43 protein-coding genes are annotated in these 47,128 nt (G+C 58.6%); 25 read left to right on the top strand and 18 right to left on the bottom strand.

Annotation, left to right across the window (positions count from 1 at the left end; translation table 11 throughout):
- Nucleotides 1-582: 582 nt before the first annotated feature.
- From msrQ to MEB48_RS26545, 6 genes are all read right to left on the bottom strand, one after another.
- Nucleotides 583-1,203, bottom strand: coding sequence for a protein-methionine-sulfoxide reductase heme-binding subunit MsrQ (gene msrQ / locus MEB48_RS26570; RefSeq protein WP_237886748.1), 621 nt, complete (start codon nucleotides 1,201-1,203; stop codon nucleotides 583-585).
- Complete coding sequence (gene msrP / locus MEB48_RS26565) at nucleotides 1,203-2,216, bottom strand: protein-methionine-sulfoxide reductase catalytic subunit MsrP (RefSeq protein WP_237886747.1); 1,014 nt, start codon at nucleotides 2,214-2,216, stop codon at nucleotides 1,203-1,205. The genes msrQ and msrP overlap by 1 nt, the downstream gene beginning before the upstream one ends.
- Before the next feature lie 63 nt (nucleotides 2,217-2,279).
- Entirely contained in the window at nucleotides 2,280-3,137 is an 858-nt protein-coding gene (pssA, locus tag MEB48_RS26560; RefSeq protein WP_095055878.1) for a CDP-diacylglycerol--serine O-phosphatidyltransferase, read from the bottom strand.
- Nucleotides 3,138-3,282: 145 nt separating this feature from the next.
- Entirely contained in the window at nucleotides 3,283-4,299 is a 1,017-nt protein-coding gene (gene ilvC, locus MEB48_RS26555) for a ketol-acid reductoisomerase (RefSeq protein WP_007948647.1), read from the bottom strand.
- A 48-nt stretch (nucleotides 4,300-4,347) separates the two neighbouring features.
- A complete protein-coding gene (gene ilvN, locus MEB48_RS26550) occupies nucleotides 4,348-4,839 on the bottom strand; it encodes an acetolactate synthase small subunit (RefSeq protein WP_003176102.1) in 492 nt (163 codons plus the stop codon).
- 2 nt (nucleotides 4,840-4,841) lie between these two features.
- On the bottom strand, nucleotides 4,842-6,566 hold the full coding sequence (locus MEB48_RS26545; RefSeq protein ID WP_095055883.1) for an acetolactate synthase 3 large subunit: 1,725 nt from the start codon (nucleotides 6,564-6,566) through the stop codon (nucleotides 4,842-4,844).
- Nucleotides 6,567-6,966: 400 nt separating this feature from the next.
- On the opposite strand from MEB48_RS26545, the gene MEB48_RS26540 reads away from it, so the two are divergent.
- Entirely contained in the window at nucleotides 6,967-7,389 is a 423-nt protein-coding gene (locus MEB48_RS26540; RefSeq protein WP_237886746.1) for a DUF4124 domain-containing protein, read from the top strand.
- Here the strand turns inward: MEB48_RS26540 and MEB48_RS26535 are convergent, their stop codons facing one another.
- From MEB48_RS26535 to mrcB, 3 genes are read right to left on the bottom strand one after another with little or no spacing between them, the layout of a single operon-like run.
- Nucleotides 7,390-7,725 carry a YqcC family protein gene (locus tag MEB48_RS26535; protein WP_237886745.1) on the bottom strand — a complete coding sequence of 112 codons (336 nt, stop codon included), beginning with the start codon at nucleotides 7,723-7,725 and terminating at the stop codon, nucleotides 7,390-7,392.
- On the bottom strand, nucleotides 7,725-8,459 hold the full coding sequence (locus MEB48_RS26530; protein WP_237886744.1) for a tetratricopeptide repeat protein: 735 nt from the start codon (nucleotides 8,457-8,459) through the stop codon (nucleotides 7,725-7,727). Before MEB48_RS26530 ends, MEB48_RS26535 begins: the two co-directional genes overlap by 1 nt.
- Nucleotides 8,460-8,475: 16 nt before the next feature.
- Nucleotides 8,476-10,797, bottom strand: coding sequence for a penicillin-binding protein 1B (gene mrcB / locus MEB48_RS26525; RefSeq protein ID WP_237886743.1), 2,322 nt, complete (start codon nucleotides 10,795-10,797; stop codon nucleotides 8,476-8,478).
- Nucleotides 10,798-10,915: 118 nt separating this feature from the next.
- On the opposite strand from mrcB, the gene MEB48_RS26520 reads away from it, so the two are divergent.
- The 3 genes from MEB48_RS26520 (at nucleotide 10,916) to MEB48_RS26510 (ending at nucleotide 13,412) form a co-directional block, all read left to right on the top strand.
- Entirely contained in the window at nucleotides 10,916-12,472 is a 1,557-nt protein-coding gene (locus MEB48_RS26520; RefSeq protein ID WP_237886742.1) for a bifunctional aminoglycoside phosphotransferase/ATP-binding protein, read from the top strand.
- A 91-nt stretch (nucleotides 12,473-12,563) separates the two neighbouring features.
- Nucleotides 12,564-12,908: a pentapeptide repeat-containing protein gene (locus MEB48_RS26515; protein ID WP_237886741.1), complete on the top strand. Its 345-nt coding sequence runs from the start codon at nucleotides 12,564-12,566 to the stop codon at nucleotides 12,906-12,908.
- 231 nt (nucleotides 12,909-13,139) lie between these two features.
- Nucleotides 13,140-13,412: a TfoX/Sxy family protein gene (locus MEB48_RS26510; protein ID WP_007902045.1), complete on the top strand. Its 273-nt coding sequence runs from the start codon at nucleotides 13,140-13,142 to the stop codon at nucleotides 13,410-13,412.
- A gap of 268 nt (nucleotides 13,413-13,680) precedes the next feature.
- Here the strand turns inward: MEB48_RS26510 and MEB48_RS26505 are convergent, their stop codons facing one another.
- The 3 genes from MEB48_RS26505 to MEB48_RS26495 are packed head-to-tail and all read right to left on the bottom strand — an operon-like array spanning nucleotide 13,681 to nucleotide 16,316.
- Nucleotides 13,681-14,544: a ChaN family lipoprotein gene (locus tag MEB48_RS26505; RefSeq protein ID WP_237886740.1), complete on the bottom strand. Its 864-nt coding sequence runs from the start codon at nucleotides 14,542-14,544 to the stop codon at nucleotides 13,681-13,683.
- Between the two features lie 21 nt (nucleotides 14,545-14,565).
- On the bottom strand, nucleotides 14,566-15,333 hold the full coding sequence (locus MEB48_RS26500; protein WP_237886739.1) for a heme ABC transporter ATP-binding protein: 768 nt from the start codon (nucleotides 15,331-15,333) through the stop codon (nucleotides 14,566-14,568).
- The gene (locus tag MEB48_RS26495) at nucleotides 15,333-16,316 is read right to left on the bottom strand and encodes a FecCD family ABC transporter permease (protein WP_237886749.1); all 984 of its coding nucleotides are present in this window, start codon (nucleotides 16,314-16,316) and stop codon (nucleotides 15,333-15,335) included. Before MEB48_RS26495 ends, MEB48_RS26500 begins: the two co-directional genes overlap by 1 nt.
- 273 nt (nucleotides 16,317-16,589) lie before the next feature.
- Here MEB48_RS26495 and MEB48_RS26490 point away from each other — a divergent pair, with 273 nt between their 5' ends.
- Nucleotides 16,590-16,907: a Rieske (2Fe-2S) protein gene (locus tag MEB48_RS26490; RefSeq protein ID WP_237886738.1), complete on the top strand. Its 318-nt coding sequence runs from the start codon at nucleotides 16,590-16,592 to the stop codon at nucleotides 16,905-16,907.
- Here MEB48_RS26490 and sfsA read toward each other — a convergent pair.
- Together sfsA and MEB48_RS26480 are read right to left on the bottom strand one after the other, a co-directional pair.
- A complete protein-coding gene (sfsA, locus tag MEB48_RS26485) occupies nucleotides 16,904-17,617 on the bottom strand; it encodes a DNA/RNA nuclease SfsA (protein ID WP_237886737.1) in 714 nt (237 codons plus the stop codon). The two genes, MEB48_RS26490 and sfsA, sit on opposite strands and share 4 nt — an antisense overlap.
- On the bottom strand, nucleotides 17,617-18,789 hold the full coding sequence (locus tag MEB48_RS26480; protein ID WP_237886736.1) for a pyridoxal phosphate-dependent aminotransferase: 1,173 nt from the start codon (nucleotides 18,787-18,789) through the stop codon (nucleotides 17,617-17,619). The genes sfsA and MEB48_RS26480 overlap by 1 nt, the downstream gene beginning before the upstream one ends.
- A gap of 334 nt (nucleotides 18,790-19,123) precedes the next feature.
- Here MEB48_RS26480 and dksA point away from each other — a divergent pair, with 334 nt between their 5' ends.
- From dksA to MEB48_RS26405, 15 genes are all read left to right on the top strand, one after another.
- Nucleotides 19,124-19,567 (top strand): RNA polymerase-binding protein DksA, encoded by a 444-nt coding sequence (dksA, locus tag MEB48_RS26475; protein ID WP_030130357.1) that lies wholly within the window; start codon nucleotides 19,124-19,126, stop codon nucleotides 19,565-19,567.
- A gap of 219 nt (nucleotides 19,568-19,786) precedes the next feature.
- Entirely contained in the window at nucleotides 19,787-20,683 is an 897-nt protein-coding gene (gene gluQRS, locus MEB48_RS26470) for a tRNA glutamyl-Q(34) synthetase GluQRS (RefSeq protein ID WP_237886735.1), read from the top strand.
- A 77-nt stretch (nucleotides 20,684-20,760) separates the two neighbouring features.
- Nucleotides 20,761-20,937 (top strand): hypothetical protein, encoded by a 177-nt coding sequence (locus tag MEB48_RS26465; protein WP_003176118.1) that lies wholly within the window; start codon nucleotides 20,761-20,763, stop codon nucleotides 20,935-20,937.
- A complete protein-coding gene (locus MEB48_RS26460) occupies nucleotides 20,921-23,875 on the top strand; it encodes a sensor histidine kinase (RefSeq protein ID WP_237886734.1) in 2,955 nt (984 codons plus the stop codon). The genes MEB48_RS26465 and MEB48_RS26460 overlap by 17 nt, the downstream gene beginning before the upstream one ends.
- A 22-nt stretch (nucleotides 23,876-23,897) precedes the next feature.
- Nucleotides 23,898-25,334, top strand: a complete 1,437-nt coding sequence (locus tag MEB48_RS26455; protein WP_237886733.1) for a sigma-54-dependent transcriptional regulator — start codon at nucleotides 23,898-23,900, stop codon at nucleotides 25,332-25,334.
- A 708-nt stretch (nucleotides 25,335-26,042) separates the two neighbouring features.
- The gene (locus MEB48_RS26450) at nucleotides 26,043-27,443 is read left to right on the top strand and encodes a polynucleotide adenylyltransferase PcnB (RefSeq protein WP_237886732.1); all 1,401 of its coding nucleotides are present in this window, start codon (nucleotides 26,043-26,045) and stop codon (nucleotides 27,441-27,443) included.
- A 3-nt stretch (nucleotides 27,444-27,446) separates the two neighbouring features.
- Nucleotides 27,447-27,932 carry a 2-amino-4-hydroxy-6-hydroxymethyldihydropteridine diphosphokinase gene (gene folK / locus MEB48_RS26445; RefSeq protein WP_237886731.1) on the top strand — a complete coding sequence of 162 codons (486 nt, stop codon included), beginning with the start codon at nucleotides 27,447-27,449 and terminating at the stop codon, nucleotides 27,930-27,932.
- A 361-nt stretch (nucleotides 27,933-28,293) separates the two neighbouring features.
- On the top strand, nucleotides 28,294-29,094 hold the full coding sequence (panB, locus tag MEB48_RS26440; RefSeq protein ID WP_237886730.1) for a 3-methyl-2-oxobutanoate hydroxymethyltransferase: 801 nt from the start codon (nucleotides 28,294-28,296) through the stop codon (nucleotides 29,092-29,094).
- Complete coding sequence (gene panC / locus MEB48_RS26435) at nucleotides 29,091-29,951, top strand: pantoate--beta-alanine ligase (protein WP_237886729.1); 861 nt, start codon at nucleotides 29,091-29,093, stop codon at nucleotides 29,949-29,951. The genes panB and panC overlap by 4 nt, the downstream gene beginning before the upstream one ends.
- A gap of 195 nt (nucleotides 29,952-30,146) precedes the next feature.
- A complete protein-coding gene (gene panD, locus MEB48_RS26430) occupies nucleotides 30,147-30,527 on the top strand; it encodes an aspartate 1-decarboxylase (RefSeq protein ID WP_008153310.1) in 381 nt (126 codons plus the stop codon).
- Nucleotides 30,528-30,758: 231 nt separating this feature from the next.
- Entirely contained in the window at nucleotides 30,759-32,423 is a 1,665-nt protein-coding gene (pgi, locus tag MEB48_RS26425) for a glucose-6-phosphate isomerase (protein ID WP_237886728.1), read from the top strand.
- A 171-nt stretch (nucleotides 32,424-32,594) separates the two neighbouring features.
- Entirely contained in the window at nucleotides 32,595-34,532 is a 1,938-nt protein-coding gene (gene acs / locus MEB48_RS26420) for an acetate--CoA ligase (protein WP_237886727.1), read from the top strand.
- Nucleotides 34,533-34,848: 316 nt separating this feature from the next.
- The gene (locus tag MEB48_RS26415) at nucleotides 34,849-35,865 is read left to right on the top strand and encodes a class I SAM-dependent rRNA methyltransferase (protein ID WP_237886726.1); all 1,017 of its coding nucleotides are present in this window, start codon (nucleotides 34,849-34,851) and stop codon (nucleotides 35,863-35,865) included.
- A 61-nt stretch (nucleotides 35,866-35,926) separates the two neighbouring features.
- Nucleotides 35,927-38,917, top strand: coding sequence for a DUF748 domain-containing protein (locus MEB48_RS26410; protein WP_237886725.1), 2,991 nt, complete (start codon nucleotides 35,927-35,929; stop codon nucleotides 38,915-38,917).
- Nucleotides 38,917-39,213 carry a DUF2845 domain-containing protein gene (locus tag MEB48_RS26405; protein ID WP_237886724.1) on the top strand — a complete coding sequence of 99 codons (297 nt, stop codon included), beginning with the start codon at nucleotides 38,917-38,919 and terminating at the stop codon, nucleotides 39,211-39,213. Before MEB48_RS26410 ends, MEB48_RS26405 begins: the two co-directional genes overlap by 1 nt.
- A 286-nt stretch (nucleotides 39,214-39,499) precedes the next feature.
- Here the strand turns inward: MEB48_RS26405 and MEB48_RS26400 are convergent, their stop codons facing one another.
- Both MEB48_RS26400 and MEB48_RS26395 read right to left on the bottom strand, forming a co-directional pair.
- Nucleotides 39,500-39,856, bottom strand: a complete 357-nt coding sequence (locus MEB48_RS26400; protein WP_237886723.1) for a BON domain-containing protein — start codon at nucleotides 39,854-39,856, stop codon at nucleotides 39,500-39,502.
- Between the two features lie 313 nt (nucleotides 39,857-40,169).
- Nucleotides 40,170-40,595: a pilin gene (locus MEB48_RS26395; protein WP_237886722.1), complete on the bottom strand. Its 426-nt coding sequence runs from the start codon at nucleotides 40,593-40,595 to the stop codon at nucleotides 40,170-40,172.
- 226 nt (nucleotides 40,596-40,821) lie between these two features.
- Here MEB48_RS26395 and pilB point away from each other — a divergent pair, with 226 nt between their 5' ends.
- From pilB to yacG, 5 genes are read left to right on the top strand one after another with little or no spacing between them, the layout of a single operon-like run.
- The gene (gene pilB / locus MEB48_RS26390) at nucleotides 40,822-42,522 is read left to right on the top strand and encodes a type IV-A pilus assembly ATPase PilB (protein ID WP_237886721.1); all 1,701 of its coding nucleotides are present in this window, start codon (nucleotides 40,822-40,824) and stop codon (nucleotides 42,520-42,522) included.
- Nucleotides 42,523-42,524: 2 nt separating this feature from the next.
- The gene (locus MEB48_RS26385; RefSeq protein WP_237886720.1) at nucleotides 42,525-43,742 is read left to right on the top strand and encodes a type II secretion system F family protein; all 1,218 of its coding nucleotides are present in this window, start codon (nucleotides 42,525-42,527) and stop codon (nucleotides 43,740-43,742) included.
- A 1-nt stretch (nucleotide 43,743) separates the two neighbouring features.
- On the top strand, nucleotides 43,744-44,616 hold the full coding sequence (locus tag MEB48_RS26380) for a prepilin peptidase (RefSeq protein WP_237886719.1): 873 nt from the start codon (nucleotides 43,744-43,746) through the stop codon (nucleotides 44,614-44,616).
- Nucleotides 44,613-45,236: a dephospho-CoA kinase gene (gene coaE, locus MEB48_RS26375; RefSeq protein WP_095055850.1), complete on the top strand. Its 624-nt coding sequence runs from the start codon at nucleotides 44,613-44,615 to the stop codon at nucleotides 45,234-45,236. The genes MEB48_RS26380 and coaE overlap by 4 nt, the downstream gene beginning before the upstream one ends.
- Entirely contained in the window at nucleotides 45,233-45,433 is a 201-nt protein-coding gene (yacG, locus tag MEB48_RS26370) for a DNA gyrase inhibitor YacG (protein WP_007938961.1), read from the top strand. The genes coaE and yacG overlap by 4 nt, the downstream gene beginning before the upstream one ends.
- Nucleotides 45,434-45,442: 9 nt before the next feature.
- Here yacG and MEB48_RS26365 read toward each other — a convergent pair whose 3' ends face one another.
- Both MEB48_RS26365 and MEB48_RS26360 read right to left on the bottom strand, forming a co-directional pair.
- Nucleotides 45,443-45,658: a hypothetical protein gene (locus MEB48_RS26365; protein ID WP_237886718.1), complete on the bottom strand. Its 216-nt coding sequence runs from the start codon at nucleotides 45,656-45,658 to the stop codon at nucleotides 45,443-45,445.
- 63 nt (nucleotides 45,659-45,721) lie between these two features.
- Complete coding sequence (locus tag MEB48_RS26360) at nucleotides 45,722-46,411, bottom strand: energy-coupling factor ABC transporter permease (RefSeq protein ID WP_237886717.1); 690 nt, start codon at nucleotides 46,409-46,411, stop codon at nucleotides 45,722-45,724.
- Between the last annotated feature and the right edge of the window lie 717 nt (nucleotides 46,412-47,128).

The following is a 47,128-nucleotide window of genomic DNA, read 5'->3' as shown; positions in this document are numbered from 1 at the left end:
AGCGTTCAATCTGAGCCATGATCAAACTCTTCAGTTCAAACATCTTTGGGTTTTTAAGAAACCCTAAACTTGGCTCAGCAATCATTGGTTACATCTTTGATTTCTCGCGGAGTAACTTGTGATGCTGATAATCTTGTTGACTATCAGTCTGACTCCACAAGCACCCACACGAATTGCTTGATTCAGTTGTTAAAGAGCGGTTGGTTAAGATCTTTCGTCTCAACCGAGGCGCGCATTCTACAGCAGCCTCTGTTGCTGTCAAGCGGTTATTTTCAGAAGTTTTCAAGGTTTTCCTTAACAACTTCAACCACTTGCGCTTCCGATCTCTCGTTAGCGGGAGGCGAATTCTACAGCGTTACTCGCTGCTGTCAACACCTCTTTTTCTCCGCTTTCGACCGAGAAGATCGAACCGTCAATAAGGCAATAACACACTGCCCTACCAACTCCTTCTGGCTTCAATGAACTGAAGCGTAACCGCTGCCGAAAACTGCATAACTCTTTGTTTACCAAGGAGTTTTCCGTTTCGACTGCGCCGGAAGTGGGGCGAATTATAGGCTTTCAGAATCTGCCGTCAACCTCTAATTACGCCTTTCTTGCAGAAGGTGCCTTTTTGGCTATTAAGCGTGGAATCCGGCGGGTTACAGGCGGCAATCTCAACACCAACAACAACGCACCTATAGAAGCATAGATCGCCCATTCCTTCAGATCGGCACGAACGATCCACAACATATGCAGCAATCCAAGCCCAAGAACCACATAGACCAACCGATGCAACTTCTTCCAGCGAGAACCCAAACGCCGCTGACTGTAGCGATTGGAGGTAACCGCCAATGCCAACAAACAGAGAAACCCCAGCGCCCCGACAATAATGTACGGCCGCTTGCGCAACTCGATACCCAGCTGCGACCAATCAAAGCCAAGGATAAACGCTGTGTAACCGCTCAAATGCAGAACCGCATAAGCGAAGCACCACAACCCCAACTGCCGTCGGACAGCTATCCACCCCGGCCAACCGGTGAGCTTTTGCAAAGGTGTCATGCTTAATGTAATCAGCAGCAGGACAAGTGTCCCCAGCCCTAGACGGTCAACCAATACCTTGCCCGGATCTGGCCCCAACACATCCCCCAAGGCCTGATACAACCAAAGCAGCGGCCAAATCGCTGCAGCGATGAAGACGCCAATACGCCAGAACGGATATCGCATCAGTAATTCTTCCGCAGATCGAGCCCTGTATATAGAGAAGCGACTTCATCCGAATAACCATTGAACATTTGCGTATCGCGCACATTGGGCTTGAACAGGCCGCTCGGCAAACGCCTTTCCCGTGCCTGGGTCCAACGCGGGTGATCGACTGTCGGGTTCACGTTCGCATAAAAGCCATACTCATCCGAGGCGATACTCTGCCAGGTAGTTTTCGGCTGCTCGCTGACCAGACTGATCCGCACAATGGATTTAATACTCTTGAAACCGTACTTCCAGGGCACCACCAGACGCAGCGGAGCACCGTTCTGATTCGGCAACTCACGCCCATACATGCCCACAGCAAGAATCGCCAACGGATTCATCGCCTCATCCAGACGCAGCCCTTCTACATAAGGCCAGTCGATCAGGGCAAAACCGGAACGCTGCCCGGGCATAGATTTGGGATCCTGCAAGGTTTCGAAGCGGATGAACTTGGCTTTGGATGTCGGCTCGACTTCCTTGAGCAAAGCCGAAACAGGAAAACCTATCCACGGAATAACCATCGACCAGGCTTCCACGCAGCGAAGACGATAGATGCGCTCCTCCAGTTGATAAGGCTTCATGAAGTCTTCCAGCGCATACTGCCCCGGCTTTCCCACCTCCCCGTCCACCACCACGCTCCACGGTTCGGTTTTCAGCGCTCCAGCGTTGGCCGCGGGATCACCTTTATCGGTACCGAACTCATAGAAGTTGTTGTAGTGGGTCGCATCCCTGAAAGGTGTGAGCGCCTCGTCCTTTACGTTGACCGCCCCCCATTTGGTAGAAGGAAGCTTTTCGGCAAACCAGGACGGCGCCTTGCCTGGCTCGACATCAGCATAACGCGCAACATCTTCGGCACTCGCCCAACGCGGCAGACCGCTCACAGCCAGACCAGCAACGGCGGCACTCAATACACTGCGACGAGAAAGGTAGAGGGATTCAGGCGTGACGTCCGACTCATGACAGTCAGACGCTTTGGGGATTTTGATCAGCATGACAACTCCGCAGCTTTGGAGGACAGATGCACCCATAGACTGCGGAGTATGAGGGAAATTACATCACTCGGCTTTTTTGTGCCGACGAAGGCGTAACAGGTACTGCACCGGCCCGGAAGCCGCATAGCCGAGGAAAACCAGCAGCAGAATGCGCGGCGGATCACTGAACACAACGGCGAATACCAATACCACTGCGAGGATCGCGACAAAAGGAACGCGCCCTTTCAAGTCCAGCTCCTTGAAGCTGTTGTACTTGATGTTACTGACCATCAGCATGCCAGCGGCAGCAACCATCAGTGCAACCAGAAACGACATCTTGGAACCCTGAATGCCGTAGTCGCTGAATGCCCAGACAATGCCCGCGACCACACCGGCGGCAGCCGGGCTGGCCAGACCGATGAAGTAACGTTTGTCTGCAGTGCCGACCTGAGTGTTGAAACGCGCCAGACGTAATGCTGCCCCCGCCACATAGATGAAGGCGACCATCCAGCCGACCTTGCCCATGTCACCCAGGGCCCAGCCGAATGCCAGCAATGCCGGCGCCACACCAAAGGCAACCATGTCCGACAGCGAGTCGTACTCGGCACCGAAAGCACTTTGGGTATTGGTCATACGGGCAACGCGACCGTCGAGGCCGTCGAGCACCATGGCAACGAAAATCGCGATCGCGGCAAACGCAAAATATTTGCTCGCGCCGATCGCATCACCGGCACTCAAGGCACTCTGGGCGCTCATCGAGTTGATGATGGAATAGAACCCTGCGAAGAGGTTCGCAGTGGTGAACAGATTCGGCAGAAGATAGATACCACGATGCCGGACTTTACGACCTTCAGCGTCATGCCCTTCTTCGATGTGTTCATCGATGGGCAGAAGGCTTTCGGCGTCAGAAGCCTGCTTTGGCTCTTCGGGACGTTCGCTCATGGACATTTACCTTGTAACGGGTGGAAAGTTTCGACAGGTGTCTGGGACGACGGTTCGGCCACAAACAATGCAGCTTTATACCAGAACCGGCGGATCCAAACGAAAAAACGCGGCCTAGGCCGCGTTTTCCGTACAAGCTCGGGACTTAGTTCTTGGCTTTGTCGACGATCTTGTTGGCACCGATCCACGGCATCATGGAGCGCAGTTGCTCACCGATGATTTCGATACCGTGAGCGGCGTTGTTACGACGCTTGGCGGTCATCGAAGGATAGCCGGTGGCGCCTTCGCTGATGAACATCTTGGCGTATTCGCCGTCCTGAATACGTTTCAGGGCGTTGCGCATGGCCTGACGGGATTCGGCGTTGATCACTTCTGGACCGGTCACGTACTCGCCGTATTCAGCGTTGTTGGAGATCGAGTAGTTCATGTTGGCGATACCGCCTTCGTACATGAGGTCAACGATCAGCTTCAGTTCGTGCAGGCATTCGAAGTAGGCCATTTCCGGCGCATAGCCAGCTTCAACCAGGGTTTCGAAACCGGCTTTTACCAGTTCAACGGTACCGCCGCACAGAACGGCTTGTTCGCCGAACAGGTCGGTTTCGGTCTCGTCCTTGAACGTGGTTTCGATGATGCCGGTACGACCGCCACCAACGCCGGCAGCGTAGGACAGTGCAACGTTCTTGGCGTTGCCCGAAGCATCCTGGTAGATAGCGATCAGGTCAGGGATACCGCCGCCTTTGACGAACTCGGAACGCACGGTGTGGCCCGGTGCTTTCGGCGCGATCATGATCACGTCGAGGTCAGCGCGTGGCACAACCTGGTTGTAGTGAATCGCGAAACCGTGGGAGAAGGCCAGGGTGGCGCCTTTCTTGATGTTCGGCTCGATTTCGTTCTTGTACAGGGCAGACTGGAACTCGTCCGGGGTCAGGATCATGACCAGGTCGGCAGCCGCTACGGCGGAAGCAACGTCAGTCACTTTCAGGCCATGGGCTTCAGCTTTGGCAACAGTAGCCGAACCTTTACGCAGACCAACAGTAACGTCAACGCCGGAGTCTTTCAGGTTGCACGCTTGAGCGTGGCCTTGGGAACCGTAACCGATGATGGCAACTTTCTTGCCCTGGATGATCGACAGGTCGCAGTCTTTTTCGTAATAAACTTTCATGAAATTCCCCTCTATATCCTGGCCGTTCAGGCCATTCGCTAATTTGGTTTAGATGCTCAGTACTTTGTCGCCGCGGGCAATCCCGGTGACGCCACTGCGTACGGTTTCCAGAATCGAGGCAGTCCCGATCGATTGAATGAAGCTGTCGAGCTTGTCGCTGGTACCGGTCAATTGAACGGTATACACGCTAGCGCTGACATCAACGATCTGCCCACGATAAATATCGGTGGTGCGCTTGATCTCGGCGCGCTGGGCGCCGGTAGCCTTGACCTTGACCAGCATCAGTTCGCGCTCGATGTGAGCACTCTCCGACAGGTCGACCAATTTGACCACTTCGATCAGTTTGTTCAGGTTCTTGGTGATCTGCTCGATGACTTCATCATGGCCGACCGTGGTCAGCGTCAGACGCGACAGAGTCGGGTCTTCAGTGGGTGCCACGGTCAGGCTTTCGATGTTGTAGTTGCGCTGCGAGAACAGGCCGACTACACGAGACAGAGCGCCCGGTTCGTTTTCCAGAAGCAAGGAAATAATGTGCCGCATGATTAAGTACGCTCCGTCTTGCTCAGCCACATATCGCGCATGGAGCCGTCTTTGATCTGCATCGGGTAGACGTGCTCGCTGGTGTCGACCGAAATATCGATAACCACCAGGCGATCTTTCATGGCGAACGCCTCTTCCATCTTCGACTTCAAATCTTTCGATTCGGTGATGCGCACGCCAACGTGACCATAGGCCTCGGCCAGCTTGACGAAGTCAGGGAGCGATTCCATGTAGGAGTGCGAGTGACGGCTGCCGTAACTCATGTCCTGCCACTGGCGAACCATACCCAGCACGCCATTGTTCAGGATGACGATTTTCACCGGCAAACCGTATTGCAGGCAGGTCGACAATTCCTGAATGTTCATCTGGATGCTGCCCTCGCCCGTTACGCAGGCGACGTCGTCATCCGGGAAGTTCAGCTTGATACCCATGGCTGCCGGGAACCCGAAGCCCATGGTGCCCAGACCACCGGAGTTGATCCAGCGGTTTGGCTTGTTGAACTTGTAGTACTGCGCCGCGAACATCTGATGCTGACCGACGTCCGAGGCTACAAAGGCATCGCCCTTGGTCACTTCGCACAGGGTTTCGATCACCGTCTGCGGCTTGATCACGCTGCCATCGCCCTTGTCGTAAGGGAACAGGCCGCGGTCACCGCGCCACTCATCGACTTGCTTCCACCAACTGGCAACGGACTCCTTGTTCGGGGTCTCGCCGATTTCCTTGAGGATCGCGACCATTTCGGTCAGGACACTCTCGACCGGACCAACGATAGGCACGTCTGCCTTGATGGTCTTGGAGATCGAAGCCGGATCGATGTCGATGTGAATGATCTTGGCGTTCGGACAGAACTTGGCCGGGCCGTTGATCACGCGATCATCGAAACGCGCGCCGACTGCAAGGATCACGTCGGCATGGTGCATCGCCAGGTTGGCGGTGTAACTGCCGTGCATACCGAGCATGCCGATGAACTGACGGTCGGTGCCAGGGTAGGCACCCAGGCCCATCAGGGTATTGGTCACTGGCAGGTTGAGCATCTTCGCCAACTCGGTCAGCGGCGCGGAGCCACCACCAAGAATCACGCCGCCGCCTGCATAAAGCACAGGACGCTTGGCCGCCAGGAGCATTTCAGCTGCCTTGCGGATTTGCCCGGAGTGACCGCGAACAGCCGGGCTGTAGGAACGCAGCTTGGCTTTTTTCGGGAAGATGTATTCGAACTTCTCGGCCGGGTTGGTCATGTCTTTCGGGATATCGACAACGACCGGACCAGGACGACCGGATTGCGCCAGGTAGAACGCTTTCTTCATGACTTCCGGGATTTCCGACGCATGCTTGATCATGAAGCTGTGTTTCACGATCGGCCGGGAAATACCGATCATGTCGGTTTCCTGGAAAGCGTCGGTACCTACCATGGTGCTCGGCACCTGGCCGGAAATGACCACCATCGGAATGGAGTCCATGTAGGCCGTGGCAATACCGGTGATGGCGTTGGTTGCGCCCGGACCGGAGGTCACCAGTACCACACCGGCTTTACCGGTGGCACGGGCATAGCCGTCGGCCATATGGGTCGCAGCCTGTTCGTGACGAACCAGGATGTGGGTCACTTCCGGTTCTTTGAACAGGGCATCATAGACATGAAGAAGAGCACCGCCCGGGTACCCGTAGATATATTTGACGCCTTCGTCACGCAAAAAGCGGACGAGCATCTCACCGCCAGATAAAAGCTCCACGTTGTTCACCTCTAAAACGCCAGAATACCGCCCACATACATGAGGACGGGTCTTAATAGGTTTACTTCTCGGCAGAGCATGAGCGACGGTGGTCGCCGACTACGTCAGCACTGACTGAGCAAGTATTGGGATCGTCCCAAGTGTTGCGGGCCTTTCCCACCCAGCGCGAGGTAACGCGTTGCGGGTGTAACAGGTCGGCGCGGATGTGCGCCTCATGATCTACCGAGTGGGTCTGCTTCTGGCAGTCCCTCTACAGCGGACTTTGGATTCTTCTGTTTCGCCCATCGCAAGTCAAGCCGTCAATGTGCTTTATTCGAACTAAGCGCATGAGAACGCAAGAAAAAACCTTTAAACCGCAACTGTGTTAGCTTCGATTGCGCACCCATGACAAGGAAATGGCATGCGAACGTTCTTCTTCACCGCCGGCTTGCTGATCAGCCTGAGCCCTTTGTGCATGGCGGGTCAGATCTATAAATGGGTCGATGCCCAGGGCGTCACTCATTTCGATGCGCAACCGCCCCCAGGCCAGGAGCCCACCCTCGTGGTGACGCCCGCCCCGCCCGTCGGCAAACCAGACACGCCAATGCGCAGCAACGTCATAGGCGATCAACGGGCCATCGACAACAAAGTGAGAAAGCAGGTCGCCGAGCAGCAAGCCCAGCTACAAGTATTTTGCGAACAGGCCCGAACGAACCTGGCCCAACTGCAGAATAATCCGCGACTACGGGAGGATGTCGACGGTGAGATGCGTCGCCTGACCGACCAACAACGTCAGGAGCGCATCACCGAAGCACAGAAACAGATTGCGAAAAACTGCCAGTAGTCAGCGGGAGGCGGTAATCAACAGATCGAACTCTTTGAGCAAGACCTGAAGCTGCCGATCCTTGCCCTGGACGTCGCGCGAGGCGAAGACCATTTCGGCCATTTCCTGAATCCCCGACGCGTTGGGCAATGGCAGATTTTGCTCCAGGATCGACTTCATTCTTGGCAGGAAGATCCATTGCAGCCATTGCTCGAATTCCAGTGTATCGACCGAAAACGGCTCGACACTGGAAAGCGCTTCAGCGGACGGCGAGACTTCGTCCCACCAACCCTGAACACGCAGTTCGCGCTCGATCAACAGCAATTGCTCGGCAATCTTCGGGAAGCGGGCATCCATCACAGCGAAACCTTGGCCTTCTGACGCGCCAACGCGGCACCGGCGGAATCACCCTGCTTCTCACGCGCCTGGGCGATCAAATTCCACAGGCTGGCCTGAAGGGCCGGACGACCATTGGCGAACGTCAAACCACGACGAGCGAATTGCTCGGCCTGGGCCGCATCGCCTTGGGCCATACGCACCTGAGCCAGGCGATAAAGCACTTGCGGCTCACGCGGCGCGACACGCTGGGCGCGCTCGAGACTGGAGGATGCGCCATTAAGATCGCCGCTGGCCTGTTGCTGCTGGGCAGTGGTCAACAACGCCAGGACCGGTCCGTCCAGTTGCTCATCGGCAGACAGACCACCGGAGTTCGCCGAAGGAATCCCGCTCGGCGTCGATGGCATGCTGTAGCTGCCCTGATTGATCGGTGCCGACTGGACCGGCGAGGTATCGATCGGTCCCGGAGTGATCGGGCCTGGGGTAATCGGCGAAGTGCTGATCGGGGCCGAGGAAACCGCGCCACCACCCGGCACCATCACAACAACACCAGTGTCACCTTGTGGAATCGCCTGAGTCTGGGCTTGTGCAGGACGTTTTACTGTCGTCTGACGGTAACCGCCATTCGCCGAAATCCGCTCGCTGTTGGAGACGGCGGTACCGGAATCCACAACCGGGATCGAACCACGTTGTACGGTGGAGCAGCCGCTGAGCAAAGCCACGGCGGTCACTGCTGGAATCAACCACTTGTTCACTTGAAACCCTCTTTGCTTAATTCATCCAGCCCTTGACCCAATCCATCACCGATTCGGCGGAAGGGCTTTCGCCACCGCAAGGAGCACCGGGAGGCGGTTCGCTGCCGCGAATATACGGCATCTGCACCGCGCCTGGGCAGCTGCCTTCAGAACCTTGCCCGGTGCGCGAATCGACCCAGGCCTGAACAATGTTGTCCGGCTGCGGCATGTCCAGCGGCAGCGGATCGGCCTTGCGCATGAAACTGGTCCAGACCTGCAACGCACCGGTAGCACCAGTGAACGGCGTCTTGCCGTTATCATCGCGCCCCAACCAGACCACAGCCAGCAGATCCTGACTGAAACCGGCGAACCAGCTGTCGCGCGAATCGTTACTGGTACCGGTCTTGCCGGCCAGGGCCAGGGTTTTGGGCAGCACGTTGTAAACCGAACTGCCGGTGCCCTCGCGCATGACCCGCTGCATGGCGCTCTGGATCAGGTAAATGGACGCCGGATCGAATTGCTGCTGAATCTGAAACGGATAACGCTTGAGTGGTTCGCCTTCGGCAGTCAATACACTGCGAATCCCGCGCATCGGCGTATTGAACCCACCGTTGGCCAGCGTCTGGTACATGGTCGCCACTTCGATCGGGGTCAGACCGCCGGCACCGAGCAACATCGACGGGAACGCCGGGAACTCGCGGCTTACCCCCAGACGCGCCAAGGTCTTCAAGACATTCGGTACACCCACCGCTAGCCCGAGACGCGCAGTCGACAGGTTGTAGGAATGCGCCAGGCCCTGATAAAGGAATACCGTACCGTGGGAACGGCGATCATAGTTCTGCGGTTTCCAGACCTGACCGTCTGCACCTTTGACCGAGAAGTAGTCGTCCGACAGCCAACTCGTCAGCGTGTACTGGCTCGGCTTCTCAAGGGCCGTCAGATAAACCGCCGGTTTGATCAACGAACCAATCGGTCGTACCGCGTCCAGCGCACGGTTGAAGCCGGCAAAACCCGCCTGACGGCTGCCAATCATCGCCTGGACTTCGCCGGTTTCCGGGTTGGTCACGACCATGGCCGCCTCAACCTCATCAGAACCCTTGCGTCCGGCCAGACGCTTGAACGTGTCGTTGACCGAGGCTTCGGCTTTCATCTGCAGAATCGGATCGAAACTGGTGAAAATCCGTAGCCCCTCTTCGGTCAAATCTTCGTCGCGATAGTCTTCGCGCAACTGACGTTTAACCAGATCAAGGAAACCCGGGAACGAGCTGTCGGCCAACTTGCCGCGAGTGGTCACACCCAGTGGCATTTTCTTCGCCGCCTCAATCTGCTCGGCGGTGGCAACACCTTGTTCCTTCAGAACATCGAGCACCAGATTACGCCGCTCCAGCGCCCGCTCAGGGTTGCGACGCGGGTTGTAATAGGACGGTCCCTTGACCATACCCACCAACATAGCGACTTGATGCAGTTTCAGCTCGGACAGCGGCTGCCCGAAGAAGAACTGGCTGGCCAGGCCAAAACCGTGCACCGCGCGCTGGCCATCCTGGCCGACGAACACTTCATTGAGGTAAGCCTCAAGAATTTCGCGCTTGTCGTAATGCAGCTCAAGCAACATCGCCATCATGGCTTCGGTGAGCTTACGGGTCAGGCTGCGTTCGCTGGTGAGGTAGAAATTCTTGACCAACTGTTGCGTCAGCGTACTGCCGCCCTGGGTCATCTTGCCGCCCGAGGTGTTGACGTAAACGGCTCGGACAATCGACTTCGGCGACACGCCCCAGTGGCTGTAGAAATCCCGGTCTTCTACGGCAATCAGGGTTTCGAGCAGATAAGGCGGAACCTGATCGATCTTGATCAGGATGCGGTCTTCAAGATTTTTCGGGTAAATCCCGCCAATCAGCAGCGGCTCCAGTCGCACCACAGAAAGCTTCGAACCGTTGGTCGCCGAGAGCTCGGCCACGTAATCGCCGGAAAAGCGCACACGCACAGGTTGAGCCGTCTCCATGCCTTCATAGAACTGGAAGCCTCGGGTATTCAACTCGATAGTATTGCCACTGACCGCCGCCGCGCCGGGGCCATTGCTGACCGCTTCGCGTCGATAGCCCAAGGCATCGAGTTCGGTGAGGAAGTCTTCCTTGCTCAGCTTCTGGCCAGTGAACAGCTCGAGCGGGCGTGCATATACCTTGGCCGGGATGGTCCAGCGCTTGCCGGAGAACTTCTCCTGGACCACAGCGTCGAGGTAAACCGCGAACCCGGCAAGCACCACAAGGCCGACCAGGCTGAGTTTAAGGGCCCAGCCCAGCCAGGGGCGCATGCCTCTGGAAGGTGGTTTTTTGGGGGTACGGGGGGATCGAGTTCGAGTCATGGCGGCGGATTATACGCACTTTATTCATCCTCAACAGGAGCCCGCTGAGGTTTGCGTCAGGCGGACTTGCGGCCATAATGACGGCCTTGAATTTTCCCCAGACTCTGAAGGATCGCCTGTGAGCCAGTCCCTGATCGCTGCCCTGCAAAACCCGGCCCTCTACCCGCATCCCGTAGAAGGGTTTCAGGTCATCGAGACCCATATCTCCTGGGTGCTGCTCACCGGCCCCTACGCCTATAAAGTGAAGAAGCCAGTGAATTTCGGCTTCCTCGACTTCACCAGCCTCGACGCTCGCGAACATTTCTGCGCTGAAGAGCTGCGCCTGAACCAGCGCCTGACCCATGATTTGTATCTTGAAGTGTTGCCAGTCACCGGCAGCGCCGAAGCCCCGCAACTGGGCGGCGACGGCCCGGCCATCGAATATGTGCTGAAAATGCGCCAGTTCCCGCAGAACGGTCTGCTCAGCACCCTGCAAGCCAATGGCGAATTGACCACCACACACATCGACGAGATGGCCGCGCAGATCGCTCAATTCCACCTCAGTGCACCGGAAGTGCCTGCCGAACACGAAGCCGGCACGCCAGACAGCGTCATGGCGCCGGTACGTCAGAACTTCGAACAAATCCGTCCGTTCCTCAGCGACAAGGCCGATCTGCTGCAACTCGAGGCGCTGCAAGCCTGGGCCGAAAGCAGTTTCGAGCGCCTCAAGCCGCTGTTTGCCCAGCGCAAGGCCGACGGCTTCATTCGTGAATGCCACGGTGATATTCACTTGGGCAACGCCACCGTGATCGACGGCAACGTGGTGATTTTCGACTGCATCGAATTCAACGAACCATTCCGCTTCACCGACGTTTACGCCGACACCGGCTTCCTGGCGATGGACCTGGAAGACCGTGGCCTGAAGAGCCTGGCGCGCCGTTTCATCAGCCAATACCTGGAGCTGACCGGCGACTATCAGGGCCTGGAGCTGCTGAACTTCTATAAAGCCTACCGCGCACTGGTTCGCGCCAAGGTCAGCCTGTTCAGCATGCCGGCCGAGGCCGATCCGGTGCAGCGCGCCACTACGCTGCGCCAGTACCGCAACTACGCCAACCTGGCGGAAAGCTATAGCACCATTCCTTCGCGCTTCCTGGCGATTACCCACGGTGTTTCCGCCGTCGGCAAGAGCCACGTGGCCATGCGCCTGGTGGAAGCTTTGGGCGCCATCCGCTTGCGTTCCGATGTCGAGCGCAAGCGTATGTTCGGCGAGCAAACCGTACCGAACGATCCGCAGGCCGGCATCTATAGCGCCGACGCCAGCGCTGCCACCTACAGCCGTCTGCATGAAATCGCCGGTGTGATACTGCATGCCGGTTTCCCGGTGGTGATCGATGCCACGTACCTCAAGCGCAACCAACGGGACAGCGCGGCAAAAATCGCCGAAGCCACCGGTGCGCCGTTCCTGATCCTCGACTGCGACGCACCGCAAGCGGTGATCGAGAGCTGGTTGAAGCAACGTCAGGCAGAGAATAACGACCCGTCCGACGCCAATCTGGCCGTTATCGCCGCCCAGCAAGCCAGCCGCGAGGCCCTGACGCCAGCAGAAATTCTCTGCAGCAAACGCGTCCAGACCAATGAAAGTGGCACCCTTGATACCGTCGTTGCGCAGATTCGCCAACGTCTGCCTGGCCTGTAAGAAACTATTTCAACCGTGAAGCCTTCACCGGCTTCACGGCTGTCAAATAGTGGCACTATACTGGCGTCATAAAACCATCAGGTGATGCGACATGAGCCAGCCGAAACTTCTCGACACCCCGCTTTATGCCTTGCTGCACAAAGACGACATCACAGGCTTTAACAATGAACGCCCATCGGGCGGTCCTATCGACATGGTCGGTGGCGACTTCCGTGGTCTCGATCTGCGTGAGCTGAACGCCGACGGCGTCGACTTCACCGATGCCTATTTCCGCTCTGCCGACTTGCGCGGCATCGACTTTCGCAACGCTTCCCTGGAAGGTGCAAGCCTGGCCCACGCGCAGATCTCCGGCGCCTATTTCCCGCCAGAGCTGAGTGCCGATGAGATTCTGATGTCGATGAATTTCGGTACACGCCTGCGTTATCGCACTCGCTAAAAGCGACGTCCCATCCAGGTCCGGCGCCCCTGCTTTGCGCTGGACTCTGTACTTTTTTTGCCTGAAAGATTCGATTCTCTAAACGTCTCGCCGCTTTTTCACGCGGCTTCTTGCGCCCGCCTCTTAGACGCTTTTGCGTCGAACCCGACCAAACAATCACGCTTTTCCTACTGATGGCTACACTCCTGAGAGGCTCGCCCACGCACCGTTCGGCTGTCGCAAGGAGGCTTGATGAATGATGAACTGCAACACCTGAAAAATCTTGGCAAGACGTCGGCGCAATGGCTGCATGCCGTGGGCATCCACAGTGCATCAGACTTGCGTCGGCTGGGAGCTGTGGATGCTTATCGGGCCGTGCGCACGCGCGGTTTTCGGGCTTCCAAGGTGTTGTTGTATGCGATTGAAGGCGCACTGATGGATGTTCACTGGAACGACATTCCCGCCGAGCGCAAGGAAGCCTTGAACAAACAACTGGACGCTATCTCGTCACGCCACAAGATTTGAACGGGTAATTACACCTACGCACACACAGCCTGAAGACCAATGATTGCGGGGCCTTCACCAAGGGAAATGGTGAGATCCACAGAAACTAAAAATCAGCGGTTGACTTGGTAATGAGAATCGCTATGATTATCGCAACTGGTCGCGAGACTGGTCGATATTCTGAAAAGCCCTTGGTTCGGACTCTCGGATTATCTCCTCATCAGGCTAATCACGGTTATTTGACCCGGCTCTTGCCGGGTCTTTTTTTGCCTGTGGAAAACTCGCCAGGTTACTGACCTGATGGTTTGCCGATCTGCTTGCGCATTTGTGCGCAGTAATCCTGTGGCGGCGTGGCAGGCGTATACCAGACGTAATCGGCCATGGCCGGTGCAACTTCAGCGCCCTGCTCTGCCAACATCAATACCGTTGGCACCTCGTGCTCACCGAAGTCCTGCACATGAATCGGCACCCCGACATCCTTGCGCGCGTGGTACGCGCCAGCCAACAACAGTGAAGGCGTCGGTGCGACCAGTAACCGCTCGGCCATCCGCCGATCACGTTGTTGCTGGACGGCCAGCATCGCAGGCATTTGTGAGGTGGGCAGCAAGCCGCAGTGAGAATCGCTGATTTGTGCCAGCAATGCCTCCTTGACCATCGGGGCGCTGGAACGTGAACCGTTCAATATCGGCGGTTTGACATAAACAGTACGGACTTCAAGCGTGTCCAGATTGGCCGCCAGCAACGGATAAGGCTGGGTCAGGGCAAAACCAACGATCGGCCCGTACAGGTTCCAGTCCCAACCCGGCTGCCAGGCCAATGCATTGGGCAAGTCCGTCGGTAGCGATGAAGACTGCCGAACTTGATCGACGCGCACTTGTTGATCCGGCGTAAGCATTTCCAACAGCAAACTGCCTTGGGGCCGCTGCTCACTTAATGTCTGCAACAACCACAATTGCAGTTGATGGTGATCACGATTGTCATGCTGCTCGCCGACGATCAACCGCGAAGGTTTGGCTAACCGCGCAAGCAGCTCCTGCGCTGTCAGGGTTTGACCGCTGCGTAGGTCCCGGATCTCGCCGCTGACCGGTGGCGGCACCGGCACATGCTGGCAGGCACTCAGTAACAGCACAGCCAGTATCACCATCACACGCATGTTCTCACCTCGATGAAATGCTCAGCGGGCGATGATCAGCGGATGCCCGCGCTCCGGGTGCGGCTGCACCAGTACTTCCAGGCCGAATACCGCCTTGAGCGGTTCCGGGCGCAGCACCTGCTCCGGCGTATCCAGCGCCACGGGGCGCCCACCTTCGAGCAGCAACAGACGATCACAATAACGTGCCGCCAGATTCAGATCATGCAGGATTACCAGCACCGCAGCGCCACGATCAGCGAACTCACGCACCGCTTGCAGAGTAGTGTGTTGATGCAGCGGGTCGAGCATCGAGGTCGGTTCATCGAGCAACAACGTTTGTCCCGCCTGCCCCGGCCACAGCTGCGCCAGTACTCGCGCCAGATGCACCCGCTGACGCTCGCCGCCGGACAATGCCAGATAGCTGCGCCCACTCAGGTGCCGCGCATCAGCCGCGTGCAGCGCGGCGGCGACGATCTCATCATCCCGGACCCGACCGCTTTGATAAGGCAGACGCCCCATGCCGACCACTTCTTCGACGCGAAAGGCAAAGTCCAGGGTCGACACCTGCGGCAACACCGCCAAACGCTGGGCTCGCTGCGCCCCGGGCCAGTGACTCAACTCACGCTCATCGAGCCAGACACTGCCGTGGTCCGCCTGCAATTCGCCGCACAAGGCGCCGAGCAATGTGCTTTTGCCGGCACCGTTGGGGCCCAGCACGCCGAGGACTTCACCTGGTTTGAGTTCAAGGGTGATGTCTGTGAGAACAATCTTTCGACCGCGGCGGATTTGCAGGTTCTGCGTTCGCAACATCAGGCACGCCCTCTGAGCAGTAAATACAGAAAGAACGGTGCGCCGAGGAACGCAGTGACGATCCCGATCGGCAACTCGGCAGGCGCCAGAGCCAGTCTCGCCACCAGATCGGCGAACAATAAGAGACTGGCTCCCGCCAATACCGACGCCGGCAACAGCACCCGATGATCGGGGCCGGCCAGCAGCCGCACCAGGTGCGGCACCACCAGGCCGACAAACCCGATCATCCCCGCCGCCGCAACCGCCGCGCCGACGCCCAGCGCCGTGCAGAACACCAGTTCGCGCTTGAGGCCTTCGACGTCTATGCCCAGATGGCCGGCCTCCGACTCCCCCAACAACAATGCATTCAAGGCCTTGGCTCGACGCGGCAACCACAGCGCCACACCGGTGCTCACCAGCAGCAACGGCCAGAGTCGCGAATAACTGGCGCCGTTAAGGCTGCCAAGGTTCCAGAACGTCAGGGTGCGCAGGGTCTCGTCATCCGCCAGATAGGTGAATAGCCCAACCGTCGAACCGGCCAGGGCTGTCAATGCAATACCGGCCAGCAGCATGGTGGCGACGTTGGTCTGGCCATTGCGCCGCCCCAGTCGATAGACCAGCGCCGTTACACTCAGCCCGCCAAGAAACGCGCACACCGACAACAGATAAGGCCCGAAGGATTCAGGCAGACCGCCGAACACCGAACCGCTGACGATTGCAATAGCAGCGCCCAATGCCGCACCGCTGGACACGCCCACCAGGCCCGGATCGGCCAGAGGGTTGCGAAACAAGCCCTGCATCGCCACGCCGGACAGCGCCAGCACACCGCCCACTGCCAAGCCCAGCAAGGTTCGCGGCAAGCGAATCTGCCCGAGGATCAGCTCGGCCTGCTCCAACCCGTCGGACGCGATGGGTAAACCGATCAGCCGCAACGCCGCGCGCAAGGTATCGAACAACGGCAAACTCACCGGCCCCAGCGCCAGCGATAACCAGATCGCCAGCAAACACAGCACGCTCAGGCCAATGAACAACGCACGGGGTTTAACGAGGATCATTGGCCGGTCGTACCAGGATAGAACCCACAGAACACAGCAACGCGGGTACTCAGGCGCATAAACAGCTTCCTTTAAGGTTTTCCCGGGCATCGAGAGGGCAGGCCAAGTATCCTCGGCATCCGGCGATTGCCCAGGGGGGCAAACGGGTATTTGATAATTGCTTGCATTTGAACGTCAAGCGCGGGCCTATCTGGTCACGAGCTGCGGGAGTTGAGAATAGACATGAAGCTTCTTTGCACAGGCGCCGAATTGGCTGACGCCAGCAGTCGCGGTTTCGACGTCGATGGTCAGAAGCTTCTGGCCGTGCGCCGGGAAGGCCGGGTGTATGTGTATGAAAATCGCTGCCCGCATCGGGGTGTCGCACTGGAATGGAAACCCGACCAGTTTCTCGACCCCAGCAACAGCTTGATCCAATGCGCCACCCACGGCGCACTGTTTCTGATCGAAGACGGCGAATGCGTCGCAGGCCCATGCGCCGGGCAATCCCTGACCACTATCCCCTGCCGCGAAGATGAGCAAGGGATCTGGATCTCTCTCTAACCGTTTAACAGCACCTCCAGCCGCCGATCGACCACCATCTCTTCGTGGGTCAAGTGCACGCCATAGGCCAGTACTTCGACCCCACACGCCACCGCTTCGCGTAACGCCGCCGCGTAGGCCGAATCGATTTCTTCAGCAGGACGCACGGAGTCGATGCCGGTCAGGTTCACGCAATACAACTGCACTGCACGAATGCCGTCCCGAGCCAAATGCGCCAACTCGCGCAAATGCTTGGCCCCGCGCTGGGTCACCGCATCGGGAAATGCCGCCACCAACGAGCCATCGAAGCCCAGAGTGACGCTTTTCACTTCCACATACGCTGGCCCGCTCGGGTAATCGAGACGGAAATCGATGCGGCTGCTTTCCTGACCGTAGGCCACTTCGCGCCTCAGTTCGGTAAAGCCGTTCAACTCAGTGATGACATTGGCCCGCAACGCCTCCTCGATCAAACCGTTGGCGCGCCCGGTGTTTACACAGAACAGCCGCCCCTGAGGGGTTTCACCGACTTCCCAAGTGCCGGGCAACTTGCGTTTGGGGTCATTGGAACGGCTGAACCAGACTTGGCCGCCTTCGACCTGGCAATTAAGCATCGAACCGGTGTTAGGACAGTGAATGGTCAGTAACTCGCCACCAACGGTTTCGATATCAGCGAGAAAACGTTTGTAGCGACGAATCAAGCGACCTTCTTCGAGGGGAGGATGAAAACGCATCAGCCTTGCCAGCTCCGCAAACCACGGCCGATGCGCTCAACCGCTTCCTGCAAACGTGGAAGACTTTGGGTGTAGGCAAAGCGCACATGATGCCCGGCCTGATAACGTCCAAAGTCCAGGCCCGGCGTGAACGCAACGTGCTCGGTTTCGAGGAAATGTCGGCAAAACGCGAAGGCATCACCGCCAAACTTGCTGATATCGGCGTACAAATAGAACGCGCCTTCCGGTTCCACGGCGATACCGAAGCCCAATTCCCGCAGGGCTGGCAGCAGGAAGTCACGACGTCGGCCGAACTCGGCGCGGCGCTCCTCGAAAATTTGGATGGTGGCGGGTTCGAAGCAAGCCAAAGCGGCGTGCTGGGCCATGCTCGGTGCGCTGATGTAGAGGTTCTGGGCGAGTTTCTCCAGCTCACCGACCGCCGCTTCTGGCGCTACCAGCCAACCAAGGCGCCAGCCGGTCATGCCGAAATACTTGGAAAAACTATTGAGGACGAAGGCACTGTCATCGACTTGCAGCACGCTGGCCGCTTCCGTGCCGTAAGTCAGGCCATGATAGATCTCGTCGACCACCAAATGGCCGTGACGGGCCTTGATCGCGGCAGAGAGCCCGGCCAATTCGTCGAGGGTCAGGATGGTCCCGGTCGGGTTGGCCGGCGATGCCACCAGGGCGCCGACGCTGTCGTGATCCCAGTGACGCGCGACCAGGTCCGGGGTCAGTTGATAACGCACATCCGGACCTACAGGAACAAGCTGCGCCGCGCCTTCCACCAGCCGCAGGAAGTGCCGGTTGCACGGGTAACCCGGGTCTGCCAGCAGCCAGTGTTTGCCTGGGTCTACCAGCAAGGCACTGGCCAACAACAATGCACCTGAACCGCCCGGCGTGATAAGGATGCGTTGCGGATCAATATTCAGCCCGTAACGCTGCTGATAAAACCCTGAAATCGCTTCTCGCAGCTCGGGAATGCCGCGAGCGGCGGTGTAACGGGTCTTCCCCGCCGTCAGCGCGGCTTGGCCGGCCTGGATGATCGGCTCGGCGGTGGTGAAGTCCGGCTCGCCGATTTCCAGGTGAATCACGTCGTGGCCGGCCGCTTGCAGCTCGTTGGCCCGCGCCAGCAGGGCCATGACGTGAAACGGTTCGATAGCGCGACTGCGCGCACTGTAGGACAGAGCCATTAGCCTTCCTTACAACGGGGAAAAGAATCGATTCTACCCAAGCGCAGGAACGAGCGAGAACCTAAAGCGGTCAGAGCCCCTATAACGCTGGTCTCAAACGATTCAAGCGTATGCTCCAGGTTTGACTAAAATCAATAATTGATCAGGTCTCCAGAGCCGCCAGGCAAGGCTTTGCAATCTTTTGCAAGCGCCATGGGCCGCGGGCTCGACATCCGGGAGTAGCGCGGTCCGATTTGATCTGGTAAGTTCGCCCGCTTGCAGCCGCAGGGCCGGCAGGTGTCGGTGATGGAGCAATCCTGCGCAATGGATTACAAGAGTAGAGGCGGTCCATTTCATGCCCACCCAAGCAAAGCAACAGCAGAACCAGTCGATCAGCGGCTTCGAACCCTACAAAGAAGTGAAGGGCGAAGAGTACATGGGCAAGCCCATGCGCGCTCACTTCACCAAGATCCTGAACAAGTGGAAACAGGACTTGATGCAGGAAGTCGACCGTACTGTTGATCACATGAAAGACGAAGCGGCCAACTTCCCCGACCCGGCAGACCGTGCCAGTCAGGAAGAAGAATTCAGCCTCGAATTGCGCGCCCGCGACCGCGAGCGCAAGCTGATCAAGAAAATCGACAAAACCCTGCAATTGATCGAAGACGAAGAATACGGCTGGTGCGAGTCCTGTGGCGTCGAAATCGGCGTCAAGCGACTGGAAGCCCGTCCTACCGCCGACATGTGCGTTGACTGCAAGACCCTGGCGGAAATCAAGGAAAAGCAAGTCGGCAAGTGATTTTGGCGGCTTGAACGAGGAACGGAGCGTGCGAACGCTCCGTTTTTTGTTTCTGACATTTGCTGATTTGTTGCGTATTTAAGATCGCCTTCGTCGGATCGCCGCCCGGAGCAAGCTTCGCTCCTACAAAGGCAGCGCACCCCCCTGTAGGAGCTGAGCTTGCTCGCGAAGGCGGCTTCAAGCCATGCTCAAACGATTGAACACCCTGATATCGCCCTTATGACCGCCATCGCCTCCCCCGCCTACATCGGACGCTTCGCCCCTACGCCCAGTGGCCACTTGCACTTCGGTTCGCTGGTCGCAGCACTGGCTTCCTACCTCGACGCCCGCTCGGTCGGCGGCCGTTGGCTGGTGCGCATGGAAGATCTCGATCCGCCACGGGAAGAGCCCGGCGCTCAGGCAGCGATTCTCAAAGCCCTGGAAAGTTATGGTTTCGAATGGGATGGCGACATGGTCCGACAGAGCGAGCGGCATGCGGCCTATGACGAAGTCATCAATCGCCTGTTCGATCATGGCCTGGCCTACGCTTGCACCTGCTCGCGCAAGCAATTGGAGCCGTATCACGGCATCTATCCCGGGTTCTGCCGCAACGCGGGCCACGGCACCGAGAACGCCGCGATCCGCCTGCGCGTACCGGAGCTGGAATACCACTTCATCGACCGGGTGCAGGGCGAATTCCGCCAACATCTGGGCCGGGAAGTCGGTGATTTCGTGATTCGCCGCCGCGACGGGCTCTACGCCTATCAATTGGCGGTGGTGCTGGACGACGCCTGGCAAGGCATCACCGATATCGTGCGCGGCGCTGATCTGCTGGATTCCACGCCGCGCCAGCTCTATCTGCAAGAACTGCTGGGCCTGCCGCAACCACGCTATCTGCACATCCCGCTGATTACTCAGCCGGACGGCCACAAACTCGGCAAATCCTATCGCTCGCCACCGCTGACCGAAGATCAGGCCACGCCGCTGTTGCTGCGCGCATTGCGGGCACTGGGGCACAAGCCTGTGACCGAACTGAATGACGCCACGCCACGGGAAGTGCTGAACTGGGGGATTGCCCACTGGGATGCATCGCTGATCCCGCGCACACTGACGTTGCCCGAAGCGCAACTGCAGTGATGCCACTTGCAGTGGCGCGCCCATCCGTTACCATCGCCGCACGTTTTCGGGCACGCGCATAAAAAAGAGAGGCCGGGATGTACATCTATCGCTTGGTCCTGCTCCTGGTAGTGGGGATTTATCTGTTCTCCCCGGCCATCATGGATTGGTGGATCGACGCCACGGGCGCCTGGTATCGCCCTTATTTGCTCTGGCTGATTCTGATTGTCGTGACCTTCATTCTGCAGAGCCAAAAAGATGCCGATGAGCTTTAGCCTGACCCAGATGATCCTGATCAGCGCCACGTACCTGGCGGTGCTGTTCGGCGTGGCCTGGATCAGCGAACGGGGCATGATCCCCCGGGCGATCATTCGCCACCCGCTGACGTACACCCTGTCGCTGGGTGTTTACGCCAGTGCCTGGGCGTTTTACGGCACGGTGGGCCTGGCTTATCAGTACGGCTACGGTTTTCTGTCCAGCTACCTCGGGGTTTCCGGAGCGTTTCTGCTGGCGCCGGTGCTCTTGTATCCGATCCTGAAAATCACCCGCACTTATCAACTCTCGTCTCTGGCCGACCTGTTCGCGTTTCGTTTCCGCAGCACCTGGGCCGGCGCACTGACAACAATTTTCATGCTGATCGGCGTGTTGCCGTTGCTGGCGTTGCAGATTCAGGCAGTGGCTGACTCCATCAGCATTCTCACCCGCGAACCGGTCCAGCATCGCGTGGCCCTGAGCTTCTGCGCGCTGATTACGCTGTTCACTATTTTCTTCGGCTCGCGCCACATCGCTACCCGCGAGAAACATGAAGGGCTGGTGTTCGCGATTGCCTTCGAGTCGGTGATCAAGTTGATCGCGCTTGGCGGTGTTGGTCTGTATGCGCTGTACGGCGTGTTTGATGGCCCGCAGCAGTTGGAACTATGGCTGCTGCAAAACCAGACCGCCCTCGCCGCCCTGCATACGCCATTGCAGGAAGGCCCGTGGCGCACGCTGCTGCTGGTGTTCTTCGCCTCAGCGATCGTGATGCCGCACATGTACCACATGACTTTTACCGAAAACCTCAACCCGCGCTCGCTGGTCAGTGCTAGCTGGGGTTTACCGCTGTTTCTGCTGTTGATGAGCCTCGCGGTGCCGCTGATTCTCTGGGCCGGGCTGAAACTCGGCGCCACGACCAATCCGGAATACTTCACCCTGGGCATCGGCATCGCCGCCAACAGCAAAGCCCTGGCGCTATTGGCCTATGTCGGCGGATTGTCGGCGGCCAGCGGCCTGATCATCGTCACCACGCTGGCGCTGTCCGGGATGGCGCTGAACCATCTGGTGTTGCCGCTCTATCAGCCGCCGGCCGAAGGCAATATCTACCGTTGGCTGAAGTGGACCCGCCGGGCGCTGATCGTCGCGATCATCATGGCCGGTTACGGTTTCTACCTGATGCTGGGCGCCGAGCAGGATCTGGCGAACCTCGGCATCGTCGCCTTCGTCGCCACGTTGCAGTTCCTGCCGGGGGTGTTGTCGGTGCTGTACTGGCCGACCGCCAACCGTCGCGGCTTTATCGCGGGTCTCCTGGCGGGGATCCTGGTGTGGCTGGTGACCATGCTGTTGCCGCTGGTCGGCAATCTGCAAGGCTTCTACATTCCGCTGTTGAACATGATTTACGTGCTGGACGACACCAGTTGGCACATGGCAGCAATCGCCTCGCTGGCTGCCAACGTGCTGATGTTCACGCTGATCTCGTTGTTCACCAACGCCAGCCCCGAAGAGGCCAGCGCCGCCGAAGCCTGCGCAGTGGACAACGTTCGCCGCCCGCAACGCCGCGAACTGCATGCCGCCTCGCCTCAGGAATTCGCCACGCAGCTTGCAAAACCATTGGGCGCCAAGGCTGCGCAGAAAGAAGTCGAACAGGCGCTGCGTGACCTCTATCTACCGTTCGATGAACGCCGGCCATACGCCTTGCGCCGTTTGCGCGATCGTATCGAAGCCAACCTCTCCGGCTTGATGGGGCCGAGCGTGGCGCAGGACATGGTCGAAACCTTCCTGCCCTACAAGGCCGGCGGTGAGAATTACGTCACTGAAGACATCCACTTCATCGAGAGCCGCCTCGAGGATTACCACTCGCGCCTCACCGGCCTTGCCGCCGAACTCGATGCCCTACGCCGCTACCACCGCCAGACCCTGCAGGAATTGCCGATGGGCGTGTGCTCACTGGCCAAGGATCAGGAAATCCTCATGTGGAACAAAGCCATGGAGGAACTGACCGGGATTGCCGCGCAGCGTGTGGTCGGTTCGCGCCTGAGCACCATTGCCGATCCGTGGAAGGAGTTGCTGCAAGGCTTCATCAATCTGCCGGATGAGCATTTGCACAAACAGCACCTGGCCCTCGATGGCCAGACGCGCTGGCTGAACCTGCACAAAGCGGCGATCGATGAACCGCTGGCGCCGGGTAACAGCGGCCTGGTGCTGCTGGTGGAAGACCTGACCGAAACCCAGATGCTCGAAGACAAACTGGTGCACTCCGAGCGCCTGGCCAGCATCGGTCGACTGGCGGCCGGCGTGGCCCATGAAATCGGCAACCCGATCACCGGCATTGCCTGTCTCGCGCAAAACTTGCGCGAAGAGCGTGAAGAAGACGCCGAACTCACGGAAATCAGTGGACAGATCCTTGAGCAGACCAAACGCGTGTCACGCATCGTTCAGTCGCTGATGAGCTTCGCCCATGCCGGCAGTTACCAGCACAGTGACGAGCCCGTCTGTCTGGCGGAAGTGGCGCAGGATGCCATCGGCCTGCTGGCCTTGAACCGGCGCAATTTCGAAGTACAGTTCTACAACCTGTGTGACCCCGATCACTGGGTCGAAGGCGACCCGCAGCGGCTCGCCCAGGTATTGATCAATCTGCTCTCAAACGCCCGCGACGCCTCACCTGCGGGCAGTGCGGTGCGAGTCAAAAGCGAAGCCGGCGAACACACGGTCGATTTGATCGTCGAAGACGAAGGCAGCGGTATTCCCTCGAACATCATGGACCGACTGTTCGAACCTTTCTTCACCACCAAGGATCCTGGCGAAGGCACCGGTCTGGGCCTTGCACTGGTCTATTCCATCGTTGAAGAGCATTATGGACAAATCACCATCGACAGCCCGGCTGATGTTCAAAGCCAACGCGGCACCCGTATCCGGGTAACTTTGCCGCGTCATGTCGAAGCGACGTCCGCTGTGAACTGAGACCGTCGAGAGTATCGAATCAATGCCGCACATTTTGATCGTCGAAGACGAAACAATTATCCGCTCCGCCTTGCGCCGTCTGCTGGAACGTAACCAGTACCAGGTCAGCGAAGCCGGATCCGTGCAGGAAGCACAAGAGCGTTTCAGCATCCCCACATTTGATCTGATCGTCAGTGATCTGCGTCTTCCGGGCGCACCGGGTACCGAGTTGATCAAACTTGGCCAGGGCACTCCGGTGCTGATCATGACCAGTTACGCCAGCCTGCGTTCGGCCGTCGACTCGATGAAGATGGGCGCGGTGGATTACATCGCCAAGCCTTTCGATCACGACGAAATGCTCCAGGCCGTCGCGCGAATCCTGCGTGACCGGCAATCGGCGCAAACCAGCGGTGAACCGGTCGTCGGTAAAACGATCAATGGCGCTGCGAAAAACGGTGTCGACAATAGCAATGGCGAGATCGGCATTATCGGCTCTTGCCCGCCGATGCAGGACTTGTACAGCAAGATCCGCAAAGTCGCGCCGACCGACTCCAATGTCCTGATCCAGGGTGAATCCGGTACCGGTAAAGAATTGGTAGCACGCGCCCTGCACAACCTGTCCAAACGTGCCAAGGCACCGATGATTTCGGTGAACTGCGCGGCCATTCCGGAAAGCCTGATCGAGTCCGAACTGTTCGGCCACGAAAAAGGTGCGTTCACTGGCGCCAGCGCCGGGCGTGCCGGGTTGGTGGAAGCGGCGGACGGCGGCACTTTATTCCTCGATGAAATCGGTGAACTGCCACTGGAAGCTCAGGCCCGCCTGCTGCGTGTGTTGCAGGAAGGGGAAATCCGCCGAGTCGGTTCGGTGCAGTCCCAGAAGGTCGATGTACGCCTGATCGCCGCGACCCACCGAGACCTCAAGAGCCTGGCGAAGATTGGCCAGTTCCGCGAGGACTTGTATTACCGCCTTCACGTGATCGCCTTGAAGTTGCCGGCCTTGCGTGAGCGCGGTGCAGACGTCAATGAAATTGCCACTGCATTCCTCGCGCGGCAGAGCGCGCGAGTCAACCGCACCGATCTGAAATTTGCCCTGGATGCCGAGCAGGCGATCCGGCATTACGCCTGGCCAGGTAACGTTCGCGAGCTGGAAAACGCGGTCGAGCGCGCCGTGATTCTGTGCGAAAGCCCGGAAATTTCCGCCGAGCTGCTGGGCATCGACATCGAACTGAGCGATCTGGATGATGACGACTTCATCGGCCTGGCGCCCCAGCAGGGCAACGGCGCCGGTAACACCAGCCACGAACCGACCGAAGATTTGTCCCTGGAAGACTACTTCCAGCATTTCGTTCTCGAGCATCAGGACCACATGACCGAAACCGAACTGGCCCGCAAACTCGGGGTCAGTCGCAAATGCTTGTGGGAACGCCGTCAGCGCCTGGGTATTCCACGGCGCAAGACCGGGGTGGCCAGCGAGAGCTGAACCGCACCTGTCGGATGTGCGGGTAACACATGACTTTGTGAAAAAACTGTTACCTCAGCTTTTTCGCGTAACAGAAGCCGGGGCTTACGGTAACGTAGCCCCGGTTTTTTTGGGCCTCGAAAAACACCATTAGCCCGCCTAACCCCTTGTTTTACTGGGTTTCACAAAAGTTGGCACGCGCCCTGCTATAGGTTTGGTACAAGAACAATAACAAGCAATGTACAAGACAATAAAAATAAGACGAATCGACTCACGCACAATAAAAACAAGACGGCGAGAGGCGTAGCTAACTGATTCTTTTGGAGAGGCGTTGCATTTGGGGCTTGCCCCACGACCAGGCCGAGAACAATAAAAAACTGTCCCAAGACAGTGCCTGAACTGGTTGGATCTCACGATCACAGCAACACAGCGACCAAAGCAATCCGTTTGCTCTTGGCTCCCGATTGGGAGGGTCATGAAGGAAAACTTCATGGCGAGGGCGCTCAACAAAAACAAGAAGCCCGAAACCAATAATAAAAATAGAGCACGCAACTACTTCTTGGGGAGCTTCGGCTCCCCTTGTGGTTTCTGCTGTTCAGCCCCATGCCAGACATCCCTTCAGCAGCTTGCGCAGCTTCCTACACCATCCCCTGACTAAATGCTAGAATCCCCGCCCATCATGCGGTCATTCTTCGTTATGGCCGAACATTCCTTCAAACAGTGCATCCCATGCTGAAGAAGTTGTTCCAGTCATTCCGTTCTCCCAAGCGTCATACGCAACACATTCGCAGTACGCCTGAAGTGCTCAACAGCGGCCAACATTCGCTGCAAAAGACACAGTTCAGCCGTTACGCGGTGAATATCGTCGAACGCCTGCAGAACGCCGGTTACCAGGCTTACCTGGTCGGCGGCTGTGTGCGTGACATGCTGCTCGGCATCACGCCGAAAGATTTCGACGTCGCCACCAGCGCCACGCCTGAGCAGGTACGCGCCGAATTTCGCAATGCGCGGATCATCGGTCGGCGTTTCAAACTGGTACATATCCACTTTGGTCGCGAAATCATTGAAGTCGCGACCTTCCGCGCCAATCACCCGCAAAACGACGAGGACGAAGACAGCAACCAATCGTCTCGTAACGAAAGCGGGCGCATTCTGCGCGACAACGTCTACGGCACCCTGGAAGAAGACGCGCAACGCCGCGACTTCACCATCAATGCCTTGTATTACGATCCGGTCAGCGAGCGCATTCTCGATTACGCCAACGGCGTACACGACATCCGCAATCACCTGATCCGCCTGATCGGCGATCCGAAGCAACGCTACCAGGAAGACCCGGTGCGGATGCTGCGGGCCGTGCGTTTTGCCGCCAAGCTGAATTTCGGCATCGAAAAACATAGCGCCACGCCCATCCGCGAACTGGCGCCGATGCTGCGCGAGATCCCGTCGGCTCGTCTGTTCGAAGAAGTGCTCAAGCTGTTCCTCTCCGGCCACGCCGCGGACACCTTCGAAATGCTGGTCGACCTGCAGCTGTTCGATCCGCTGTTCCCGGCCAGTGCGGCAGCGCTGGAATACAACCCGACCTACACCCACACGCTGATCAGTGAAGCGTTGATCAACACAGATCTGCGGATCAAGCAGAACAAACCGGTCACCCCGGCGTTCCTGTTTGCCGCCCTGCTCTGGCCTGCCCTGCCGGCCCGCGTGTTGCGCCTGCAAGAACGCGGCATGCCGCCGATTCCGGCGATGCAGGAAGCCGCTCACGAGCTGATCGCCGAACAGTGCCAGCGCATCGCCATCCCGAAACGCTTCACCATGCCGATCCGCGAGATCTGGGACATGCAGGAGCGTCTGCCACGACGCAGCGGCAAACGCGCCGACCTGCTACTGGACAACCCGCGATTCCGCGCCGGTTACGACTTCCTGCTGCTGCGCGAAAACGCAGGCGAACAGACCGATGGCCTGGGCGAATGGTGGACTGACTATCAGGACGCCAATGACAGCGAACGCCGGGACATGATCCGCGATCTGAGCGGCAAGGACGACGGTACCGGCGCTCCGCGCAAACGGCGCCGCAGCGGTGGTGCCAAGCGCAAGCGCGCTGCCGGCGCACCGAGCGCTACAGGCGAGTAAGCCATGGAGCGCATCTACATCGGCATGGGCAGCAATCTGGCTGACCCCACGCAACAATTGCGCAGCGCTGTCGAAGCGCTGGCGCAGTTGCCGCAAACCGAGCTGGTCGGCGTTTCAGCGTTTTATCAAAGCGACTCGCTGCTGCCCGGTCAACCGCGTTACACCAACGCAGTCGCCGCCCTCGATAGCCACCTCGCCCCGCTGGACCTGCTGGATGCGCTGCAAGCCATCGAGAATGGCCAAGGCCGTGAGCGCCTTGAACGCTGGGGCCCGCGCACGCTGGATCTGGACATCGTGCTGTTCGGCGATCGACTGATCGACGAACCTCGTCTCAAAGTCCCCCACTACCACCTGCAGGAACGGGCCTTTGTCCTCTATCCGCTGGCCGAGCTGGCACCGGCGGATTTGCGCCTGGCCGATGGCCGCAGCCTCACAGCATTGCTCGCCGCTTGCCCGTTTGTCGGCCTGGAACGCCTTTCTCTGAATTGACACAAATCCCCTGTGGGAGCGGGCTTGCTCGCGAAAGCGGTAGCACATTCAACATTGATGTGACTGATACACCGCCTTCGCGAGCAAGCCCGCTCCCACATTGGCTTGTGTCGCGTTCACAACCTCTGCTGAATCGCATCAGTAACGCCGGTAACACCCCCCACGTAACAATGCGGTAACACACGCAATTGACTTCCCGGGTTCTCCTCACGACTATAGGCGTCCCGCTGCCGCCAACGCGGCGCCAAAGGGCGCAATCCAGGCCTTACAAGCACCACGACAGAAGGTGCGCCTGCATAAATGACGAATCACGCGCGTTACTCGCAGTAGTTTCCATAGCGCCTGTAATGAGGATTTTTTCATGCCAGCCATCACCCTGACCACGCTCCAGAGCCTCAAGCAGAAAGGTGAAAAGATCACCATGCTGACCTGCTATGACGCGACCTTCGCCCATGCCTGCAATGAGGCAGGGGTTGAAGTGCTGCTGGTGGGCGACTCCCTCGGCATGGTCTTGCAAGGTCACGACAGCACCCTGCCAGTGACCACCGCTGAAATGGCCTACCACGTGGCAGCCGTCAAACGTGGTAACGCCGATGCCCTGATCCTCGCCGACCTGCCCTTCATGGCCTACGCCACCATTGAACAAACCATGACCAACAGCGCCCTGTTGATGCAGGCCGGTGCCAACATGGTCAAAGTTGAAGGCGCTTTGTGGCTCGCGGACTCGATCCGTCTGCTGGCCGAACGTGGCATCCCGGTGTGCGCGCACATGGGGCTGACACCGCAATCGGTCAACATCCTCGGCGGCTATAAAGTCCAGGGCCGCAACGAGAACCAGGCACGGCAAATGCGCGCCGACGCGATTTCTCTGGAGGAGGCCGGCGCGGCCATGCTGCTGCTCGAATGCGTGCCCAGCGAACTGGCCGAAGAAATTTCCCAGGCGGTGAAGATCCCGGTGATCGGCATCGGTGCCGGCAATGGCACCGACGGTCAGGTACTGGTCCTGCATGACATGCTTGGCTTGTCCATTACCGGCCGCGTACCAAAATTCGTGAAGAACTTCATGACTGATCAAACCAGCATTCAAGCCGCCTTGAGCGCTTACGTCACTGAAGTCAAAGCGGCGACTTTCCCTGACATCGAACACGGATTTTCTGCATGAACACCGTAAAAACCGTACGCGAACTGCGGGCCGCCGTGGCTCGCGCCCGTAGCGAAGGCAAGCGCATCGGCTTCGTGCCAACCATGGGTAACCTGCACAGCGGGCATGTCGCGCTGATTACCAAAGCCATCCAACGGGTGGATTTCGTGGTCGCGAGCATTTTCGTCAACCCGCTGCAATTCGGCGCCGGCGAAGACCTCGACAAATATCCGCGAACCCTGGCCGCCGATCAGGAAAAGTTGCTTCAGGCCGGTTGCCATCTGCTGTTTGCACCGACCGTCGAAGAAATGTACCCCGACGGCATGGCCGGTCAGACCCGCGTCAGCGTTCCGCAACTCTCCGAAGGCCTGTGCGGCGCCAGTCGTCCGGGGCATTTCGAAGGGGTGGCGACTGTCGTCAGCAAGCTGTTCAACATGGTCCAGCCGGATTTGGCGATCTTCGGCCAGAAAGACTTCCAGCAACTGGCGGTGATTCGTGCCCTGGTGCATGACCTGAACATGCCGATCCAGATCATCGGCGAACCTACCGTGCGTGCGGCCGATGGCCTGGCGCTGTCGTCGCGCAATGGTTTCCTCAGCGAAGAACAACGGGCCATCGCGCCAGAGGTCTATCGCACCCTGACCCGGATCAGCGACGCGATCAAACAGGGCGAGCGCGATTACCCAACGTTGATCCATGAGCAGATCAAACAGCTTGAAGCCGCTGGCCTGCGTGTGGATTACCTGGAAATTCGCCATGCGCTGACCTTGCGTCCCGCGACGGTGGAAGATCGGGATCTGGTGATTCTGGTGGCGGCGTTCCTGGGCACGACGCGGTTGATCGACAACCTGCATCTGAACCTTGACACGCCAGCCTGAGCACCGCAAAACCAATGTGGGAGCGGGCTTGCTCGCGAAAGCGGTCTGACAGTCAACGATGATGTTGAATGTGATGGCCTCTTCGCGAGCAAGCCCGCTCCCACGTTAGATCTGCGTCGTTCCAGACTGTATTGCTGCCTCTAAAGCCTTCGGGCAAACTGCCCGCCGTTCGATTTCCGACCTGGGGAAACATTCATGCACGCCATCATGCTCAAGGCCAAGCTGCATCGCGCCGAAGTCACCCATGCTGTACTCGATTACGAAGGTTCCTGCGCCATCGACGGCGAATGGCTGGACCTGTCCGGCATCCGCGAGTACGAACAGATTCAGATCTACAACATCGACAACGGCGAACGCTTCACCACCTACGCGATTCGTGGCGAAGAAGGTTCACGCATGATTTCGGTCAACGGTGCCGCGGCGCACAAGGCCAAGGTCGGCGACCGCGTAATCATCTGTGCTTACGCCCACTACAGCGAAGCCGAACTGCTCAACTTCAAGCCACGCATGCTTTACATGGCGCCGGGTAACGAACTGAGCCACACCAGCAATGCCATTCCGGTTCAGGTCGCCTGATCGAGCCGCTCCCCCCTTTCAGCCTTCCGTTTGTCGGACCGTTCCCGGTTAAATGTTAAAAAAGTACCGGGAGCAGGTCAGACAAAGTCAAGACAGATTGCAGCGCGAGGTTTACTGTATTCGCCCTGCGCCAGAAAATCGTGTCGACGCAGTTGACCGGACGCCCACCCACAGCGCTCCGGGATTTTTTAGTGTTCAAAAGGCCGTTCAAGTAAAAGGAAAACCGCAGCGATGGCGTATTACCGCACTCCTCACGACGTTACCGCTCTGCCCGCTTGGCAAGCGCTGAATGACCACCGCCAAGCCATGCAGGATTTCAGCATGCGCGAAGCCTTTAATGCCGATCCGCAGCGCTTTACTCAATTCACCCTCAGCAGTTGCGGCCTGTTTCTCGACTACTCGAAGAACCTGATCAACGCCGAGACCCGCAACCTGCTGGTGGGCCTGGCCAACGAAGTCGACCTCAAAGGCGCGATCAAAGCGCTGTTCAGTGGCGAAATCGTCAACTCTTCCGAAGGGCGCCCGGCGCTGCACACCGCACTGCGCCGTCCGGTGGGCGATAAGCTGTCGGTCAACGGCGTCAACGTGATGCCCGACGTGCACAAAGTGCTGAACCAGATCACCGATCTTGTGGGTCGCATCCACGACGGTTTGTGGCGCGGTTACACCGAGAAGCCGATCACTGACGTGGTGAACATCGGCATCGGTGGCTCGTTCCTCGGCCCAGAGCTGGTGTCCGAAGCGCTGCTGTCCTACGCCCAGAAAGGCGTGCGCTGCCATTACCTGGCGAACATCGACGGCAGTGAATTCCATGAACTGACCATGAAGCTGCGCGCCGAGACCACGCTGTTCATCGTCTCGTCGAAATCCTTCAACACCCTCGAAACCCTGAAAAACGCCCAGGCTGCACGCGCCTGGTACCTGGCTCAGGGTGGTTCGGAAGCCGAGCTGTACCGTCACTTTATCGCCGTTTCCAGCAACAACGCGGCAGCGGTGGCGTTCGGTATTCGCGAAGAAAACATCTTCCCGATGTGGGATTGGGTCGGTGGCCGTTACTCCCTGTGGTCGGCTATCGGTCTGCCGATTGCCCTGGCCATCGGCATGTCGAACTTCAAGGAGCTGCTGTCCGGTGCTTACACCATGGACCAGCATTTCCAGAGCGCGCCATTCGAACAGAACATGCCGGTACTGCTGGCGTTGCTCGGTGTCTGGTACGGCAACTTCTGGGGCGCGCAAAGCCACGCGATCCTGCCGTACGACCACTACCTGCGCAACATCACCAAACACTTGCAACAGCTGGACATGGAATCCAACGGCAAGAGCGTGCGTCAGGACGGCACGCCAGTGTCCACGGATACTGGCCCGGTGATCTGGGGCGGCGTCGGCTGCAACGGTCAGCACGCTTACCACCAGTTGCTGCACCAAGGCACCCAGCTGATTCCGGCCGACTTTATCGTGCCGATCGTCAGCTTCAATCCGGTGTCCGACCACCACCAGTGGCTGTACGCCAACTGCCTGTCGCAAAGCCAGGCGCTGATGCTCGGCAAAACCCGTGTCGAGGCCGAAGCCGAGCTGCGTGACAAGGGCATGAGCGAGGACGAAGTACAGAAGCTGGCGGCACACAAGGTGATCCCGGGCAACCGTCCGAGCAACACCCTGGTGGTCGAGCGCATCAGCCCGCGTCGTCTTGGCGCACTGGTGGCGCTGTACGAACACAAAGTCTTCGTGCAAAGCGTGGTCTGGGGCATCAACGCCTTCGATCAGTGGGGCGTGGAGCTTGGTAAAGAGCTGGGCAAAGGCGTCTACAACCGCCTGGTCGGCAGCGAAGAAACCCCGGCCGACGATGCTTCCACCCAAGGCCTGATCAACTACTTCCGCGGTCGTCACCGCGGGTGATTTGACGCCATTCCTACGGGGCGTACTAACCTTGTAGGAGCTGGCTTGCCAGCGAAAGCGGTGGATCCGTCGACATCTGTGTTGATTGACCTACCGCCTTCGCTGGCAAGCCAGCTCCTACGAGGGTCGCGCAGCTCCCCTCTTGTCGAAAAACAAGAATAAGGAACCGTCATGTTCGATATCAGCACGTTCCCCAAAGCCGATGCCGTCCGCCGGGCTGCACAATTAAGTCAAGACGACTATCAACGCCTGTATCGCCAATCCATCGAACACCCCAGCACCTTCTGGGCCGAACAGGCCACACGCTTCCTCGATTGGACCGCACCGTGGCAAACCGTCCAGCGTTATGACTTGAAAACCGGTGAGGCAAGCTGGTTCGCCGGCGGGAAGTTAAACGTCAGTTACAACTGCATCGACCGTCACCTGGAAAAGCGCGGCGATCAAATCGCGATCATCTGGGAAGGCGATGACCCCGCCGAATCTGCCCAGGTCACCTACAAAAAACTCCATCACAACGTCTGTCGACTGGCCAACGTGCTCAAAAGCCGTGGCGTGAAGAAAGGCGACCGCGTGTGCATCTACATGCCGATGATTCCCGAAGCCGCCTACGCCATGCTCGCCTGCGCGCGTATCGGTGCGATTCATTCGGTGGTGTTCGGTGGATTTTCCCCGGATTCGCTGCGTGACCGGATCCTCGACGCCGATTGCCACACCGTTATCACCGCCGATGAAGGCGTGCGCGGCGGTAAATTCGTGCCGCTCAAACAGAACGTCGACACGGCACTGCAAAGCTGCCCGGACGTGAACACCGTGATCGTGGTCGAACACACCCAAAACCAGGTCAACTGGGTCGACGACCGGGATATCTGGTACCACCAGGCTTTGCGCGATGTCAGCGACGACTGTCCGCCAGAGCCGATGGACGCCGAAGACCCGCTGTTCATCCTCTACACCTCCGGCAGCACCGGCAAACCTAAAGGTGTGCTGCACACCACTGGCGGCTACTTGCTACAAGCGGCAATGACCTTCAAGTACGTGCTCGATTATCGCGACGGTGAAGTCTTCTGGTGCACCGCCGATGTCGGCTGGGTCACCGGCCACAGCTATATCGTCTACGGGCCTTTGGCCAACGGTGCGACCACGCTGATCTTCGAAGGCGTGCCGAACTACCCCAGCACCTCGCGCTTCTGGCAGGTGATCGACAAGCATCATGTGAACATCTTCTACACCGCCCCGACCGCCCTGCGTGCGCTGATGCGTGAAGGTCCCGAGCCGCTGAAGGAAACGTCCCGCGAGAGCCTGCGATTACTCGGCACCGTCGGTGAGCCGATCAACCCGGAAGCCTGGGAATGGTATTTCAATACGGTCGGCGAGCAGCGTTGCCCGATTGTCGATACCTGGTGGCAGACCGAAACCGGCGGCATCATGATCAGCCCGCTGGTCAGCACCCAACGGCTCAAACCCGGTTGCGCCACCCAACCGATGTTCGGCGTGCAACCGGTACTGCTCGATGAACACGGCAAGGAAATCAAAGGCGCCGGCAGCGGCATATTGGCCATCAAGTCCAGCTGGCCGGCGCAGATTCGCAGCGTCTACGGCGACCCGAAACGGATGATCGAAACCTATTTCAAGCCCTACCCCGGCTACTACTTCACCGGCGATGGCGCACGCAGGGACGAGGACGGCGACTACTGGATCACCGGGCGCATCGACGACGTGATCAACGTCTCCGGGCATCGTATCGGCACCGCCGAAGTGGAGAGCGCTCTGGTGCTGCACGACAGCATCGCCGAGGCCGCCGTGGTCGGTTACCCCCATGATGTCAAAGGCCAGGGCATCTATGCCTTCGTTACGCCCATGAATGGCACCGAACCCAACGACGAACTGAAGCAGCAATTGCTGGCGCATGTCAGCAAGGAAATCGGCAGCTTCGCCAAACCGGATTTGATCCAATGGGCTCCGGCCCTGCCGAAAACCCGTTCGGGCAAGATCATGCGACGCATTCTGCGCAAGATCGCCTGCAACGAACTGGACAGCCTGGGCGATACCTCGACCCTCGCCGATCCGAGCGTGGTGCAAGGGCTGATCGATCAGCGGCTGAACCAATGAGCCCATGCAGTGCATTGACCATCACCTGTAGGAGCGAGGCTTGCCCGCGAAGACGGCGGCACAGTCAACATTAATGTCGCCTGACACACCGCTTTCGCGGGCAAGCCTCGCTCCTACAGGCACAGGCACAGGCACAGGCACAGGTACAGGTTTGATCGTTCCCACGCTCTGCGTGGGAATGCAGCCAGGGACGCTCCGCGTCCCAAGAAGCAGACGCAGAGCGTCCGGTGAGGCATTCCCACGCAGAGCGTGGGAACGATCAGCCCATAGCTGTTAAACTCCCGCGCCCCCAATTCCCTCCTGCAAGGCGCCCAGCATGTCTTCCTTGAATCAGGCGCTGTGCGCCGCCCTCGATCGTCGCCAGGACCTGCTCGTCGAGCTGCATCAGCAAGGCACCGATTGCTATCGCCTGTTCCACGGCAGCCAGGAAGGCGCCGGCGGCCTGACCATCGACCGCTATGGCCCGCAACTGTTGGTGCAGAGTTTTCATCAGGCTCTGGAGCGGGACGTCCTGCTGCAATTGCACGAGACCGTCAATCAACAGCTGGGCCTCGACACCCTGCTGGTCTACAACGACCGTTCCCGTGGCAACTCACGCATCGACCGCGAAGACACCGTCTACCGCGCCGACGAAGCCGCCCTGCAAGATTTGATCGGCCACGAATGGGGACTGAACTACCGGGTTCGCGGGCGCCACGCCGGCCAGGACCCGTTGTTGTTTCTTGATCTGCGCAACGCTCGCGGCTGGGTCAAGGCGCACAGCAAAAACAAAAGTGTGCTGAACCTGTTTGCCTACACCTGTGGCGTCGGCCTCTGCGCCGCGGCGGGCGGTGCGAGCGAGGTGTGCAACCTGGACTTTGCCGAAGGCAATCTGGCGGTCGGCCGCGAGAACGGTCTGCTCAACCCGCAATTGCCAACGATGGAATTCATTCAGTCCGATTACTTTCCGGCGATTCGTCAATTGGCCGGCCTGCCGATCAGCCAGCGTCGCGGCCAGAAACTGCCGAGCTATCAACGCCTCGACCCGCGTCAGTACGATCTGGTTCTGCTCGATCCACCGGCCTGGGCCAAGAGCGCGTTCGGCACCGTTGACCTGTTGCGTGACTACCAGAGCCTGCTCAAACCGGCGCTGCTGACCACTGCCGACGACGGCGTGCTGATCTGCTGCAACAACTTGGCGAAGGTCAGCATGGACGATTGGCGCGAACAGGTTCTGCGCTGCGCAGAGAAGGCCGGGCGTCCGGTGCGTGAGTGGACAGCGCTGACACCGGGCAGCGATTTCCCGTCGTTGGATCAACAGCCGCCGCTGAAAACGCTGATCCTGCAGCTCTGAAAATCCGCACCGATAATCAGATAAATCCTATAAAGCGTGGTTGCTTCGGAACCGCAAACGCATGCCATACTCCAAGGCACTCCGATTCCGACAGTTGAAGCCGCACATGCCCAAAGGATTGATTCGCGCTATCGGCGCCTTATTGACTGCCCTGGCTCTTTATAGCCTGCTGGGGTTTCTGATTTTGCCGGGCATCGCGTTGCGGGTCGCCAACCAACAATTGGCCAACTACGCCACGACGCCCGCGACGATTCAGCGAATCGAACTCAACCCGTTCAGTCTCGAAGTCACCCTTTGGGGCCTGGTCATCGGCGAGCCGGGCAAGGAACAAGTGGGCTTCGAGCGACTGTATGCGAACCTGCAGATCGACAGCCTGTGGACCAAGGCGCTGCACTTGTCCGATATCGAACTGGACAAACCCAAGACCGAAATCCTCTTCGGCAAGGACGGCAAACTCAACCTGCTCGGGCTGTTCAACATCCCCGCCAGCGAACCGACCCCGGCCGATCCGGACGCCAAGCCATTTCCGCTGCGCGTGGATCGGATCAAATTGGCCGCTGGTTCCGTACATTTCCAGGATGCACGTCCCAGCGAACCCATCGAATTCCTCTACGACAAACTCGATTTCGAACTGAAAAATCTCAGCACCTTGCCCAAAGACAGCGCCGACATGACGTTGGTCGCCATCGGTCCGGGAGGTGGACAGATCGACTGGACCGGTAACTTCAGCCTGATCCCGATCGCCTCCGAAGGTAAGCTGAAAATCACCGATGGCAAGATGAAATCCTTCTGGCCCTATGTGCGCGATGCGGTGCCACTCGTGCTCGAAGAGGGCGTCGTCAGCCTCAGCACCGATTACAAGCTCAACCTGGCCAAGGAAACCGAACTGCTGCTGAGCAATGTCGCGGTCAGCGTCGCGCCTTTCGCCATCAAGGCTCCGGACGGTCGACCGCTGGCGAAGCTCGATCGGCTGGACATCAGTGAAACCACCGTGGATCTGGCCAAACAGCAAGTGGTGGTCGGCAAGATTCGCAGCCAGAAACTGGAAACCTGGGCCGCCCTCGAAGCCGACGGACAACTCGATTGGCAAAAACTGTTCGCCAGTCAGCCGTCCAAAGCGGCCGCCAAGGCCAATGCCGAGCCGATCAGCGCACCCGCGGCTGCCGATTCGCCGAAGCCTGAACCGAGCGCGCCGAGCAAGCCCTGGCAGGTACTGCTCAAAGACGTGCAACTGCGCGATTACCAGGTGCATCTGGCCGACCGCAAGGCACAACCCGCCGTGGCGCTTGAGGTGGGCCCGCTGAACCTGGACCTGCAAAACTTCGACAGCCTCAATGGCTCACCTTTCAACCTCAAGCTCGACACCGGCGTGGGCAAGCAAGGCAAGATCACAGCGGATGGCGTGGTCAATCTGGCCCCGATCAGCGCCAAACTGAACGTGCAGACCAAGGACATTGACCTGCGCGTCGCCCAGTCCTACATCAACCCGTTCATTCGTCTCGAACTGCGCAGCGGCATGCTGGGCAGTGATCTGGCGGTCGACCTGAAAAGCACCGAACCGCTGGCGTTCAACGTCACCGGCCGTGCCCAGGTCGATCAACTCCATACCCTCGACACCCTGAAAACCCGCGACTTCCTCAAGTGGCAACAATTGGTGCTCGAAGGTCTGAACTATCAGCATGGCGATAGCCTGTCGATCGACAAGGTCAATCTGTTCCAGCCCTATGCGCGTTTCATGATCAACGATGACCGCACCACCAACATCGATGACCTGTTGATTGCGCAACCGGCCGATTCCGGCACCACAACCGCCGCTGCTGACAAACCGCCAGCCGGAAAAGAAAAACCGCTGGGCATCCACATTGGCGGCATCGCCATCAATGATGGTTCGGCTAACTTCGCCGACTTCAGCCTGACGCCGAACTTCGCTACGGCCGCTCAACAGCTCAACGGGAAGATCGGAACCATCGACAGCCGCCAGGCAAAACCGGCCAGTGTCGACATCAAAGGTAAAGTCGACCGCTATGCGCCAGTGACCATCAAAGGTTCGGTCAACCCGTTCGACCCAATGGCCAGCCTCGACATCGCCACCAGTTTCAAACGGGTGGAATTGACGAACTTGACGCCCTACTCCGGCAAGTTCGCCGGTTACCGTATCCGCAAGGGCCGGCTCAATCTCGACCTGCATTACAAGATCACCAACGGCCAGCTCCTGGCCGAAAACAAAGTGGTGGTCGAGCAGCTACAACTGGGTGAAAAGGTCGACAGCCCGGACGCGGTGAGCCTGCCGCTGAAACTGGCGATTGCCTTGCTCAAGGATGTCGACGGGAAGATTTCCATAGAACTGCCGGTCAGCGGCGATCTGAACAACCCGCAGTTCAGCGTCATGCCGATTGTCTGGCAGACCCTGCGCAATCTGATTGTCAAAGCTGCGGCGGCACCGTTCAAAATGATTGGCGGGCTGGTCAGTGGCGGCGGCTCGGAAGACTTGGGTACAGTCTCTTTCACCCCGGGTTCAAGTGAGTTGAGCCAGGACGCCGAAGCGGCGCTGGTCAAACTGTCTCAGGCGCTCAAGGAACGTCCGGCCCTGCGCCTGGAAATCGAAGGCACCGCCGCCAAGAGCAGCGATGGCCCGCTGATCGCCGAGCAACGCCTGGAGCGGGAATACCAGTACAACTACTACAAAATGCTCCAGCGTCGCGGTGACAAGGTGCCGGCCCAGGCCTCATTGCTGCAAGTGCCGGACAACGAGAAAAGCCCACTGCTCGAAGGAATCTACCGCACGCGTCTCAAGACTCAGCCACCGGCCGAATGGAAAGACCTGGGCAAGGAAGAACGCAGTAAAAAAATGCGTGAAGGCGTGATTGGCTTCTGGAGCTCCAGCGAGGTGCTGTTGCGTCAACTGGGGCAAGAACGGGCCAGCAGCATCAAGGATTATCTGGTGGACAAAGGTCAGTTGGCCGATGACCGCGTGTACTTCATCGACGCCAGCCTCGGTGAGGCAGAAAGCGATGGCCGCGTTATCACGCCCCTGCATCTGGATGCCGAGTGATGGGCGCACGCTGGCTTCTGAGCCTGGCTCTGATGCTGGCTGCCGGACAGGCTGCGGCGGCCGATACCTTGCGCTGCGGCAGTCAACTGATCAGCGTGGGGGACAGGTCCGGCGAAGTGCTGCAAAAATGCGGAGAGCCCGTTGCCCGCGACGTGTTGGGCTACAAGCGCAGCGCCAATCGGCGGGAAGAGTTTCAGGTCGAGGAATGGACCTACGGCCCCAACAGCGGGATGTACCAGTACCTGCGCTTTGAAGGGAATCGCTTGGTTCGAATCACCAGCAAGCGTGGCAATTAAATCCACCACAATCCGATGTGGGTACCGGTCAATGTGGGAGCGGGCTTGCTCGCGAATGCGGTGGGTCTGTCGGCATCAATGTTGACTGACCCACCGCATTCGCGAGCAAGCCCGCTCCCACATTAGTTGTTTTGCGTAGCCCGCAATAGAACAGGCCCCGACACAAATGTCGGGGCCTGTAATGGCCACATCCTTGTGGCCTTGCGCGTGAACTCTGAAAAAGCGGCAGACGTATGACTCGGCTCATCTACCGCATCTTCTCCCGGTCCAGGCGAGAAGCCTTGTTTTACTCGGATTTCAGGCCGTCGGCGGACACCGCTTTGACGCCTTTGATGTTCTTGGCGATAGCCACGGCGGTTGTTTTCTGAGCGTCTGTCAGAACGGTCATGGAAGACAGGGAAACAACGCCTTTTTTGGTTTCGACTTTGATGTCGGTGCCTGGGATGCCTTTTTCAGTTATCAGGTCTGCTTTGACTTTGGTGGTGATCCAGGTATCGGAAGCATCCTCTTTCACTTCAGTGACTTCGCCGGCGGCGAGCATCATCGGTGCCTGAGTCGCCAGAGCGTTCTGTGCAAATGCAGTGTTGGCCATGGTCAGGGTCAACGCGGTAGCAGTAGCGGCAGCGATAGCGAACTTCTTCATACGAGTAACTCCTGTATTTCTGGAAAGTCTGCTGCGTGTCTTGTCAGCAGGGTTACAGGAAAGAGTGCGAACGCTGTGCCAACTGTCAGATAAAAATTAAATGCTTATAAATCAATCATTTAATAACAGCGGCAATTTTCGAAATCATGCAAATTGCATGACTGCGAAATTATCTACATGCAACATGCGGGTTTTAACGCAGGCCTAAGGCCATGAATTGTCGGGGGTTTCTCGATTACCTGTCCCCAAAAATAGCGAACAAAAAAATGCCTCGCGTCGTTAAACGCGGGGCATTTGGCAGGATGACAATGGATCAGCCAGCAGCGGCAACGGGAGGGCAACCTTTAGGCGCGTATTCCGCGTCAACCGTAGTGGTGCAAGTCCAGCCACCGGCAAGTGTGCGCGTGAGCGTGACGGTTTTGCTGAGCACCGGCCCCGGTGCATTGAGAATCGTGCAAGCAATACTGCCCGCACCGGTAGAGGCGGTACCCGTTGCCGTAATCGTGCAATTACCCGTGGCGCTCGCCGCGCCGATCCCGGCGGGGGCGGCAATATCGGTGCCTTGATTGATGATGTCTTCGAAAGGCACCTTCAGTGCCGAGATTTCTGCAACCGCAGCGGTGACCTTCGCCCGCGCCTGGTACTTCGAATACTGCGGTAACGCAAACGTCGCCAGAATCCCGATGATCGCCACCACGATCAGCAGTTCGATCAAGGTAAAACCATTTTGATTTTTCATAGACAGGCTCCATGCATGAGTCGAAATCTCATGATCTAAACAAGGCACAGCACAGCTCATGCCAAGTCGCGTACGCCCCTTCCTGCGGGGCGCGAGACCGTGGCAAAGACCTTTCCTACTCCAAGGATCCGCACTATCTGACACTTTTTGTCACCTCATCCCGCCTGGTTTGGTTCCACTGCTTGACTAGGCTATAAGTCATTCACTGCCTGCGTCCGGAATTCTAATGAATGACATCGCCCTTAGCGGTCTGGCCAAGCAATTGGTACTGGCCGAACTGATCACCGACCAAAGTGCGCAACAGGCGTATCAGCAAGCCCAACGCAATCGAATTTCGCTGGTCAGCTATCTGGTGCAAAACAAACTGCTGAAAAGCTGGCAGGTCGCCGAAGTGGCCTCGGAGCATTTCGGCATAGCCCTGCTGGACCTCAACTGCCTGGACAAGGACACCCAACCCCGAGGGCTGGTCAGCGAGAAGCTGATCCGTCAGCACCACGCCCTGCCCCTCTGGCGGCGTGGTAACAGACTGTTCGTGGGGATTTCCGACCCGACCAATCATCAAGCCATCAACGACATCCAGTTCAGCACCGGGCTGAGCACCGAAGCCATCCTGGTGGAGGAAGACAAGCTCAGCGACGCCATTGAAAAGTTCTTCGACAACCAGTCCACCGGTCTGGAAGACATGGCCGATGTCGACCTCGACGGGGTGGATATCGAGTCGGTCGATGAGCAGAAACAGGACCCCATCCCAGGGCAAGATACCGATGACGCGCCGGTGGTGCGCTTTGTCCACAAGATGCTGCTCGACGCGATCAAGAGCGGCTCTTCCGACCTGCATTTCGAACCCTATGAAAAAATCTACCGCGTGCGAATGCGCACCGATGGCATGCTGCGGGAGGTCGCCAGGCCGCCAACGCAACTGGCCAACCGCATTGCTTCCCGGCTGAAGGTCATGGCCAGCCTCGACATCTCCGAGCGGCGTAAACCCCAGGACGGGCGAATCAAGATGCATCTGTCCAGAAGCAAGTCCATCGACTTCCGGGTCAATACCCTGCCGACCCTGTGGGGCGAGAAAGTGGTGATCCGGATTCTCGACCCGTCCAGTGCACAAATGGGCATCGATGCCCTCGGCTACGAACCTGACCAGAAAGACCTGTACATGGCCGCCCTCAAGCAGCCACAAGGGATGATCCTGGTGACCGGCCCCACCGGCTCGGGCAAAACCGTATCGCTTTATACCGGGCTGAATATCCTCAATACCGTCGACATCAACATCTCTACCGCCGAAGATCCGGTAGAAATCAACATCGAAGGCATCAACCAGGTCAACGTCAATCCCAGGCAGGGACTGGATTTCGCCCAGGCGCTGCGCTCGTTTCTGCGTCAGGACCCGGACGTGATCATGGTCGGCGAAATCCGCGACCTCGAAACCGCCGAAATTGCCATTAAGGCCGCCCAGACCGGGCACATGGTCCTTTCCACCTTGCACACCAACAGCGCCGCGCAAACCCTGACCCGCCTGCACAACATGGGGATTCAGGGGTTCAACATCGCGACTTCGGTCAGCCTGATCATCGCCCAACGCCTGGCGCGAAAACTGTGCAGTCATTGCAAAAAGCCCATCGAGATTCCCCGCGAGGCGTTACTCAAGGAAGGTTTTCCCGAGGAACGCATCGGCTCGTTCACGATCTATGAACCGGTTGGTTGTGATCAGTGCAACAACGGTTACAAAGGGCGAGTAGGGATTTATGAAGTGGTAAAGAACACCCCAGACCTGCAACGGCTGATCATGGCCGAAGGCAATTCACTGGAAATCGACATCCAGATGCGTAAGGACGGCTTCAACGACCTGCGCACTTCGGGCCTGCTCAAGGCCATGCAAGGCATCACCAGCCTTGAAGAAATCAACCGGGTCACGAAGGACTGAACATGGCGGTCAAAGCAGCGAAAATCAATGTATATGCCTGGGAAGGCACAGACAAAAAAGGCACCAGAATGACCGGCGAGTTGACCGGTCAAAATCCCGCGCTGATCAAAGCGCAGTTACGCAAGCAAGGCATTAACCCGGGCAAGGTGCGGAAAAAAACCGCATCCATCTTCCGTGCCGGCAAACGCATCAAGGCTCTGGACATTGCCCTGTTTACCCGGCAAATGGCGACCATGATGAAAGCCGGCGTACCGCTGCTGCAATCCTTCGACATTATCGGCGAGGGCTTCGATAACCCGAACATGCGCAAGCTGGTCGACGAGGTGAAACAGGAAGTCGCGGCCGGCAATAGCTTCGCCGCCGCCCTGCGCAAAAAGCCCCAGTATTTCGATGAGTTGTACTGCAACCTGGTGGATGCCGGCGAGCAGGCCGGAGCCTTGGATACCCTGCTGGAACGAGTGGCGACCTACAAGGAAAAGAGCGAAAGCCTCAAGGCCAAGATCAAGAAAGCCATGACCTACCCGCTGGCGGTGGTGTTCGTCGCGATCATTGTGACCGGGATTCTGCTGGTCAAGGTTGTGCCGCAGTTCGAGTCGGTGTTCTCGGGGTTTGGAGCCGAGCTGCCGGCGTTTACCGTGATGGTCATCGGCTTGTCGGAGTTTTTGCAGGACTGGTGGTGGATGGTGCTCGGCGTGCTGGGTGCGGCGATCTTCGGCGTACGTCATGCCTTTAAAAAATCACCAGGCTTTCGCGACCGGACGGACACCTGGCTGCTGAAACTGCCGTTGGTTGGGGCGCTCATGTACAAGTCCGCCGTGGCCCGTTTCGCCCGTACGCTGTCGACGACATTCGCCGCCGGAGTGCCACTGGTCGAAGCCCTGGATTCAGTCGCGGGCGCGACCGGCAATATCGTGTTCAAGCGAGCGGTATTACGCATCAAGCAGGACGTTTCAACCGGCATGCAGCTGAATTTTTCCATGCGCACCTCCGGTATCTTTCCGACCATGGCCATCCAGATGACGGCCATTGGCGAAGAGTCCGGCGCGCTGGATGACATGCTCGACAAGGTCGCGAGCTTCTATGAGGACGAAGTGGATAACATGGTCGATAACCTGACCAGCCTGATGGAGCCGTTCATCATGGTGGTGTTGGGGGTTATCGTCGGTGGCCTTGTGGTTGCGATGTACCTGCCTATCTTTCAACTCGGCTCAGCGATCTGATATGTCCTTGAACGAATTTCTGAGCCTCAATCCGCAGGCCTTCACGATCACCGCAGGGCTGATCGGCTTGCTGATCGGCAGTTTTCTCAATGTGGTGATCTGGCGCCTGCCGAAAATGCTCGAGCGTGACTGGCGCTTGCAGGCCCATGACGTACTGGATTTGCCACCCGAAGCCCCCGGCCCGGTTTACAACCTGATACTGCCTCACTCCGAGTGCCCTCACTGTGGCCATCGGATTCGAGCGTGGGAAAACATTCCCGTGCTCAGTTATCTGTTTTTACTTGGGCGATGCTCAAGCTGCGCGACGCCGATCAGCAAACGGTACCCGCTGACCGAACTGGCCTGCGGCGCGCTGTCGGCGTTCGTCGCCTGGCATTTCGGTTTCGGCTGGCAGGCCTGCATGGTGCTGATCCTGAGCTGGGGCCTGTTGGCGATGAGCCTGATCGACGCCGAACACCAACTGTTGCCGGACGTGCTGGTACTGCCGCTGATATGGCTGGGGTTGATCGTCAACAGCTTCGGGCTCTTCGTCTCGCTGCATGACGCGTTCTGGGGCGCGGTGGCCGGCTACATGGCGCTGTGGACGGTGTTCTGGCTGTTCAAGCTGATCACCGGCAAGGACGGCATCGGCTACGGGGACTTCAAGCTGTTGGCGATGCTTGGTGCCTGGGGCGGCTGGCAAATCCTGCCGCTGACCATCCTGCTGTCATCGCTGCTGGGCGCCATTATCGGGGTGATTTTGCTGCGCCTGCGGGACGCGAAAACCTCGACACCGCTGCCCTTTGGCCCCTATCTGGCCATTGCCGGCTGGATTGCCTTGCTCTGGGGTGGTCAAATAACCGGCTTCTATTGGCAGTTTGTCGGTTTGAAATGAATACCCCTGTGGAAAAACCCTGGATTCTCGGCCTGACCGGCGGCATCGGCAGCGGCAAAAGCGCGGCAGCCCAGCACTTCATCGACCTGGGCGTGCACGTGGTCGACGCCGATCATGCGGCTCGCTGGGTCGTCGAACCCGGTCGCCCGGCACTGGCGAAGATCGCCGAGCACTTTGGCCCCGGCGTGCTGCAAGCCGACGGCCAACTGAATCGCGCGGCGCTGCGCAAGCTGATCTTCGAAGTGCCGGATGAACGCCGCTGGCTCGAAGCGCTGCTGCATCCGCTGATCGCCGAAGAAATCGCCCACCATCTGGCCAAGGCACAATCGTCTTACGCGATTCTGGTTTCGCCGCTGCTGATCGAGTCCGGGCAGTACGCCATGACCCAACGCGTCCTGGTGATCGATGCCCCGGAACAGTTACAGATCGAACGCACCCTGCAGCGTGACCAGACCAGCGAACAGCAGGTCCAGGCGATCCTCAAGGCTCAGTCCAGCCGACAGGACCGCGTGAGCCATGCCGACGATGTGGTGGTCAACGACCGCGACCTCGCCTGGCTGCACAGCGAGGTCGAACGCCTGCATCACTTTTACCTTACTTTGCGTGGAGGCCAGTCATGAGCCAAACCCCAACCGTCGATTGCCCAACCTGTGGCGCCCCTGTCGAATGGAGCCCCGAGAACAAGTTCCGGCCATTCTGTTCGGACCGTTGCAAACTGATCGACCTGGGCGCCTGGGCGTCGGAAGAACACAAGATTCCGGTGCCCCCCGATGCCGAGGACGAATTGTTCAGCGGCGACTTCGACCCGCGTCACTGATCCCGACCCTCAGGGCCGCATAAAGCCATAGTCCTGGCCCTCGTCGAGGTTTTCGGCGAGAAATCGCAACTCATCGGCCAGGTCTTCCATATTGCGTACCGCCTTGCTCTGCTGCACCACCGCACTGAGCAAGGCGCGCAGGCTCAATCCCGGATCGAAGCCCACCTCTTGCGCCACATCCAGACTCTGACGCAACTCCTGCCGGGCCCACTCGTACACACTCATGCCATTGCTCCTGAAAATTTTCCAGAGCATGGATTCGGCAACGTTTTTTGGATTTGATGTGGATCAAGATTTGGGATCGTCGTCTTTCCAGGGCGCCGAAAGGTAGCGCGTGCGATTGAACGTCTCCAGCCATTCGGGGCAGAACACCACCAATGCGCTGACCACCATGCCGTTGATAAATGCTTCCGGGAAAATGAGCAGCCACAGATAGCCGACAAAATCTTCCAGCCAATACGGCATGGCGAAACGTTCGTCGTACCACAGCAATGTGAGCGTCAGAATCAGGCACAACAGGGCCGATAACGCAGCGGCAAAAAAACCGGAGCAGAAGATGTACACAAAAGGATTACGCGGCTGCGCGCGCTCGACCAGGATTGCGCAGCACTCGGTGATCAGCACCGGCAACAGAATCAGCAGCGCGCCGTTAACCCCCATGGCTGCCATGTCCTGCCGTCCGAGCAGCACCAATCCCGTTTGCGCGACCAACCCGCCGACAATCGCTAACGGCCAATCCAGCAGTAATGTCACCGCTGTCATGCCGATGAAGTGATAGGACACTCCGGTGTCGAAGTCTCGTCGCACCAGCCAGAGCATGAACAGTGCGAACACCGTGCCGAACAACAGATGCTGACGGCGGCTATCGCTGAACAGTTCGACCCAGGGTGCTCGACAGACCGCCCAGATCACTACCGGCACGTAAATCAGCCATCCCACTGTGAGGCTTTGCGGTGACAGCAGTTCGGCGCCGATCATGGGCGTGCCTTCTTCGGTGCCGGAGTTCGCTGAAGCAAAAGACTGAGCAGCAATACTGTTCTATATTTCACGCGTCTCTCCTGTCGTGATAGCTCTCAGTCTATACCGGCGTTTCTGACTGGCCGTATCGCTGTTCTAGCTGCGGGATTTTGAGGGTGTACATATCCGTTTCTGCGGTCACGGCCACCTAGGGTTCCGCCCTTACGGCGGGTCACTTGGAAAAGCCCCAAGTAACCAAGGGCTCTTTGCCCCTTTCGTTCGGTGCCTCGCCTAGGCTCGGCATGCCCTCGCTCCGGTCCTGCTCCGTGGGCCCGCCGCGATCGGCCATCCTTGGCCGTGCGCGGCTAACCCGGCATCCATGCCGGGTTGCCCACTACGCAGAACCTCCACTCGGCCTCTCGAGGGGGCGGTGCATCAAGATCAACAGCTGCAGGCGAGCTAACGCTCGGCCTGTTGAGTGGTGAAAAGCGCAGCTGTACAACCGATCCTTGTAGGAGCGAGGCTTGCCCGCGAAGCCGTTGCCGTTGCCGTTGCCGTTGCCGTTGCCGTTGCCGTTGTTTTGGCTTTAGCTTTGGCTTTTGATCTTGATCTTGATCTTGATCTGCTTGCCCCTTTTCCCAGAGGCCGAACGCAGGCGTTGCGCAGGGGGCACCGCGGCAAGGATGCCGCGGTAGCCGCGCACGGCCATGGATGGCCGATCGCGGCGGGCCCCCGGAG

The organism is Pseudomonas sp. PGPR40 (genome assembly GCF_022014505.1).
Classification (GTDB): Bacteria; Pseudomonadota; Gammaproteobacteria; order Pseudomonadales; family Pseudomonadaceae; genus Aquipseudomonas.
Note: the sequence above shows the minus strand (reverse complement) of the source record. Positions and strands in the feature narration are given on the sequence as shown.

Coding starts and splice junctions, on each gene's coding strand:
- coaE (WP_095055850.1), top strand. CDS start 44,613: ATGAATACCCCTGTGGAAAAACCCTGGATTCTCGGCCTGACCGGCGGC.
- MEB48_RS26410 (WP_237886725.1), top strand. CDS start 35,927: ATGCCATACTCCAAGGCACTCCGATTCCGACAGTTGAAGCCGCACATG.
- folK (WP_237886731.1), top strand. CDS start 27,447: ATGGAGCGCATCTACATCGGCATGGGCAGCAATCTGGCTGACCCCACG.
- panB (WP_237886730.1), top strand. CDS start 28,294: ATGCCAGCCATCACCCTGACCACGCTCCAGAGCCTCAAGCAGAAAGGT.
- msrP (WP_237886747.1), bottom strand. CDS start 2,216: ATGCTGATCAAAATCCCCAAAGCGTCTGACTGTCATGAGTCGGACGTC.
- gluQRS (WP_237886735.1), top strand. CDS start 19,787: ATGACCGCCATCGCCTCCCCCGCCTACATCGGACGCTTCGCCCCTACG.
- MEB48_RS26455 (WP_237886733.1), top strand. CDS start 23,898: ATGCCGCACATTTTGATCGTCGAAGACGAAACAATTATCCGCTCCGCC.
- MEB48_RS26515 (WP_237886741.1), top strand. CDS start 12,564: ATGAGCCAGCCGAAACTTCTCGACACCCCGCTTTATGCCTTGCTGCAC.
- MEB48_RS26460 (WP_237886734.1), top strand. CDS start 20,921: ATGCCGATGAGCTTTAGCCTGACCCAGATGATCCTGATCAGCGCCACG.
- MEB48_RS26385 (WP_237886720.1), top strand. CDS start 42,525: ATGGCGGTCAAAGCAGCGAAAATCAATGTATATGCCTGGGAAGGCACA.
- MEB48_RS26415 (WP_237886726.1), top strand. CDS start 34,849: ATGTCTTCCTTGAATCAGGCGCTGTGCGCCGCCCTCGATCGTCGCCAG.
- MEB48_RS26400 (WP_237886723.1), bottom strand. CDS start 39,856: ATGAAGAAGTTCGCTATCGCTGCCGCTACTGCTACCGCGTTGACCCTG.
- yacG (WP_007938961.1), top strand. CDS start 45,233: ATGAGCCAAACCCCAACCGTCGATTGCCCAACCTGTGGCGCCCCTGTC.
- msrQ (WP_237886748.1), bottom strand. CDS start 1,203: ATGCGATATCCGTTCTGGCGTATTGGCGTCTTCATCGCTGCAGCGATT.
- pilB (WP_237886721.1), top strand. CDS start 40,822: ATGAATGACATCGCCCTTAGCGGTCTGGCCAAGCAATTGGTACTGGCC.
- ilvN (WP_003176102.1), bottom strand. CDS start 4,839: ATGCGGCACATTATTTCCTTGCTTCTGGAAAACGAACCGGGCGCTCTG.
- MEB48_RS26510 (WP_007902045.1), top strand. CDS start 13,140: ATGAATGATGAACTGCAACACCTGAAAAATCTTGGCAAGACGTCGGCG.
- mrcB (WP_237886743.1), bottom strand. CDS start 10,797: ATGACTCGAACTCGATCCCCCCGTACCCCCAAAAAACCACCTTCCAGA.
- panC (WP_237886729.1), top strand. CDS start 29,091: ATGAACACCGTAAAAACCGTACGCGAACTGCGGGCCGCCGTGGCTCGC.
- MEB48_RS26365 (WP_237886718.1), bottom strand. CDS start 45,658: ATGAGTGTGTACGAGTGGGCCCGGCAGGAGTTGCGTCAGAGTCTGGAT.
- MEB48_RS26360 (WP_237886717.1), bottom strand. CDS start 46,411: ATGATCGGCGCCGAACTGCTGTCACCGCAAAGCCTCACAGTGGGATGG.
- MEB48_RS26395 (WP_237886722.1), bottom strand. CDS start 40,595: ATGAAAAATCAAAATGGTTTTACCTTGATCGAACTGCTGATCGTGGTG.
- acs (WP_237886727.1), top strand. CDS start 32,595: ATGTTCGATATCAGCACGTTCCCCAAAGCCGATGCCGTCCGCCGGGCT.
- MEB48_RS26490 (WP_237886738.1), top strand. CDS start 16,590: ATGAAGCTTCTTTGCACAGGCGCCGAATTGGCTGACGCCAGCAGTCGC.
- pgi (WP_237886728.1), top strand. CDS start 30,759: ATGGCGTATTACCGCACTCCTCACGACGTTACCGCTCTGCCCGCTTGG.
- MEB48_RS26505 (WP_237886740.1), bottom strand. CDS start 14,544: ATGCGTGTGATGGTGATACTGGCTGTGCTGTTACTGAGTGCCTGCCAG.
- MEB48_RS26480 (WP_237886736.1), bottom strand. CDS start 18,789: ATGGCTCTGTCCTACAGTGCGCGCAGTCGCGCTATCGAACCGTTTCAC.
- MEB48_RS26500 (WP_237886739.1), bottom strand. CDS start 15,333: ATGTTGCGAACGCAGAACCTGCAAATCCGCCGCGGTCGAAAGATTGTT.
- ilvC (WP_007948647.1), bottom strand. CDS start 4,299: ATGAAAGTTTATTACGAAAAAGACTGCGACCTGTCGATCATCCAGGGC.
- pssA (WP_095055878.1), bottom strand. CDS start 3,137: ATGAGCGAACGTCCCGAAGAGCCAAAGCAGGCTTCTGACGCCGAAAGC.
- MEB48_RS26535 (WP_237886745.1), bottom strand. CDS start 7,725: ATGGATGCCCGCTTCCCGAAGATTGCCGAGCAATTGCTGTTGATCGAG.
- MEB48_RS26405 (WP_237886724.1), top strand. CDS start 38,917: ATGGGCGCACGCTGGCTTCTGAGCCTGGCTCTGATGCTGGCTGCCGGA.
- MEB48_RS26450 (WP_237886732.1), top strand. CDS start 26,043: ATGCTGAAGAAGTTGTTCCAGTCATTCCGTTCTCCCAAGCGTCATACG.
- MEB48_RS26465 (WP_003176118.1), top strand. CDS start 20,761: ATGTACATCTATCGCTTGGTCCTGCTCCTGGTAGTGGGGATTTATCTG.
- MEB48_RS26380 (WP_237886719.1), top strand. CDS start 43,744: ATGTCCTTGAACGAATTTCTGAGCCTCAATCCGCAGGCCTTCACGATC.
- sfsA (WP_237886737.1), bottom strand. CDS start 17,617: ATGCGTTTTCATCCTCCCCTCGAAGAAGGTCGCTTGATTCGTCGCTAC.
- MEB48_RS26540 (WP_237886746.1), top strand. CDS start 6,967: ATGCGAACGTTCTTCTTCACCGCCGGCTTGCTGATCAGCCTGAGCCCT.
- panD (WP_008153310.1), top strand. CDS start 30,147: ATGCACGCCATCATGCTCAAGGCCAAGCTGCATCGCGCCGAAGTCACC.
- dksA (WP_030130357.1), top strand. CDS start 19,124: ATGCCCACCCAAGCAAAGCAACAGCAGAACCAGTCGATCAGCGGCTTC.